Source organism: Deltaproteobacteria bacterium (assembly GCA_016183175.1).
Lineage (GTDB): Bacteria > UBA10199 > UBA10199 > UBA10199 > SBBF01 > JACPFC01.
This window is the reverse complement of record JACPFC010000016.1, coordinates 1-55,676: the sequence shown is the minus strand read 5'-3', so window position 1 is coordinate 55,676 and position 55,676 is coordinate 1. Positions and strand designations below refer to the sequence as shown.

Sequence of the window (55,676 nt, the reverse complement as noted above, 5' to 3'; positions counted from 1 at the left end):
GGTGCAGGCGTAAATTTCGGGCTCCGCTTTTTCAGAAAGATTAATCACCTTCGCGTAACAGCCTCCCTCAAAATTGAAAACCCCATGGTCGCCCCACCCATGCTCGTCGTCACCGATGAGATTCCGTTCGGGATCGGCTGAAAGAGTTGTCTTCCCGGTGCCGGAAAGGCCGAAAAAAACGGCCGTATCGCCCTCCGGTCCGATGTTGGCCGAGCAGTGCATCGAAAGAACATTCTTGAGGGGAAGCAGGTAATTAAGGACGGTAAAGATCGATTTCTTGATTTCACCGGCATAGTGCGTGCCGCCAATCAGCACAAGCCTTTTGCCGAAATGGAGGAGAATGAACGCCTCGGAATTCGTCCCGTCTTTGGCGGGCTCGGCCAAAAAATTCGGCAGGGCGATGACCGTAAATTGCGGGGCATGGTTTTTTGCCTCCTCCGCGGTCTTCGGGACGATAAACATATTGCGGGCAAAGAGGCTGTGCCAGGCAAATTCCGTGATCACGCGGATGGGAAGGCGATGTTCGGCGGAGGCGCCCGCGAAACAATCCTGGATGAACAGCTCTTTCCCTTTCATGTAATCGAGCATCTTTTGGTGGAGGAGATCGAATTTTTGCGGATCGAACGGCCGATTGACCTTTCCCCATCCCACATTCGCCTCGCTGGAGGGCTCTTTGACGATAAATTTGTCGTTGGGAGACCGGCCGGTGTATTTGCCGGTCGAGGTCACAATCGCCCCATGCTCCGAGAGTTGCGCCTCCTTTCGGAGAAGGACCTGTTCGCAAAGGGCGGCAATGCTTAAATTGCTCTGCATCATTTTACTTGGGGCCCGTTCGGCCCGTTTGTTGCTACTCGCGTCATGAGGTTTCGGGCCTCACATGGCCCCAAACCCCGCTCGCAACTGGCAAAGCCAGATTGCTCGCTTGCATCCGGCCGCTAACATGAAGCCGTTGAAGATTCAAAGAATTTTTTTCCCTCCTTAAATCTTTAAGCTTTGCATCGGGCCTTATTTTAGCTACAATATGAACCATTGATGAATCTTCTGGCTCCAATTTTCTTCTTCGTTGCAACCCTTGGGTTTGCGCTTCCGGCCTTCTCCGGCGAAAGGATCAGAGACTTGATGACCAACCGCTTTCACGTGGACCTCCCCAAGCATGACCGCGGAACCCTTTATGTTGAGGACGATAATGAATTTCTCTTTTTTCCCGCCTTCGACAACCAGGACTACATCCATCTTTGCTCCGGGAGATGGAGCGCCGGCGAGAAGAAAAAAACGGTCACCTTCCGCGGCAAAAACAAGTGCCGCTATCTAAACGGCACCTACACGGTCAGCCATCAGCCGGACGGGCTCTATCTCCATAACCCGGAGAGGAATCTCGTTCTGAAACATCTGGAATAGCGCTCTCTTTTCTTGGCACCTGTCTTAATCCATGTACAATGAACCTCATGTTGAACCGGGTGGTTCTCTCAAGCCTGCTCACGGTCATTTTATTCAATTGTTCCACCCACGATCCACGATCCGCCATTTACGATCTACAAAAAGAAATCCGAATTTCCCTCTCCACCGAACCGCCGACGCTTGATTGGAACCTCGCCACCGACAATGTAAGCTATCAGATTCTCAATCAGCTGATGGAGGGCTTAACGCAGTTTGATCAAAACTTAAACCCGATCCCGGCGGCGGCAAAAAGCTGGGAAATCAGGGAGGAAGGAAAAACGTATGTCTTTCATCTCGACCCCAATTACCGGTGGTCGGATGGAAAACCGGTGACGGCCCGGGATTTCCGTTATTCGTGGTTGAGGCTTCTCAAACCGGAAACCGCCGCGGAGTACGCCTATTTTCTTTTCGACATCATCGGCGCAAGGGAATTCAACCGCGGGAAACTCAAAGACGAAAATCGGGTAGGGATCGAAGTGATTGACGATCTGACGTTAAGGGTGCGGCTGAATCAGCCGATTGTCTTTTTTCCGGCCATCACCACCTTTATGGTAACTTATCCCTTGAGACAAGACATCGTGGAAAAACAGCGCCGGTGGACCGACCCGGAAAATATCGTCACCTGCGGGCCGTTTGTGCTTGAAGAATGGTGGCATGAATACCGGCTGAAACTGGGAGTAAACCCTCATTATGGAGGAAACCCACAACCATCGTTTGACCGCCTGACGATTTTTCTTGTCAGCGACCCTGCAACCAGCCTTTCCCTCTACGAGCAGAATCTTTTGGATATCGCCGGCCCTCCGCCGGTGGCCCTTCCATATTATAAGAACAGTCCGGACTTGATGAGCGTCCCCAAACTGCGCGGGTATTATTATGGATTCAACATAACAAAGAAGCCCTTTGACGATCCCCGCGTTCGTCGGGCTTTGGCCATGAGCCTCGACAAGCGGGAGATCCCGAATATTCTCAAAGGGGGCGAACAGCCGGTCGATTCGTGGATTCCGCCGGGGATGTTCGGGTTTGAGGAGGGGATCGGATTGAAATTCGATCCCGAAAAGGCGCGGGAACTTTTGGGACAGGACCCGCGTCGTTTGCAATTCACGCTGACCTTCAATTCGGACCCCGTGAACAAAAAAATCGCCGAATGGGCGCAGGCGCAATGGAAAAAAAATCTGGGAATTGACGTGAACCTCGACAACCAGGAATGGAAAAGCTACCTCTCACTCTTAAAAACCGATCCCCCCGGCCTCTTTCGCCTCGGCTGGGGGGCCGACTATCCCGACCCGGACAATTTTATGAATCTCTTCACCTCCACCTCGGGCAACAACCATACGCACTGGAAAAGCGCCGAGTTCGACAGCCTGATTGCGCAAGGGTCCGTCGAAAAGGATGAACAAAAGCGCAAGGCCGTATATGACAAGGCGCAAAAAATGCTTCTGGAAGAGGAAGCGGTCATCATTCCCCTTTTCATCCCGATGCAAAATGTGCTGGTGAAGGAGAAACTGAAACCGTTTCCTCTCATTCCGATGGATTTTATGTATTATAAGAGGGTAAATCTGAAATCCGAAGCAACTGGCCCCGGCCCTTTATATCAATGACCAAGAAGCCGACGGAATTCTTCCACACTGATGTCGGCCATCTTGAGAATGCTCCGAAGAGTGCTCTTCCTTTAATACCTCCAGGTAACCTTTAACGGCATCGCGCGCCATTCGTTGAGCTTCCTCGAAGGTATCGCCCTGGGTCACGCATCCAGGTAAAGCCGGAATATAAACGACGTATCCTCCTTCATCGGCTGATTTTTCTGCGTTCCTAAATAATGTAAAGCTTGACCCCATGTTTTCCAACAATGTATGCAATGTATGACCGCAGGTTTTACGATTGACATCTATGTCTCGGATATGAGACACTACTTATGAAACAGGCGATTTTTCATGTCAAAGCAAGAGAGGTGATAAAGACCTTTCCGGATGATGTGCGCAAGGAGGTCGGAAAGGCGATCCTTGAGTTGCAAAAAGGGTACAATCTGTCGATGCCGCTTTCAAAACCGGTGCCCGCTGTTGCACTGGGCGTAGAAGAATTAAGGATCAAAGATGCTTCCGGAATCTATAGAACTTTTTATTACAAGAAATCGTCGAGAGGAATTCTGATATTCCATGCTTTTGTGAAAAAGACGCAAAAAATACCCGATCATGATATTGGCCTTGCGAGAAAACGACTAAAGGAGATGCTCCATGAAGAAACATAAAGCCATCATTGCAAGAAATGCCGCTGAACTTGCAAAGGTTCTTGGTCTTTCTCCGGCCGACGGTGTCGAAATGGAAATCCGCAGTGATTTAAACGGCAAGATCGTCGAAATTGTCGAAAAAAGCGGTCTTACCCATGCCCATGTCGCCAAATTGGCCGGCACGTCGCGAACGCGCATGACCGCCATTCTGAATCGAAATACTCATCAAGTTTCAACAGACTTGCTGTTGAGAATTCTCGCCAGCCTGGGGATTCGGCCAAAAATCAGTTTTTCCAAAGCCGCATAGGGACCATTCAAAAAAATAAACCGTTCCCGGATAGGATAAAGACCTGGCCCGATTTTCGATTGGCTCAAAAGTGAAAAGTGAATATAAGGTGGACCCCATTGTCTAGACAGTTTTTTCTTGTTGTTTGATTAAGGGAAAGAGATGGGACCCACCAAGGTCCCAATCTCTTCCCCCGTCCTTTTCTTTCTTTCTTTTTTTGCTTCTTTTTTTCTTTCTTTAAAATTTCCGTTTTTCAATTTTGACGCTCCTCCAAAGACGCTCCACAAAGCGGTCAAGGCGACGGTGACAGCGATGAAAACGACAGCAGTGATGACGGCGGCACGCCGGGCGAACAGGGGGAAGGGACAAACGACGGAGAAGACAACGACACCGCAGGCGGGGTCATCGTTGTCGAGGACTACGAGCGAGTCCACGGTGCGGCGTTCCTCGGTACCTGGCAGGCGATGGATTACGATTACGACTATTACGATGTCGGCGACCCGTGCGAGTATAATTTTCCCGCCACCATCCGCGGCTATTCGCATGGCGACGTGATTGACTTCGAGACGCAAGGGGACGGTTTGGCCTTTACAGCGGATATCTATCCCGACGAGACATTCGACTTCGACGTCCGCTTCCAGAACTCGGTCGGTCAGCCAACCATCCGGGTTACGTGCACCTGCGATATCGAAAAAGGCTACGGGGACTATTACCCGGACGAGATCCACTGCGGGTGCGAAAGCACCGAGAGCGACGGCCTTTGCCTGCAATATTGGAAGAAATTATGAAATAGAGAGAGAATTTTTCTTGCTTACGGAATGACTTGGCATAGTGTACAAAATCATGGCGTCTTCATTGATAAAGCGCCTCTTGATCAGCCTCCTCACGCTTTTCAGCGTTCTGATTCTCACCTTCCTTCTTCTTCATCTGATTCCCGGAGGGCCGTTTGATCAGGAGCGGGAGTTCCCCCCGGAGATCAAACAAAATCTCTATCAAAAATATGGACTGACACAGAGGGGCGATCAAAATTTCTGGATCTGGTTTGCAGGCGACCTGAAAGCCTATCTTTCATATCTTAAAAAAGGGGAACTGGGCCCTTCGCTTAAATTCCGCGACCGGGATGTTGTGGAGATTATCGCCAAGGCGGTTGTCCCCTCGATGGAACTGGCGGCAGGGGCCTTAAGCCTCGCCCTTGTTTTTGGCGTATTGGCCGGACTTAAGGCCGCCGCTCGGCCGGAGGGTTTGATTGACCGGTTTTTAAAGCTTGCCGGTCCGGTGGTTTTGTCCCTCCCCAGTTTTGTCAAAGCGGTCTTGCTGATCATGATTTTTTCCTTCTGGCTGAAGTGTCTCCCCCCGGCGCTCTGGGAAGGGATTCGCTCCTCCCTTCTGCCCGTTCTGACGCTGGCGCTGGTGCCGCTGGCCTACTTTGCCCAGCTCACCCGCGCCGGCGTTTTGTCGCAACTCCGGCAGGATTACGTGAAAACCGCTCGCGCCAAAGGGGTGCCGGAGGCCGCCATTTTGCTCAAACACGCGCTCAAGAACGCCGCCACGCCGATACTGACGGTGATGGGTCCGATGACAGCCGCGCTGATTACCGGTTCGTTTGTCGTCGAAACCATCTTTTCCATCCCCGGTCTGGGGCGCCATTTTGTGACGGCGGTGATCGACCGCGACTATTTTCTGGTGATGGGGATCACGCTGTTCTACGCGTCGATCCTTATTTTTTTAAACTGGATGGTCGATGTGGGGTATCTCTGGCTCGATCCGAGGATGAGAAAAAGCAGGGGCTAGGGCTTAGGGTTTAGGGCTTAGGGTAAAAGCAGTTACAAACAAACAATAAATGCTTCGTCACAAATTTGTCTCTATATGCTCCCTTTTTCTCCTCCTTCTCTTCCTCTGCGCCCTTTTTCCAAAAATCCTGACGCCGCACGGCTTCGACCGGCAATTTCCACAGTTCCTTCTGATGACACCGACGCATGAGTTCTGGTTCGGGACCGACGAGCTGGGGCGTGATCTTTTGGCAAGAGTGCTTTATGGCGCCCGGATTTCGCTGGCCTGCGCCCTGCTGGCGACGACCATCTCCGCCCTTTTTGGAATTTTTTATGGGAGCCTTTCCGGTTTTGTCGGCGGAAAAATGGACCAGATTCTCATGCGCATTCTGGACGTTCTTTATTCGATTCCCGATCTCCTTTTTTATATCCTGCTGGGACTTTTTTTGGGCCGGAATTTCTGGGGCCTCCTCATCACCCTCTCGTCTTTGGGATGGGTGAGTGTGGCGCGGATTGTCCGGGGGGAGATTCTGAAATACAAGGAACTGCCGTTTGTCGAATCGGCGCAGGCCCTGGGTCTGCCAAGATGGAGAATTCTTCTTCGACACCTGATTCCTCAAACACGCGACCCGATTGTCGTCACCCTTCTGTTTAAAATCCCGGCGGTCATATTGGCGGAATCGACCCTTTCGTTCATCGGCCTCGGTTTGGCTCCGCCCTATTCCAGCTGGGGGACGCTCGCCTCTGAGGGGTATCAGGCCCTCGGGTTTTACCCCCATTTGATTCTTTTCCCGTCGTTGTTTATCTTTCTGACGATCTTTTCGTTTCAGACAATCGGAAACGGGCTGGCGGGAAAAATGGATTCCCATTGAATTTCGGGAGATATGACGGTATGTTATAAAAGTGAAAAATGCTTCGAAAAGACTGCCTAAGGCTTTTTATCCTTATTTTTGGGACATCGATCCAAAAAAAATGGATGTGGTCGCCGGCAAACGATATGTCATCGAGCGTCTGTTGGAGTTCGGCGACGAAGAGGCGTTGCATTGGATGTTTGAAAAATACGACCGGAAGACGATCCGGCAGGTGGCCGTCACCGCCCGCGGCTTAAGCAAATTATCCGGGAATTTCTGGGCGCTCTATTTCGGCATCCCTGAAGAAAGGGTGAAATGTTTGAACAAGCCGTTACTCCTGCCTCACTCGCCATTTTAAAAGAGATTGGTCGGGAGCCCTGTTTTACACGGTTTTATCTCGCAGGCGGCACCGCTCTGGCCCTACAAATCGGTCATCGACTATCTGTCGATCTCGATTTTTTCACGCGGGAAACGTTCAAATATCGCCGTGTAATCGATACCCTCCAAAAAATGGGCGACTTCCGGGCGACACATGAAAGAGAACATACTGTTGTCGGTTTTCTTAATCAGGTGATGGTCAGTTTTTTTCAATACAACTACCCCATGCTGGAAACTCCATTGTCATTCCACGACGTGTCCCTGGCGGGTCTTAAAGATATCGCGGCCATGAAAATCGAGGCGATATCGGGAAGAGGGGTCAAAAGAGACTTTGTCGATCTCTATTTCCTCGGCCTTGCGGGTTTGAGCCTTCAGGACGCGATTGCCGGTTTTCAGAAAAAATATGAATCCTTTAATGCGAATCGGGTGCATCTGCTCAAGGCGCTGACCTATTTTGCCGACGCCGAAAAGAATGAAATGCCGAAAATGTTCAAAAAGGTTTCATGGCAAAAAGTAAAAGATTATTTTATCCGCGAGACAAAACGGCTGATTATCTGAAACGGTGGATATTCAATCCAACCTCATCCAAGTCCTCCGCCAAGCCGCCGAGGCGGCTGTCGCCGCCCGGTTCGTTCCGCCCGCCTCCTCGTCCTCGTTTTCGCGGGGGCGCGCGTATTCTCTTCCTTTGTCCGGTAAAAATCGTGCTTGCAATGCGGGAACAAATCCTACATATATGCACGATATGAACACTACAGCAAGAACTACGGCTGAGGTCGCTACGAGTGTCGGAGTGTCAAAAGACACGATTCTTCGCTGGATGAAACAGGGATCCATCAGAGAGCCGAAGCGCGATAAACACGGTTGGCGAGTGTTTACGGCCTCAGAAACCTCGGCAATTCGTGACTATGCACAGAGCCACGAGACGACGGAAAAACCGGTTAGAAAACCCGCCTCAACATACGAGGCTACTCTGGCGGCGCCCGCTATGCCTGCACAGTCTGATGACCTGGATCACGTTTCATTTAATGTTCATGTGCTGAGCGGAATCTATCGCCGCGCCCATGATCTGATGAGAAATGTTGACGGGCTCCAGCCTCAAGAGGCATTCGATGAACTACTCAAGTACATTTCACTGAAGGAAACGCTTGAAAAACATGGTTTGAATCCGTCAAGTCCGTTCACGCTAATGGGAAGTGATGGGCTTTCAAGCGTGCAGGCAGAGCAAGCCGACACATTGCGCAAGGTATTTGCCGACCACTTTCAGGAAATGGGACAGGGCGCCACTGACTTGTGGAAGGATGCTCGATTCCGGCTTTCGGACAAGTGTCTCATCGCATTGCACGATCTCTTTCAGCCTCTCCAATTCAGTAGCATTCCCTTCGACCTTCGGAGTGCGGCCCTTCGTGAATTTCTTGCGGCACACACAAGGAAAGCATTGGGAATATTTCTCACACCGGATGAAGTGGCCAGGATGATGGTTGATTTTGTGTCTCCGCGTCCTGGCGATAAGGTCTGCGATCCCGCGTGTGGAACCGCCACTTTCCTAATTGAGGTGTTGAAGCATTGGCAGAGGCAAAAAGGCACGGCATACGACGCGAAGAAAGCCGACTTCACTGTCTTTGGCATCGACAAGAACCCTCGAATGCTCCTGCTGGCCGAACTGAACCTGCACCACACGCGCCGGTGTGTCTTCCGCTCGCAACTGGCCGATTCGCTGGCAAGGGGCACAATAAAACAGAACACGTGCGACGCGATATTCACCAATCCCCCTTTCGGCGTGAACATAGATGACAGGGGCCTCGACATGTCGGTTTATGAATCGGCACGGATGCTTGCTTCTGGGGGGGCAAGGAGGGTGCCAAGTGAAGTGTTATTCTTGGAGTTGTGCTTGCGTAGTCTTTCACCGGGAGGAACGTTGGCCATAGTTCTGCCTCGAAGCGTGGTAACAAATGGCTCCCTTGATGTGGCGCGTCGCGCCTTTGATCAATACGGTTATGTCCAGGCGATTGTGTCTCTGCCTTCAGAGACATTTCAGGCCACCGGAACACAAACGACAACAGTTGTTCTTTTTGCCCGAAAGTATGCCGGGAGCGAAGACCGAAAGGCAAATGTTCGTATCTGTGTGTCAAACGTGTCGAATGTCGGCTATGACAGCACTGGACGCAGGCGAGACGGCAGTCAGTTGAATGATCTGGCAAAACATCTCGCGGAGAGCATCTCCAGTCAGAAGGATGTGGCAACATGCTCGCTGACCGTTGCGGTGCCAAAGACAGAAACCTTTTCGCGGCTACCTGAATTGTTGGCGAAACGCATCGCAAGAAACAAGACGGTGTGCCTCAGCGAAATATTGAAAACCGTTACTTGTGGGCGCACGCCTCCCCGAGCCAGTTACACCCCTGAGGGGTTGTTTGTCGTGAAAGTCGGCAACTTAACGGGCAACGGGATCGATTGGAGTCCCAGAGACCGGAACTTCGTTGATCCGGGTGTGTATCGGGTGAACAACAGCGGCGAACGGTATCTCCGAACAGGAGACATTCTCCTGACTGCCGCCGCGCACTCGCCCGTCTACATTGCCAAGAAAGTCGACATCGTGACGGCCATCCCGCCAGAAGTAGGAAGCAAGGCATCGTTCGTCGGCGAGGTAATGCTTCTGAGACCGGATGAGGAGAAAGTTGATCCATTCGTTCTCTTGGCGTACTTGCGACTACCCTCCGTCATGAAAGAGATCCAAGCGATGATTCGGGGACAGACGGCGCACCTATACCCTGACGATGTTTTGAACCTGACCGTTGACGAGCGGGTTGTCAAACCGGATAAAACCTTGAAGGAACTGGCAGATCTTGCGCGACGGGAAGCAGAGAAATTTGCCGAACTGAACAGGATCATGTTCAGGCAGACGATACTCGCGGCTGAGTTAGACAACGATTGAGCGTCTGGCGTTTTCGATATTCTGGCGCAGGGGCTGGGGCAGTGCGCTTGTATGTTCCTTGATATGGGGCCAATACAGTGCATACGCGAGTGCGTCCGCAACTCGTGCTTGGGGCAGGCACCTGTGTGTAATGTGCGTCTGCAATTCGGCTAGAATCTCGCGTTTGCTCCCGGCGTTAGAGATTTTCGCCTTGAGCAGTCGAGCCACCGCCTTGCACTTATCAGCGGTCAGGTTCTGTGATTGGGAATACTCGGGCAATGGTTTCAGGGGATGGCTCACGGCCTTGTCGCGGCTTGGGAAAACCTCGGTGGTGATGGTGTTGTCCGCGCTGATCAAAGAACGATAGATCAGAAGCGGCTTCATCAAGTCGAACTTCAGTTGAAAAGGCCAAAGGTTGAATGGGGCTTTCGACTTGGAAGCCTTGCGAATATTGAAGTAGTAGTCAACAAGACAGTAGGCGAAGCCAGGATTCAGGGAATCAACTCTCCAGATCGAGGCGCGTATTGTTGTGGGTTTCGCCAAGTCCGTGAAGTCAAAGAGGACGAGGTAGTATGAAGCGGGGTCGAGAATGTGCGCAAACTCATCATCGTGCCTGATGCCAATCAGCCACTTGGAATCGTCCTTCCGCTCAATGTTTCCAGAGGAACATTCCGGACATGCTGTCTCAAGGCTGGAAACCGCACCTCCGCAATCGCCACATTTCCCGAGCTGGTCAACACGGTAACATGTTTTGATTTCAGCATACCGGCTGTTTGGCAAAACCAGGTCTTTTCCCCGCGCCCCCGAACGTCCGCCGGGGAATCCAGTGGCGACGCTGACAAGGTGTTGTCCGACGTAACCCATACGAGCTTGGGCAGTTTGCCGGGTGAGAGACGCCCACTTGTTGACCTTTTGTTTAAGGTCAATATAGAGTTCATGAATGAGGCGTTCTGACGCCTCAACAGTACCAAGTGCATATGCCTTGTCGGCCCTGCCGGTAGCCATACGAATCTTGTAGCACCCTGGTTTCGGCAAGGCAATTCTGATCTGAGTTCATGAGCGATATCCGGAAAAATATCACCGATGTGCTCAAACAGGCCGTTACGGCGGCAAAACGCTCCAGGCGGGACCCGAATAAAATTCGTTTGGTCGCCGTCTCCAAGGCCAAACCGGCGGAAATGATCGGTGAGGCACATCAGGCCGGGCAAAAAACCTTCGGCGAGAATTATGTCCAGGAATTTTTGGAAAAATACCGGGCGCTTCTCCCTTTGCAGATTCCATGGCACTTCGTGGGACACATCCAGCGGCGCAAGGTAAAAGAGATAGTCGGAAAGGCAATCCTCATTCATTCACTCGACTCGTTTCCGCTGGCGCATGAAATTGAAAAGCGGGCGGCGGAAAAAAATCTGGTCCAAAAATGTCTTTTGGAGATAAACATTGGGGGCGAGGAGTCCAAAACGGGCGTCGCCCCGGACGAGGCGGCGCCGCTTTTGAAAGACCTGTCTGGCCTCGATCATCTCCTGGTCACCGGACTGATGGCCCTCCCTCCCCTCTTTGACGATCCCGAAAAATCACGCCCCTTTTTTATCGAACTAAGGAAGCTCCGGGATGAAATCAACGCAAAAAAGGTCTATAAAAGCGAACTCACCGAACTCTCCATGGGAATGAGCCACGATTTTGAAGTTGCCATTGAGGAAGGGGCAACTTATATCCGTGTGGGAACGGCTATTTTTGGAGAACGAGAGAAATGAAATTGGCAATATTAGGCACCGGAAACATGGCGGAGGCGCTTATCGCGGGAGTGTTGGCCAAAAAACTCCTCCGTCCCGGCCGGATTATCGGCTTCGATGTCAACACCAAACGCCTTCAATTAATCCGACGAAAATACCGGATTCAAACCTCCTCGTCGGCTGTTGAGGCGATCCGCCGCGCCGATATGATCCTTCTCTCAGTCAAACCTCAGCAGATGAAGGAACTATTGGGCCAGATAAGACCCAAATTGTCGCGACGTCACCTGATCCTTTCGATTGCCGCCGGGCTGGATATCCGTTTTTTTGAAAAGGGCCTCGGGAGACAATGCAAAATAATCCGATCGATGCCCAACACGCCGGCGACAGTCGGCATGGGAGCCACCGCCTATTTCGCCAACCGGAATTGCCACGCGGCTGACCGCAAGATAACGCAAAAAATTTTCGGCGCCGCGGGGATTGCCTTCGAGGTCAAAAGCGAAAAGGCGCTCGACGCCGTCACCGGCCTCTCCGGAAGCGGCCCCGCCTTTGTTTGCCGATTTGCGGATGCCCTCATCCAGGGCGGCAAAAAAGCGGGGCTTTCGGAGGACCTTGCCCGCGCCTTGACGGTGCAGACATTGGCCGGCTCCGCCGCCCTTCTTAAACAGAGCGGCGAAAACCCGGCCTCTCTGATTCAAAAAGTCGCTTCAAAGGGAGGCACCACCGAGGCGGGATTAAAAGTGTTGAAGCGGAAAAAATTTGGAAGTATTGTGCAACAATGCGTTGTCGCGGCGACGCGACGCGCCCGAAAGCTACGAAATTTTTAATATGTCATTCCTCGGCCTCATCTTCATCGCCCTGTCCAAGGTGATAAGCCTCATCGTCGGCATCTACACCTTTCTTGTCGCCGGCGCCGTGATTGTTTCGTGGGTCCGCCCCGACCCCTATAACCCGATCGTCAATTTTCTCTATCAGGCCACCGAACCGGTCTTCTCGCGCGTCCGCCGCTTTCTCCCCTCCTTTCTCTATAAAACCGGCATCGACTGGACACCGATGGTGGTCATCATTGTTCTCATCTTTCTGGAAACAGTCATCTCCGGCGCATTAAGCGACATCGGTTTGAAGCTCCGCTATCGCAATGTCATCCCTTAATTACCTTGAATTTTTGTTACTCCCCTCATAGAATCGTGGCGTGGTAGTAGAACGTATCGATAAGACCGACCGATTCGAATACTGGAAAGTCCAGTCATTCACCGAAACCCAAAAGGATCGTCAGTCGGGGCACGACGCAAGCAAGGACGCCTTTCAGGCCTTTGGCGAAAAAACCGACTGGGAGCTCCTCTTCGACAAGAGCCGTCTTTGGAAGAGGGGGATTCAGGTCGCAAGGGATGAAATCGGCGCGATTGTTTTTCGCAAAATCAATCTGAAGACCGATCCCTCGCTTTTGCGCGTGGACGTGGAGCTCAAAGGGGGCGGGAACATCAGCCCCGCCTTCGTCTCCATTTCTCGGGCGACCGGCCTGAAAATAAAAAATCTTCAGCCGGGCGACCGGATTCCCGAAGAGCAGGTCTTGCACAACGATATTCTCTATATCACCGTTCCCGCCAATCCGGAACTTTTCCGCGAGGAAGAAAAAAAAATCGCCGGAGAATCGAAAAAAACATCCGTCCCGGCGGAAGAGGCAACCGTCAAAAAAAATGTGACGCCCGATCCTTTGCGCCCTGAAATGCTCCTTGTGTACGGGGTGGCGGTTCTGATGATCCTTCTTATTATCGGAGGTTACCTGCTGATTCGTTAGAGTTTCTCTACCAAATGTCTTCATTCGAACCAAAACCGTTTGGAAAATATTTTTTGACCGACAAGCTGGCCGTGGGCGGAATGGCCGAGATCTACAAGGCCAAAACCTTCGGCGTCGACGGCTTTGAAAAACAGCTGGCCATCAAGAAAATCCTCCCCCACTACTCCGCCGACAAGGAGTTCATCTCCATGTTGACCGACGAGGCCAAGCTGGCGGTCCGCCTTTCGCACACCAACATCGTCCAGATCTACGACTTGGGAAAAATGGGGGACGACTACTACATCTCGATGGAATACATCGACGGCTTCAACCTGCGCGAACTGATGAACCGCGGCAAGGAACTGAACGAAGAAATCCCCGTCCCGGTCTGCCTTTATATCGCCTCCGAAATATGCAAGGGGCTCGATTACGCCCACAGCCGGCGCGACGAGCACAACCAGCCGCTGGGCATCGTCCACCGCGACATCAGCCCGCAAAACATCCTTATTTCTTTCGAAGGAGAGACAAAAATCGTCGACTTCGGCATCGCCAAGGCGGCCCTCAACATTTCCCACACGACCGCCGGCATCCTGAAGGGCAAAGTCACCTACATGTCCTCGGAACAGGCGCTGGGGAAGCCTGTGGACGCGCGAACCGACATCTTTTCCGCCGGCATCATCCTCTACGAGATGCTCGCCGGAGAGCGGCTTTTTACGGGGGAAACGCAGATCGAGGTGCTTAAGGTCATTCAGACCACCCGCATCACCGAGGCGGCGCTTTCCGAAAAAATTTCCGCCGAAGCCGGCCCCATTGTCGCCAAGGCGCTGGCCTTCAACCCCGCGGAGCGGTATCAGACGGCGGGCGACTTTCAAATTGCGCTGACCCGGGCGCTCTACTCGCAGTATGTCGACTTCTCGCCCAAACAACTGGCCAACCTGATTAAAAAATGGTTCGCCCCCGAGTTGAAGGCAAAACGAAAAAAACTTGGGGAACCGGCACCGCCCGCAGGCGATACCCGGCCGGTCATGCCCGCCGGCATCAAAGAGGAAAGCATCGTCCACCGGGAAATGTCGGAAGGGGGCCGATCCGGCCTGGGGGGGCGACCCGCCCTGGGGGGGCGACCCGCCCTGGGGGGGCGACCCGCCCTGGGGGGCCCGGATGAGGAAATTCTGGCCCCAACGACCAAACCGGAAGACTGGGCCCGGCCGGCCGACCTGAAACATCCCGCGGGTGAACCGGTGATCACCACCAGGGAGCTGATCAAATCGATAAAAAGGAAAAAGCGGATTTGGCCGTATCTTCTGACGGCGCTGGCCGTTGCCGGAGGTCTTGTCTGGTATTTTTTCCCGCGGACGCCCGAACCTGAACCCGAACCCTCCCCTCCGCCGGTTGTCGGCGAAATCGAGGTGACTTCAGAACCTTCGGGGGCCCGCATTATTCTCGACGGCAAGGACACGGGCGAGGAGACCCCATTCACAATCGGCGACTTGGAGCTGGATCAAACCCACCAACTCCGCCTTGAAAAGGAGGGATTCAAACCGTGGGAAAAAGAGGCCGATTTTTCCGGCGAGACTTATCTGTCGGTCTCGGCAACACTGGAAGCGGTCTTGAAGAAACCGGGCGAGGTTGTCTCAACTCCTGTGGAGGCCCCTGCTATCGAGGCAATAAAGCCGGCTCCCATCGACCTCATCGTCAAACCGGAAATCAAAACGGAACCTCGAACGGAACCTCCCGTTCCAACAACAACAAAGACAACAACAACAACAAAGACAACACCAACATCAAAAAAAACACCCACACCAACACCGGCCCTGCCGGCAACACCGACGCTCTCCCCTTCCGGCCGCGAGACGGGCGACACCTTTGGGCCGCTGGCCAGCATCCGGATCGATTCAAGCCCCCGCGGCGCCTCGGTGGTGGTGGATGGACAAAAATCGGGGGTGACCCCCATTGTGGTCCGGAACTTGAGAAAGGATCAGACACATACCATTCTCGTCTCCATGCCGGGGTATAAAAGCTGGACAAAAAGCGTCCAAACAAGCAAGAATTATACGGAGATCATGGCGCCGCTACAAAGATAAACAGGAGGAGTATGGAAGAAAAATTTAAAGACTTTGAGACGAAAACAGAACTGCTTCCCGCCTCGGAGACGCGCGATCTCATTTCGCTCCGCCGATGCCAGCTCGTCGTTATCGAAGGCCCAAGTCTCCACATCAAGTTCGACCTCGGCCGGAAAAAAATCATCCGTGTCGGCAAAAAAAACGAAAACGACATCGTCGTTAACGACAAGACCGTTTCCCGGAATCACATGGAAATCGAGGCCACCTCCGACAGCTATCTTCTGCGCGATCTGAACTCCACCAACGGCACCTTCATCAACGACATGAAGGTGAAGGAGGCCTTTCTCTCCCCCGGCGACATCATCACGGTGGGCAACACCAAAATCAAATTCCAGACATTCGACGAAAAGGTGGAAATCGAACCGTCAAAAAACAATTTCTTCGGCGAGATGGCGGGAAAGAGCCGCAAGATGCGCCAGATTTTCGGGGTGCTGGAAAAAATCTCTCCCAGCCTCGCCACCGTGATCATCGAGGGGGAAACGGGAACGGGGAAGGAACTTGTGGCGCGGGCCATCCACGACAATTCCCTCCGGAAAGACAAGCCGTTTGTCGTGTTCGATTGTTCGGCCATCGCCCCCAATCTCATCGAATCGGAACTCTTCGGCCATGTGAAAGGGTCGTTTACCGGCGCCATCAAGGACCGCAAGGGGGCGTTTGAAGAGGCGGGCGGCGGGACTATCTTTCTGGACGAGATCGGCGAGTTGACGCTCGACCTCCAGCCCAAGCTTCTTCGCGCCCTCGAACAGCGCGAGATCAAGCGGGTCGGCTCCACCCAACCCATCAAGCTGGATGTCCGGGTCATCTGCGCCACCAACCGCAATCTGCGCAAGGAGGTGGACGAATCGCGCTTTCGCGAGGATCTTTACTATCGTCTTTCCGTGGTGAAGATTCAACTGCCTCCGCTTAGGGAACGCCCTGATGACATTCCCCTTCTGGTTGAAAAAATCCTCGCCTCGGCCCGTTACAACAAAAAACCGGACGGCTCCTTTTACGCCGGCCGGGTGGAGGATGACGCGCTCAAGATGCTGGCCCGCTACCAGTGGCCCGGCAACGTCCGCGAACTGAACAACATTCTGGAGCGCGCCGTCTCGTTTTCGGAAAACGGCGTGATCAGCGGCCGGCATCTTCACTCTGTCCTGACCGAGGCGGAAACCGGCGAGGAGACGACCGTGAGAACCTCGGCGATCGACACCGGACTGCCGTTTAAGGAGGCCAAGCAGAAAATCGTCGAATCGTTTGAAAAAGATTATCTCGAAGACCTCTTGAGGCGGAACAATTCCAATGTCTCCAAGGCGGCCCGCGAGGCGAAAATCGACCGGAAACACTTGAGAAATCTTCTCCCGGCTTCACCAATCTCAACGGACTGATGGCCTTCCGCTTTGGCGGCAGTTTTCCCTGGGCCTCCAGCGATTTCAGTTCCTTGTCCCGCGCCAGCGAACGTTTGATGGCCACAACCAGGGAGCGGGCCCGGTTGGAAAAACGGTCTTTTCCCGATTTATCCAGAAGGATCGCCTCGCGGAAATCCTCGGCCGCCCTCCGGTAATTCTTGCGGCGCAGATAGACCTCGCCGCGATTGACCAAGGCATTGATGTTTCCGGGAGAGAGCTTCAGCGCCTCCGAAAACTGATAGGCGGCATCCACATGCCTTTTCAGCCTCTGATAGGCCCCTCCCAGCGCCAGGTGATGGAAATAATTCCGGTGATCGACGAAGGTCAGGACCTCAAAAATCCGGCGCGCCTCGTCATAACGGCCGTGGCGCAATTTCACATGGCCCATCTCGGCCACCTGTTTTACCTTTTTGGGATCGAGCCGGGTCAGCGCCGCAAAGCTTATTTTGCGCGAGGCAAAGGCGTGGAGAAGTTCGGTGATGTATTTCTTCCGCCGGGGGTCCGGGGAAAGGAGCTTGTCTTTGCCCCGTTCGGTCTTGGCGGAGACGCGGAGGGAATCGATGGTTTTTTCTTCTTCGGGCATGGAGAAATTCCCCCTAACCCCCCTTTTGCAAAGGGGGGAAAGAAAACCCCCCTCTTTGAAAAAGAGGGGCTGGGGGAGATTTAAACTTTACGCATTTTGCGCCAGATTCCGGGCAATCGCCATCTGCCCATCCTGTTGGGTCTTCAGCAACTGCGAGAACATCTCAATCAGATTCCCCCAGGCATCTTCGAGATTCTGGATCAGCCCCACATAGAGTTCACGGTACATCGAAATCCCCTCCACCTGTGCCGAGAATTCCTCGGCGGTGATCTCGCCGGATTCGAGGGCCTCCTGAAGGTCGGCCAACTGCTGATCCAGCTCGGCCAACCCTCCCATCAGATAATTCTCGGTCGATTTGATCCCCTCTTCCGTCTCGATCAGATAATCCCACATGCCGGACAGCCCCAGTTCCTCGGCCAGATCGCGCGCCTGCTCGTCGACATAGTCGGTGGAACCGCCGGATTCGCCGGCATCGGCCAATTTTTCCTCGATCAGGGCGGTCACCGTATCGGCAGAGGTTTCTGAATCGCCGTCGGTCAAGGCGGAAAAGGCCATCAAGTCGGGGTTGTCGGCCACCAGATTGGCCATAAATTCATTGATCTCATCCCCCGCCGCCGCATAGAGCGAATCGAAATCGACCTCGCCGACCTCGGCATAAACGCTCTGGACCGTTTCGGGGTAGAGGATCTCCATCAACTGGAGATAGGCCAACTGCCAGTAGGCCTGAAAGGCGGGATCGCTCAAGAGCTCTGGGTCAATGGCATCCCCGTCGAGGGCCGAGGTGTAAATGGCGGGATCTATCCCGTTGGCCTCGCAATATTCCTCGACATACGATTTCAGATCGTCGATCTGCGCGCTTTGGTCGGTTGTATATGTAACTGTTTCGCCCATAACCTTAAAAAATCCCAATGTGCCTGAGTGCCCGGGTGCCCGCGTGCCCGTGTTTACGCGGGCACCCGGGCACTCAGGCACTGTCTTCCTCCAGCCCCTCCCCCCGCCCCTCGTCTTTTAATTTCTTCAGCAGGACCCGCGCCCGTTTCCCCCACGAGTTTTTTTCGTCCGGATCGAGCCGGACGGCCGCCTCAAAATCTTTCCGCGCCTGAATCGTGTTTTGGAGGTGCAGATGGCACTCCCCGCGGTTGGTGAGAGAGGTTACCTCGCTTTCGTTGAGCGAAAGGGCCACATTGTATTCCTCAATCGCCTGTTCGTAGAGCTTCTGCTTCTGATAGACCGCTCCCAGAACGGCGCGGTAATACCAGTTGGCATGGTCGATGACGGAAAGTCCCTTGAAGAGCGATTCGGCCAGTTTGAAATCGCCGATTTTGAACTTGAGGTAGGCCATCCGGGCCAGTTCCTTGAGGAGCGTCTTGGGATATCCCCTGATCTCGGCCCAGGTCATCTCCCCCGCCACGAATTTTTCGAACTTCCGCATGTCCTCCTCTTTTTTTTCGCGGGGAATTTTGGCCAAGTAGGCCTCGACCCGTTTTTTTAATTCGGGGTTGCGGTCGAAAATGCGGGGAATCTTGGGAGGGGGTTCCTTTTTTTCGGGCATAACGCCTCTCACCCAAATAAAAACGGGCAATTTGAGAATATCATTTCCGTTTTCATGTGACAACAACATGATGAACCCCGCCGCTTTTATCCAATATTCCGAATAATCGACTGCGTGGTCCTGCTGGTCTGTTCGGAGAGGTTGGAGGCCAGCTCGACCATCTCGTCTAACACATCCTGTGCGTTCTGGATGAACTCGCTCATGGTCGAAATGACGGTGCTGACCACGTTCAACTGCTGGGAAAGGGCCTGCGAGTCATATTGCGCGCTTAAATCTTCGGGATCGAGGCCCTGGATGTCATCGAGGATATCTTCCATCTCCTCGCTCCCATCTTCCATCACCTCGACAGCGGCTTCTTGAAGTTCCTGCATCTGCGGCCCCAGACCGTAGGCGGTGTACATAAGAAGGGCCAGGCCGGGGTTTCCCAGGGAGATAAAAAGGCTCATGACCTCGGAGAGGTCCTGACTGGAAAAAAGATTGTAAACATCGTCGGCCGCCTCGTCGGTGTTCTCAATCTCATACTCGCTCAAGAAATCCTCGACATCATCGATGACGCTTGCTTTGAGAGCGCTTTCAGCAACAACGGCGGTCGCGGCGCTTGTCGCTTCTGTCGAACCGGACGAAGTGCGGTGGGACAGAAAATCGGTAATTGCCGGCTCAAGGCTGGTATACAGATCTCCCAGTTGTTCGAGATTGGAAACCACCTCTTCCTCCCAAAGCCAGAGATAGTCATCCGGGCCGGAAATATAAGCCTCCGGAGACATCATCACCGGCGTCAGCTGGCCGGTGCCGGAAACGTAGGCGGTAATCAGGTCTTCGATGGTGCCGGCGCTGGTATCCCCCGCCTCAATCGCCGTGGCAATGGCATCATAATCAATGGCGCCTTCATCGGTGGTATAAAAGGCGTATATCGCGCTGACCTCTTCGTTGGTGGTATAAGTGGTGATATCGGTGGCCATTTTTATCCTCTCCCTTTAAGTACAAATGTTACCCTACCCCTGTCTATTAAGCAATCACCATGCCAAGTAACCTCATTGTCACAATAAATTAATATGAATTATTTCAAATAGATAGGACTATTATAGGGCTTGGGTGGAAGGCATTGAGGTATTGCAACCCCTTATTCTCATTAGGCTAAATGGGACTAAAGACCCCAATTTGGGTAAATGCCATTTTTTGTTCACAAAAACCACGCAACAAATCCGCTTTAACGCCGGCGTGGCCTATCTGCTCTATGGCGGCGGAATGTGAGTCAAGTTTTTCGCCAGACAAATATTGACTTTTGTCGGACAAAAAGATACTCTGCCTGATAGAGGGCATTTGTTATGCATACCCATCCTGAAGAAGAAGTCAAAGTGTCGGCCCGAATGCCGCGGAGTCTCTTAAACCGCCTGACACGGCTGAATCACCGAAAAAAAACATCCGAGGTGCTTCGGGATTTGATTGAAAAAGAGGTGTTGCGCCAAAAGGTTCTCAAGGCCCACATGAAACTCTACGGCCGGTTTAAACCCGAGTATTTTGATGAAAGCCTTCTTTGACACCGGCGTTTACGTCAACGCCTTCTTCAAAAAAACCCTTCCGCGCGACGAGTTTGAAAAGTTTTTTGCCCTTTACGATGTCTTCTTGTGCCCCATCGTCAGGCATGAGCTTTTGCTGGGCACCGTCCACCAAAAAACCCGAAGAGAATTGGAGCGTTTTTTTGGCCAATGCCCGCTCCTGAACGCCCCCTCGGAAAAAACCTGGGATCAGGCAACCGACATCATGAAACGGCTTGGATGGAGGGAAAACCGCCAACAAAACGATGTCCTTATCGCCCTCACCGCCCATGAAGAGTCAGCCACCTTAATCACCTGTGACGGCCATTTTTCAATGATCAACAAACACCTTGATTTCGACTTGGTGCTACTTGAAGAAAAACCGCGCTCCTGATTGCCCCCGAAGGGGCCCCTTTGGGGCTACCGCCCAAAGATTGCCGAGAGTTGGTAGACCGACTTTACCATCCCTTCCATGATCTTTTCCATCTGGGTCACCAAAATGAGCACGGAGACATAGAGCATCACCGGCGCGATGTAGCCTTTCACCGCGAAGCCGAGTTCAAAGACATTGATCTGCGGGGCCATCTTGTTGGCGATCCCCAAAACCAGATCGACCAGCAAAACGGCGATAATCACCGGCGCGGCCAACTGCATGGCGATGATCAGCACATCGCCGGAGAGTCGGACAATCAGTTCAAGAAAGGGGGAAAAACCGGGGGCGAGGGCGGGAAAGTCAAGAAGGGGAACCGTTTCGAAGCTCGAAAAAACCGCCTTCAGAAACAAGCGGTGGCCGCCGATGGCCAGAAAAAAAGCCACAGCGAGCCAGAAATTGTAAAGGCCGAAAATCGAGACCTGCCCCAGTTGAGGCAGGAAAATTTCGGCGTTGCCCCCTCCTCTCTGATGATCCACCACCCTCCCCGCCGCCTCGAGGGCGTAGAAAACCATGGTGGTCACCAGCCCCAGCGAAAAGCCGAAAAAAATCTCCTTGAAAAAAAGGGCGATGATCAGCCCCTTGTTTTCGGGGAGCTGGTCGATCAGCGGCGGCACCAGGAGCGGATAAAGAAACAGGGTCAGGGTAAGACTTAAGACAATTCGGGCACGCCCCGGAATGGCGCGCCCTCCCAAAAAGGGGGTCAGCTGGAACATCACGAACAGGCGGGTGAAAATAAGGCCGGCGATGATCAGCGCTGAATAGAGGTCAATGCGGATTCCGAGCTGTTCGGCGAATTGCGTCATAAGGGGTCAAAGGTCAAATCCCCCCTTCCCCCCCTTTGTCAAAGGGGGGAGTGGGGGGATTTTTTAACTTTTGACTTCCGACTTTTGACTATCGAATAAAGTCCGGAAAAGTCTCAAGCAACGTCTTCGTAAAGGTCACCAGCTCCGCCATCCCCAGCGGGCCGAAGAGGGCCAGCACAATCACCACCCCGACCATCTTGGGGACAAAGGTCAGCGTCTGCTCCTGAATCTGGGTGGTGGCCTGAATGAGGCTGACAAAAAGGCCGACGACCATCGCGGTCAAAACCGGCGGCGCGGCAAGGATGAGAACCAGAAAGAGGGCCTGTTTGCCCACGGCTATGGCGTAGGATTCCATAATACTTGGGGCCCTTTCGGCCCGTTTGTGGCTACTCGCATCATGGATTTCGGGCCTCAAATGGCCCCAAACCCCGCGCAAATCACCGGCAAAGCCGGATGATTTGCTTCATTAAACATACCCCAAAATCAGCCCCTTCGTGATCAAATACCACCCATCCACCAGAACAAACAAAAGCAGTTTGAACGGCAGAGACACCGTCACCGGCGAGACCATGAACATCCCCATCGCCAAAAGGATATTGGACACCACCATGTCGATCACCAGAAACGGAAGAAAGAGAATAAAGCCGATCTGAAAGGCCTCGGACAACTCCGTGATGATAAAGGCGGGGATGATGACAATAAAATCCTTTTCCTCCATTTTTACATCCTCCCGCTTGCCGCGCAACTGCTTGGCCATGCCGAAGAAAAGATTCCGGTCTTTGGGGGAAGAATGTTTCATCAAAAAAGCCCGCAGAGGTTCTTTGCCGACATCCATCGCCTTCTTCAATACATCGACCGAGGCGGTGGAAAGAAGGGGCTGGTTGGTATCGGCGCCGCGGATGACCCCTTCGGCAGAGCGATAAACATCGGTGCCGACGGGAATCATGATGTAGACGGTAAGGATGAGCGCCAGACCGGTGACAATTTGATTGGGAGGGATCTGCTGGGTTCCCAGGGCCGAACGGACCAGCCCCAGCACCACCGAAATCTTCACAAACGAGCTGGTCATCATCAACAGAAACGGCGCCAGCGAGAGGATCACCAGCACCATCATGAGGACAATCGGCTTGGCCACCGGCTGGGCCTCTACCGCGGGAGATATTTGCGCCAGCAAAGGCATGGAAATGATGTTCAACGTGACCATTGAATCAAAAATTCCAAATGACAAATTTCAAAGTTCAAAGGAATGTCAAAAACACAAACAACAAATTTGACATTGTTTTTTGCATTTTCCTTTGACATTTGAACTTTGACATTTGACATTTACTTTGTTTCCTTCAAATCACTCTCCTCCAAATCCATCAACTTGTTCACGCTATGATCCGAAGTTCCAATCAAGGCCTGTTTGTTTCCAACCCGGACAATATAAAGCCCTTTCCGCGGCTCCAGACCGAACCGTTCGAGAATCTTGATGCGCGAGCCGCCGGAACGGACCGTTCCGTAAAAACGGGGGAGGACGTAGCGAAGAAGCAAAAAGGCAAGCCCGATGACCACCGCCATGGCCGCGATGGTTTTGACAAAAAGCCAGCCGAAAGAGATGCCTGTATCCATTCCAATTTACCCCACCAGTTGTTTGATCTGGATCCCCAGTTTGCCGTCCACCAGCACCAGTTCGCCCCTGGCCATCAATTTTCCGTTGGCCACCAGATCGATCGCCTCCTGCGGCAGTTTTTTAAGCTCGAGGATCTCCCCCTGTTTCAAGGCGACAACATCCTTGAGTGTCATGGTCCGCTTCCCCAAAACCGCCACCACCTGCACCGGCATTTCATCGCTTAAATGGGCCGCCCCTTTTTGAAATTGCTCGGTGGATTGCACCGGAGCCGGTGATACTGCCGGATGTGCCGGAGGGGGAGCTGGAGGAGAGGTGCGCGGCCTGGGAGGCATGGGAGAAACCGCCTTGCCGGCAGAAGGCATCGGGGCCGACGGGACTTGCGCCTTTGGAGCGGCCGTTTGAGAAGGCCTTGGGGGAACCGGTCTGGTTGATACAGCCGGCGCCTCCTTGGGCTCTAACCCCAGCTCCTTGAGCAATTCGTCATCCAGTGAACTGTCTATTTTTTCAGCCACCTTGTTCCTTTAATTCATGATCACCCGTTCGAGTTTTACCTTGAGCGCGTCGGCGGATTGGGTTTTATCCCCTTCCACGACCCGCGCCTCGATCCACCCGCCATTCCCATCGCCCGCCTTGAGCCGGAGAGAACCACCGATCCGGTTTTCCTCGAGCGACGAATACGATTCGTCAAACAGGACAATGTCACCACGGTCGATCTGCTTCAATTCCGCTACCGTCAGGGTCACCTTGCCCACCTCCCCCCAAAGAACGGTGCGGAAATGATCGAAAACCGAAAACCGATCCCCCTCAAAATTCGGAACTTCCGTGAGCAGGCGATCCATGAAAGGGGACGGATTCGCGGCCATCGACAGGAGAACCGGATGGGGGAGGGCAAGACGGATGTATCCTTCCACCCCCGTAAGCCCGGCCCGAAACGTCAAAAGGACCATCGGCCGATTTTCCTCGCTTAAGGCCTTCAGCGCCTGCGTCTGGACGGCAATCTTGTCGAACCGGAATTTGAAAGGGGCCTGCTTCATGAGGTCGGCCAGCTCTTTTAAAATTTTGACGCAAAAAAACTGGAGGACTCCTTCTTCAAGCCTTGTCGGCGAACGGCTCAAACGGGGCACCGCCCCTTCTCCTCCAAGTATTTTGTCGATGAGGGCGAAAGAAAAATCCGAATCGAGTTCGATCATAACTTTTTCCGGAAGGGGAGTCAAGGAAACCGCCAGACAGACAAACCGGTCCGCGAGGCCGGCGATAAACTTTCCGTAGTCGGCCTCGAAGACCGATTCGAAACGGAGATGAAAACCCTCCCCCAGATAGCGCTTGAGGACGTGGACGAGCCTTTCCACAAAGGGAGGGGCCAGGCCGGGCGCCGGGAAATATCGTGCGATCCACGAAAAAATCTCCGCCTCTTTCGCGGAGCACTTTTTTAGTTTATCGAATGGAAACTGTTGAACAGTAGGCATGATTTTTTTACGCGATATCAACCCTCAAAATGGAAATTTTTTTCTCCTTGAGCCGCGCGTAAATCCGGGGCCGGTTGACAAGAAAAGTCTTTCGCACATCGGCGTTGGGGCAGATAAACGTAATCACCACCCCGCCGGCGGTGTTGGTTGCCTTGAGTTTCAGCCCGGAAAAATAATCGTCGGAGAGATGGATTTCCATCTCCTCTTCCTTGCGCTCGTTCAAACCGACAAAAACCGCCTCCACCATTTCGTCGAGATTCTTTTGGGTGAACGGGCGAGGTTGCGCCCCGCGCCCGCCGGTAGCGCCGGCGCCGCCGATCCCCGAAACCCCAAACGAGACGGCCGAGGCCTTCGCCCCGGCGACGGAAGCCCCCTTGAAAGGGACCGGCTCTTTTCCCGAAAAACCCCGATCCGATTTGCCGCTCCCTCCACCGCCGGAAAAGGAGCCTCTGCCGCCTCCGGCTTCGCCACCGGCGGATTGACCATATCCACTTCCTCCACCCCCGGCGGACCCGCCGCCACCTCCCTTTCCCGAATCGGCGCCGCCCCCCTGTTGGCGCGATTCCTTGGCTGACACGCGCGAATGACCCTCGTCCGATACCGATTTAAAACGGGACGACTCCCCTTTTTCCTCCTTTAATCTGTCCTTTTTCGAATCATCCTTCTTGTCCGCCTCGCGCCGCGACTCCCCCTGCGATTCATCCTTGCCGCGAAACACGGCAAGCACCTGATGAAAAAGCTCCTCCCCCTTTTGCGCCTCTCCCTGCTTACTGCTGTCTTTCGAGGCGGAGTCCTTTTGCCGGGCCTCCCTGGCCTTTAACTGGCTCTGCTGGATCCGGGCCTGAAAACTGGAGGCCTCGCGCCGGCGGTCGATCCGGTCGCTGTCCTTTTTCTTTTCGGACCGCTGGATGTCTTCACGGGCCGTATCAATGGGATCGATTGGCATAAAATATCTACACCGCCCTCATTCTATTCATCTGATACACCGTATTTGCCAGCTCATTCATCTGTTTATTCTCCAGCGCCGAGAGGATATGCCGCTCCTTTTTTTGCCACAGCTCCTTGTGTTTCTCCATGATGTTCAACTCCTGTGCGGCGTCCACGTAGTCGCGCCGCGCCCGTTTCAACTTCTCTTCCGCAACCGCGACCGCCTCTTTTTGCTCCTCGATCTCCCGGTCAATCGCCTTTTCGTCCTCCTCCAGCTTCATGATGTAATTGAGATGAAACTGGCTCTCCTTGATCCGCGACTGGCCGCCGGCCACCTTGTCGCGCATGTCGCTTCGGGCCTTTTCGCGTTTTTTCCGGATCTCCTCCTTTTTGTCTTTGAGCCTCTTTAGTTTTTCCTTTTCCTCTTCAAGGGCCTTTATCGCCCGGGCCAGCGCCAGTTGAGCCGCCCGCTTGGCCCGCTCCTTCATCTTCAGCAAAACTTCCAGTCGATACTTCGGTCTCTTCGCCATTATTCAAACAACCCTTTCAGCCCCTCCACCGCCTCTTCAAATGAAACCGCCTCCTGCATCCCCTGCTTTAAAAAATGATTCACCTCGTCGATCTTTTCGATGGCGTAGTCGACCGCCGGATTCGAACCGGCCTCGTAGGCGCCGATCAGGATCAGATCCCGCTCCTTCTCATAGTTGGCTACCACCTCCTTGAGCCGGCCTGCCGCCTCCATATGTTCCGGCTCGACAATGTTGACCATCACGCGGGAAATGGATTCCGAAACATTGATGGCCGGGTAATGCCCCCGGTTGGCCAGGTCGCGGGAGAGAATCACATGTCCGTCAAGAATGGATCGAACCTCGTCGGCCACCGGCTCGTTCATGTCATCCCCTTCCACCAGCACGGTGTAGAAGGCGGTGATTGAGCCTTTGTCGGAATTTCCCGACCGCTCCAGAAGGCGCGGGAGGGTGGAAAAGACCGACGGCGTAAAGCCTTGCCGCGCCGGAGGTTCGCCGACCGCCAGGCCGATCTCGCGGAGCGCCCGGGCAAAGCGGGTGATGGAATCCATCATCAGCAAAACCCTTTTTCCCCGATCGCGAAAATATTCGGCGATCGCGGTGGCCACATAGGCCGCTTTGGCCCGGACCAGCGAGGGCTTGTCGGAGGTGGAGCAGACAATCACCGACCGCTTCAGCCCCTCCTCCCCCAGATCCTGTTCGAGAAAATCGCGCACCTCGCGCCCCCGCTCCCCCACCAGGCAGATGACATTGATCTCCGCCTCGGTGTTGCGGGCGATCATCCCCATCAGCACCGACTTGCCGACGCCGGCGGCCGCGAAAAGACCGAGCCTCTGCCCCTCCCCCGCCGTGAGCATGGCGTCGATCGCCTTGACGCCGACGGAAATCGGACGGGTGACCCGTCTGCGCGCCAGCGGATCTGGGGGGCTTGTGTGCACCGGATAGAATTCTTTGCAGTTCAAAGGCCCTTTTTGCGCCGAATCCATCGGATCGCCGAGGCCGTCGAGGACGCGCCCCAAAAGTTCGGGGCCCACCGGCACCCGCAGACAGTCGCGCGTGGGAACCACGTCGTTTCCCGGCCCGATCCCCTCCAACTCGCCCAGCGGCATCAGCAGAACACTGTTGTCCTTGAAACCAACCACCTCGGCCTTGATCGGTTCGCGCCGGTAAAACGATTCGATGAGGCAAAGTTCGCCGACACGGACATTCGGCACCACCGCCTTCACCACCAGGCCGGTCAGCTCGTTGACCTTCCCCTTGACCTTGTAGGGATTCAGGTTGGCCACCGCCCGGCGGTATTTTTCGAAATCGATGATTTGTGCTGTTTGAACCATAAAAGTGCCCGAGTACCCGAGTGCCTGTGTGCCCGTGTTTACGCGGGCACCCGGGCCCCCGGGCACCTAGGCACCATCTTCAATTCCTAATGCCTTCCGGATCGCCTCCAACTGCGTCTCCAGCTGGGCATCGATCGTCCCGATTTCGGTCTCGATGAGGCACCCCTTGGGGGCCACCTTTTCATCCGCCCGAATTTGAACGGTCCGCGACGTATCCAGGGCCTGCAGTAACTGCGGATGGTGGGCCCGCACCGTTTCCAGATCCCGGCCGTTCACGAGAATGACGATATTTTTTCCGACCGCGGCCTGCAGGGCCTGACGAATCAGATCGACAATCGTTTTTTCATGTTCGCCCAATTCGCGCCCGATGATTTTTTCCGAAATATCGTAGACCAGCCGGATCACCTGCCTCTCGATCCCTTCGAACATCTTTTCTTTGGCGTGTGTCGCTTCGAGAAGCAGTTCGGAGACCTGGGCGAGCCCTTCTTCCCTCCCCTCTTCAAATCCCTCTTTTTTTGCCTTTTCCATCTCCCCGTTGATCCGCTTCAAAAGGGCTTCGGCCTCCCGCCTGATCCTCTGCGCCTCGCCCCTGGCTTCGTCGATGATTTTTTGGGCCTCGGAGACAGCCGCGTAAACATCCCGGGAGATCACGCGGCGCTCACCGGCAGAGGAAAAACCGACGGCGGCACCCTCGTCCCGCGCAACCTGATCTTCCAAGCCCAGCTTTCCTTCAAAATCCTTTCGTTTGACTATTTTGGAAGGCATAAAAATCAATATACCATATTTCGCGCAATCTGGACGATCTCCTTTTGATACGGAAAAACCGTTTTTTCCGAATTGAGCGGGAGATTCTTGTCCACGTGGCGCTTGAGCAAAAGACCGAGCGGCCGGGTCATCTTTTGCTGAATCACAAGGCCGGCCTCGAGATGCGCCGGCAGAAGGGCCTTTGAATAGACAAAAAACCCGGACTCCATGAAAAGGCCTTCGGGGTTTGCGCCCCGCCCCTCCCCTTCCAAGTCGAGTCCCAACAGGTGGCCCTGGGCCTTTTTAAGGCGATCGTCTGAGACCACCTCCCTCTTTTCCAGCCGCAGTTTCAGGAGGGCCGCGTCCCGTTGAGACAGGCGGGAAAGGATCATCTCGACCGTTTTGGGGTTGAGCGTCCCGAAGGCCAGGGCGACCTCACGCAGGCCGACCTCGCGGAAAAGCGACAACAGTTTTTCGGCGGAAAGAAAATGAAGGGTCTCGAACGAAAAATGCTTCAAGCCCCCCGTGGAGGAGGGCATGGGGGCAAAGGAGGCCTCAAAGTTCCGGCGCAAAACCGCCGCCAGTTCGGGATTGAGGGCAAAGGTCTCCGAAAAGGAAGGGAGGTCTTTCACAACATTCTGCGGCAGGCGATCGAGCAGATATTGCACATGCTGGCCCGGCAGATGGCGCAGAATGGCGGCGATTGTCCGGGGGGTTTCGGGAAGGAGGGCTTCCAGAATCCAGTCGGGGTGGATTTCGGGGAGAAAATTCAACTGCGCCGTCGCCATCAGGCGCCGGAGTTCATCGACAATCGCCCTGTTTTTTTCGGCCCCCGTCCGTTCGAGAAGCTGATTGAGAACCGTGGAGACGCTCTCCTGCTCGTGCGGGGGCAAAAAGGGGATATACTCCTTGACTCTCGCGCGATCGGCCATAAGGGCGATCAGCACAAAGGCCCTCTGGCGGTCGTTCAAATAGGTTTGAACCATGAAAGACTTTTATTCAGGTTACCCGACCTGTGTTTGGACAATGGTCTGAATACCACGGGCGACCGAATCGGTGAAGCGGGAAAACGCCTCCGCCATCAGCGTGGTGTTGGCGATGCCCGCCTGCATGGCCAGCAATTGCTGGGGGGAAAGTTTCAGGCCCGGCGTTGTCAGCGTTTCGAGGGCCGAATCGAGGCTCAAGAGATCCTTGTTCATCTCCTTGAAGGTCTGAAAAAACTGGTCGGTCCCCTCGGCATTGGTTGTCCCCATCTCCGGACCCGCCGTTGTCACCTTGATATTCTCGGCGGAGACCGCCGTCATTTCATTCGGGGCGCTCCCGGCATAGGTTTCGCGCATCTTCTCGATGAGTTTGTCGGTCATCGTCTGGTCGAGGGTCTGCTTGAACGAGGTCTCCGGGGCTCCCACTTTTCCCTGGGAAGCGCCTTTGATCTTCTCGGTCGCCACGCGGTTTAATTTGCCGATGATCGGATCCATGATTTATTCCTCCTTCAATTCCGCCGACTCGCGGGAGGGGACCTCTCTCCCCGCAGGCCCGTCGAACGACTGATCCTTCGCGTTGATCTGGGTTAATTTTTTAAACAGCAATTCCAGCGACCGGGCATGGAGGCGCGACGTCCACGACTTGGAAAGGCTCATTTTTTCGCCGATCTCTTCCAGCGTCTTGTTCTGGAAATAATACATTTTAACCAGCTTGCGCTCCTTGTCGGGAAGGGTCTCAATGGCGTCGCGCATCTTTTCCTTGATCTTCTGGAACTCCGCCTTGTGCTCGATGTCCCGCTTGGCCGCCTTGTCCTCCACCTCGAATTCCTCCATGCTGTCCAGCGACATGACGTACATGGAGGCAAGGCTGTTGACCGTTTCGTAGATGGTGTCGATTTCGGACCGGACGCGGTCGGCGCGGTCGATGATTTTTTCGGTGGCCGACATCATGTATTCGGCGGCCGCCTGATCGAACTTGATTTTGGCGTAGAGGGAGCGGGGCATCCAGCCGGTCTTTCGCAGACCGTCGTAGATCGCCCCCTTGATGCGGTAGAAGGCGAAGGTTTTGAAATCGACGTTGAAGCGGGCGTCAAACCGGCGCGCCGCCTCAAGCAGGCCCAGGCGGGCGTTGCAGAGGATGTCGTCGTAGTCGACATCGCCGGAGAGCGAACGGGCCACCCGGTTGGCGATGGCGGTGGCATAAGGGAGATACTGCTCGATGATCCGGTCGCGTTCGGGCAAGGCGTTCCCTTCATCTTTTTTCAACATCGGTTCTTCTTTTTGCTGAAGACTCACTTCCATTAGAAATAGAACACTCCCCTCGCTTAAATTATCTGCATTTTCTATGCCAAAAGCCCCTTAATATTGAACATCCTGAAATCATTGGCCTTATTAACTCAAGCCCTCCTTCTCCTTGAGGTGATTAACCCCCAAACCGTCCGAAAAATGGACGCCGTCCATCGGACGGTTACACCCTTCCCTTCAACACTGGAGTGATAACCTCCGACACATTTTTGACTACCCGCTCCCGAAGACGGTCGGGGAGATTGTGCCATGGATGACCAGCCAAGGCGATCCGCACCACCTCATCGGGGCTCGCGCCTCCCTGCACCAGCGCCCTTAAGCGCTCCTTGATCTGCTCCTCCGAAGGCCCCGCCTTTTGCCCCGTTTTTTCGTTTTTTTCGTTTTTTTCGTTGAGTATTTTTTCGAACTTTCCGGAGACGCCTACTGCCGCCTGTTTGGCAGGTGTGACTCCACCCCCTCCTGCCCCTGGACCTTTTACGATCGGCACAATCCCTCCTCTCTTTTCATCATAGGAGATTGACCCATCCATGACAACTTGAATTTAGAAATTATAAACAGCCTCTTTTTGCGACGCGTCGCGTTGAATGACCACATCCTCGATGGCCGGGCTCATTTCGGTGGGGGCGATAAATTCGGTGGCCTGATCCCCCACAGTGGTCACGGTGGCCTCAAAGAGCCCCGGCATGGTGATATTTTGGGGAACCGGCTGGTTGGCCATGTAGATTTGATCTTTTACCTGGGCCTTGTAGAGCTGATCGTTGGCAAACCGGTTGAGGCCATAGGCCGCCGCCCCGCCGATTAAGCCCAGAGGCCCAAAAAAGGGGGCCACCGCCGCCGCCATCGGCAATACGTATGACCCCACCTTGGCCAAGCCGCGCCCCAGTTTTTGCCAGAAGGTCTGTTTGGGGGCCTCCGGCCCTATCCATCTGCCGGCGGTGGAATAATCGATCCGCAAATTCGCCGGTGTTACATTTTGAGTTGCGAAAAAAGTGAAATATTTTTGTCGAGGGGTTATACCCCCCTCGGTCTTCGGCCCACTCCCCCTCTGGCGGAGGCTGTCTGACTCACCACATCATCCATGTCGGCCTTTTCGGACAGGGCCGGATTTTCCCCCACTGGCGCCAAGGCGGTGGAAACCTGACGGAGACGGGCCTGACGAATCAAAATGTAGATCAGGGCGGCCGACAAAAGGGCAAAGACAAACAAAAAGAGGGTGGCCAGGAGCTTGACTTTTCCGGCCGAAACCATCCCTTCCATCGCCATCGGTTCCTCGTCCAATCCCTCCCCATCTTCTCCCATTGCACCCTCCATCTCGACAGGCAATGTCTCTGTAAACCCTTCCGCAAGACTAATGATCACCGAGACATCGCGCTCGTCCATCCCGGAGACCGCATTGGCCACAAAACGCTGAATTTTGGCGTCGGTCAGCCGCGCCTCCCCTTCGCCAAGTTTGGATACTTCAACCGTCACCGAGGCGGTCGGCCGGGGGGGCGGGGCATTTTCGTCGGGAAAATCCTCTTTTTCGGGAATGTTCAAAACAACATCGGCATTCACCACCCCCGGAATCGATACCAGCGAGTTGATGATTTCCCCTTTAAGCGCCAAAAGTTCGCGGCATTTTTCCGTCTTGGGGGTGGGAATAAGGCCGGCCTCCTTGCAGATCCCTTTGAGGCCGAGCTCCTTTTCACGCGGCAGATGGTTTGCCACCAGCAACTCCCGCGCCCGGTCTTCGTCACGGCCTGCAACGCTGATGCTCCAGGTCATCTCCTGCTGTTTTTCCACCACCGTCCGTTTGGTCCCGATGCCGTTTTTGTGAAGAAGGACCATGATCTCGTTGGCGTCTTTCTGGTCGAGCCCCGAAAGGAGCGGCACCTGCGTGGAACAGCCGATGCAGACGGCGAGGAAAAAAAACAGGATGATACGATTTAATTTCATGCGCCTTTCCCCGATGCTTTTTTGGGCGACTCTTTTTTGAGTTTGACCGGATCGTACCCCATGTTGACGAGCTCGGTCAGCGACCGGGCAAAATCGCCCGCCTTTCCCTTCGGCTCGATTTCCGCGGCATTTTTCAGCTCTTTGAGCGCCTCGTCTTTTTTTCCGTAAAAAAGAAGGGCCTCCCCCAGATGGGCATGGGCAAAGGCGCTGTCGGGCCTTAATTCAAGGGCATCCTTTAAAACCCTTATGGCCGGAAGAAATTTTTTTTGGGCGAACAGGACATTGCCCAACCCCACCCGCGGCACCTCATGTTTGGGGGCCAAAACGGATACCCCTTCAAAGACCTGCCGCGCCTCGGCGTATTTCCCCATGGCGAGATAGAGATACCCCGCCTCAAGCAGAAGCACCATGTCGTCGCGTGGAACGTCGATCATTTGCACCTCCTGTTACGGGTTGCGAGTTACGAGTGATGAGTTGTCGTGAAAAAGGGTATGGGTGATCTGCATTCCGCAGTCACCCATCACCCATTACTCATTACTCATCACCCATCACCGATTACGCGCTCTTCACGTTCCGAATAATCGTGGCCAGCATGCTGTCGCGCGTGCTCATCATGTTGGAGGCGGTGGTATAGAGCCGGTTCTGCTGGCTCATGTCGTCCTGAACCATCAGCATGGCGATGCTGGAGGCCTGGCTGGACGCCAACTGCTCCTGCGCCATCGAGAGCATATCATCTGATGTGTACGACCCGGTGGTGGTTGCCGAGAGCGACCCGCCGTACGAAGTGCTCAAGCCCGACAGCGAACTTCCATAGACTCCGGACGCCCCGGAGTAAAGCCCGGATGTCCCGTACGATGCCCCGGAGGCCGCGGTGGTGGCCGCCGCCACGATTTCGGCGCTCTCGGTGGAACCGTAGCCGGCAGTGGCCGCTGTGGCAACCGGCCCCGTGAGGCTCGAAAGGTAGCTGGCAAAACCGAGGGGATCGCTACCGGTAGCCGCCGTCGTGGCCGTGGCGGTTTTAACGCCGCTGATGTCAACCGGGTTGGATTCGATTGTGTTTACGTTGGTCATAATAAAACCTCCTCTTTTGACTTTTAACGGGGCCTCTCTTATGAGGCCTGCCTGAAGGGATCATCATGTCCTTCGGGACGGTGTCCCCTCTCAACCCTGTTATCGTCCGCCACCCCCTCCGGAGTTGCTTTTTTTCTTATTTATTTTTGCCTCCCCCCATCTCGACCTGCTTTTTCTTAATGATATCATACTTCACCTTGAGCAGGTCTCTCAACAAATCAATGGTCAAATCATAGGCTTTTAGCGCGGCCCGGATCCCCTTTTGTTTGGAAAGGCCCCCTCCTTTTCCCTTCAGCATCTTTTCCAGTTTATCATAACAGGCCGAGACTGTCTGGTTCACTTTCGAAAAATCCTCGGTCTCGATGAGCCTTTCGATGGTGGGATAGCCCAGAGGAACTTTTCCCGCAGAAACCGTGGAGACAGCCTTTTCTTTCATAAATCTCCTTTTTTGCTACGAGTTGATTAATCGCTTCATCGTTTTTGTCGGGTCCGCTCCCACCTCGCTTTATCCTCCCTGTTCGGTCGGCGCTCGGCGGGAACCCTCCCTCTTTTAGAAATTGTTGAAATTATTGAGTAAAATACACGAAACGGGGGAATTCGTCAAACGATGAAATTATCGGGCCAAGGCCCGCCATTTAGCAGAAGGGAACCGGAACAGGCGCAATAAAAGGCGCGGCGGTTGGAACGGCAACGGGAGTAAAAACCATCGCGGCGGCGGGGAGCAAAGCGGGGAGAACGGTCAGCGGGGATGCGGCAACATAATTAAGAGAAAGAGCGGCCGGCATAACTTGGGTGTAAATGCCAACGCCTGTTTCCAAGCTCGATGACGCGTTGTCACGATGCAGTCCTTTAGAAAGAGTCCAATCAGCGGCTTCCAACCCCTGCGACAACGAGAGGGCGAGGGGCAAGATAAAGATGGGGTTGGGGTCTTTTCTGGCCGGCGCCGGCGTTTCGGCCCGCCAAGTGTCGGCCAGCCATTGCACCGCGACATGTTCGTCAACCCATTTCCCTGTCGTTCCCGCATGATGTTCCGGATGAGTTTGCATTAGAGTTGCCAAAAATCTTGCCTCCTCGTACATGGCTGTTTTTCTTGCTATCACCTCCAAGGCATGTCTCTGTTCCGAGGGTTGGCCATTGGCAAAGACATAAGAAAGACCCCGGTAGGCCCTAAGGCGGTTGATATCATCGGCGCCTGCCGCCAAAAAGGCCCCCCTCAATATATCAAGCTTGGTGTTCGGGAAGCGATTTTTCGTATCGATTTCCACAAGATTTAAAATGACATCGCCCAAAAGGACCACCGCTTCTTCGTCCTTTCGCCCAAAAATTTCCTCTGCCGCCTTTAACAGGTCATGGGTGAAGCCCTCGGCCTTTTTCCTGTCCCTGATTAAAGAGATCAAACGCCTCATGGCCCGGGACACCGCCTCACTGAAACCTGTTATGGGGGTCCGAAGGGCATCGAGGATCGGCCCCGGCTTATCCCTTCCGCGCATCTGTTTTTTTACTTGGGTTGCCAGCTCGCGCAAAAGCGGCGTGCCGTCGCCGATTTTGGCGTAGGTGATGTACGCACGCAACGAATTGTCTGATTGTTCTGTGTCTTTTCCCGAAAGGGCTTGATCAGTCGTGATTTTCAAATCCAGACCGAGAGCGGCGGCCTTCGCCGCCGATAAAAAAGGATCATCGCCCGAGTGGTGGGTAATCACAAGACGTCCCGACGGTTTTAAGGCATCGGCCAGTTGAATGAGAAAGGCCTTTGCCAGAGAGACGCCTTCCTGCTTTAAGATCAGATAATAGAGAACGTTCATGCAGGAGATCAGATCGAATTTCTTATCCGGCACCGGTTCGGTTAAAAATTGAAGGGCATGGGGCAAAACACGTTTGACCACATTCTTGGGGATTTCAAATTTGGCGCCAGATCTGGGCAGTTTTCCTTGATCAATGCCGAATTGTGCGAGGTAAGCCGGATAATCTTCTTTGGGCAACCCAGAAAATCTTTCCGGTGTTGCCCGGCGGGGTCTGTTGTTTGACTCCGACAGATATTCTAAAATACGCGGGTTTCCATCAAACACCGTAATTTGGGCGTTCGGAAAATGAGCGGCCCATTCATAGGGCTCGTGGACCTCAATCGTTCCGTCATCGATATCGCGATGTCCGGCCCCAAAGACGGCAATTTCCCGCACCTCGGGCCCGGTAAGCGTTGTGATGAATTGGTAATGACGCGCGAAATAGGAATAGGCAAACAGGTCATTGATAATTATTCCTTTCGCCTCGATTCGTGCCCTCTTCATCCGTTGCGGATCGGCATACCAGCGCAAAAAAAGTTCGCCGAAATGGGCGGGCGACGACTTATCGGATAATGGAGGGAGAGGATCTTTGGCGTAACCGGTCACGGTGAGGGTTGTCTTGGAGGAAGACGATAAATTGATGTCGAGATCGCCCTGATGAGAATAGAGTTCGCCAAGATAGGCAAAATGCCAGACAAGCCCTTTGTTCCACAGAGAGGCCTCTCGCGCCAGATATCCGCTTAATATCTTGTGGACCTCTTTTGCGTATGTAGAATCGTCGAGCGTCAGCCAGACATGAAATGAATCAGGCTCGTCCAGTTTGATGTGAATATCCCCGATGTGGCGCTCTCCAAGAAACAGATCATGAACACGTTCGGTCGTATTCCAAAGCGCGGGTGCCGGCCCCTCATCACGCAGAATCAGATTATTTTCGCCTGCTTTTCCCAGCGTGATTTGCTGATCCTGCTGATCCATCCACAAGAACGGAATATGGCCGGCTTCAAGAATTGAATGGAGAGTCGGGCTGGCCGGCATATCCGCCCGGAAAACACCGCCGGCGCCGACGTCGGGAAGAGTACGGGCAATGGGAGGGAGAGGGGCGGCGCGTGCGGCGCGGATTTGTTCAGCGAGTTCGCTTTCGGGGTACGCCTCGTTATATCGGTCGAGGTCGTCAACCGTCGGTTGCCAACCTTCGGGCATGGATTGGCCGGCCGGATCTTCCCGGTGCAAATACCTCCACACAAGCCAACGCTCGGCGTCACTGAAGCGGTCAATCGGCATAAAGAGAAATGAGACTTATCCCCTTTATCGTCCAAGGGCAAAAAAAGTTGCCTCCTTTTTTGAGCGTGGCAGTAAATTTTAGGAGGGATAGTAATTTTAGGAAGACAGTAAAAAAGCCAACACCCCCCTAAAGACCCTGCGGCTTCAGTTTGACAATAATGGGCACGAACTCGGTGAGCTTCAGGTTCTTTTTGATCTGTTGCGGTTCGAAGCCGGTCTTCTGGATTTCGATGCGGTAGTTGCCGAGGGCGAGGTCGGAGATGATGACCGGCGTTTTCTGTTGGGCCTCCTGATTGTTCACGTAAACCGTGGCGCCGGAGGGTTCGGTGGAAACATAAATGACCGATTTGAGCGGCGAGAGCTGTTTGAAAACCGAAAGGGCCTCCTTTTTGAGCGGATCGGCGTCGGTAATGTTCAAAAACACCTCCACCAGACCGGTGAGGGAGGCGGTTCGGTTACCGGTAGCCAGATTGGCCCGGGCCAGGCCCACCAGCGCGCGATAGTAAAAATCGGCGTGGCTCTTGGCCTGCTCAAAATAAGTCAGGGCGTTCTGGTTATTCCCCATCATAAAGTAACTGTCGCCCAACAAAAGATGGATCTCCGCCTTTTCGCGATCGGCCGCATCGAGCTTGAGCGCTTCAACCAGCTCGTCGATCGCCGGCTGGTACTGCCCCGTGTGGCGATACTCTCGCGCCCGGTTGATGAACTCCCCCACCTTGGAGGTCTTGAGCTCTATTTTCGTCTCGAACTGGGTGTTGGTCCGCATGTCCAAAGGCATGACGTTGTCGAAAAATCCCTCACGCACCAGTTTGAGTTCATGCTTGCCGAGCGGGAGCTCCCCCGTGTACGGCGTGGCGCCGATTTTTTCGCCGTCGAAATAGACATCGGCCCCGGAGGGAACGCTCCGGATATTCGCCGGAAAGAACTGGAGATCGCGCTCCGTCACCGCCAGCTCGATAACCTTGCGATCCGCATTGACCTCGACCTGCCGGTGATAGCGGATCTCGTCCACAAAGGTGCTGGAATCGCCGACGCGGGTTTTTTCCCTCAACTCGATGGTGTAGTTTCCGTAGGGGACATAAATGGGCTTGCCGTAGATAATCTCGGTGAGCTTGACCGGGTTGGCCTTGTATTTGTCGTAGGCGTAATACCCCTCCAGATAGAACGAAACGTCTCGTGGCAGTTTCTGGATTTTGATGACGCCGATGTCGGCGTTGAAGGCAAGCGGAACCACCTCCTGCCGCGGGTCGGCCTTGAAGGAAAGTTTCTGTTGGTATTTGTCACGGATGTCTTTCAAATCGAATTCGGCGACGACTTCGTATTCCTTTCCTGTCTCGACCGGTATGCTTATCTTCGACGGCGTCTGGCCGATTTCCTTCCCTTCAAAAAAGATCCGGGCCGTCGTCGGCTGGGAGGCGAGATCCAGAAAGACATTGAATTCGGGAATGAGTTTTTCCGGCGGGCCTGACTCCTGACTCGTCAGGGACACTTCCGGCGCCGGAGGCGTTTCAGGCGTTGGCGGCACTGCCGGAGGTTCTTCCGTTTTGGCGGCGACCGTCGCGGATGGCGCTGTCTGAACGTCCTTTCCATTTGGGCCAAAGAAGAGAAAATAGGACAATCCCGCGAGGGCGGTCACCACGCTGATGACGATAAACACATTTTTTAAAATATTGGACCGCGCACCGAGGACCTCGTCCTGAAATCCCAAAGCGGGATGAACGATCAGCGCCTTTTCCGCCGGCTCCGTTTTCATACTCTCCTCCCCGACATAAGCCGGTGGTGTGGTCTTTGGCGGCGTGTCTGTTGTTGACGGTGTCTCCGGTGCCTCGTTGCCTCCCGTGCCAGGGGCACTGCCGGTGTCGCTGACACTACCGGCGACAAAGGTGGCCGCTTTGGAATTTTTCGCCTCCTCGCGCCGGGCCTCCATCTCTTCCTCCTCCTTTGTGGGGGCCCTTGTCAGGAGACGAAACAGATAGATGCCGATTTTGATCTGATCGAGATTTGAAAGAGGGTGTTCCTCTCCCTCCCCGATTTTTTTCCCGTTGACGGTGGTCCCGTTCCGGCTCCCCAGATCGGCGATGGCGATGCGATCCCCCTCGATCGTCAGACGCGCATGGGCGCGCGAGACCGAGGTGTCGTCCAGGCGAACGGGATTTCCCTTGGCGCGGCCGATGAGGGACTCGCCGGTTTTAAGCGGCACGACCATCCCTTCCTCAAGGCCGGAGAGCATTTCCAGGCAGGGATAGGCGATATTCGACGCCGGAATTTTCGCCTCATACTCCTCCGGCTTGATCAAAACATCGCCCTTATCAAGCGCGATATCGTCCCGGGTTTTGTCGAAGGTTTCAGCCATGCTGGTTGGTTTGGGGAAAATGGAGTAGAACTACTTGCCCGGGCTTGATCATGAAAATTTTTCTTTTAGATCTGCAAGAGCATATTCGGGAAAACTCTCCGCTTCCATGCCGCTCATGGCGTTGGCGAGCGAAAAATCAGACCAGGCATCACCACCTCCAGCGAAACCGCTCTTTCTCTTCGCCTTCAAAAATTCAACAAAATCAAGCACCTCGGCTTGAGCCGGTTTGGGGAGTTTTTCCAGCTTATGAACAATTTTTTCGGCCAGTGTCATATAAAAACTATTAAATAACACATTTCGCTCAAAGTCAATTTCCTCAACCAGCCAAGCCGTTTATCACCGCGCCGGGGCCCTTATCATCACCGGCGACCGGGCCGTTTGAAACGCCCCCTGTTTAGATTCTTACTCCGCAACTTCTACGCATCTTGCGAAGAAGTTTGCGAACTGTTTGGTGGTCCATTCGGACCCTTTGGTTGGCGGCCCTGCCGCCTTAGAGGGAAACCGGAACGGGCATGAAGGCCGGGGCACCGCCGACAGGGACAACCGGCAGGGCGGCCGGAATAATGACTCCGGGCAGGACGGAAAGAGTCACCGACGGAATTAAAGGACCGCACCAGGGCGCGGCCATGCCTCCCGAATAAAGTCCCAACCCTGTTGCAGGGGGCCGCTGTTCATCCCATTTGCGGTGACCGGGTCAAAAGGCGAGATAGGGATCACCCCCTTCGGTCACCCTTTGCAAAAGGCGATCCGGGCTCTCCCCGCGCACCACAAAGAGATCCCCTGTGGGATTTCCTTGCACCTCCCCTGCTTTTCCCCTGGCGGGGGGTGCTGAGCCATCGGAAGCACCGGAAACATCCGGCGGAACCTGCCTTTTATTCGGATCGATTGAACCGGTTGAAGTAGCCATAAGAGTGGATTGTTTAAATCTCACTCTTTATCGGCACCTGCAAGAAAAAGTTGAGCAATAATTTATTCATTCATTTAATAATTTTAAAATTAATCCATCATTTAGGTATATTTTTCCCGTAAAATTTTCTTTATATTCCTAAAAATACGTGTATATTAGGAATATGATACCAAGAATTCTAGGCCTAACCAACTACAATGAATCGGTTTTTCTGTTTGGTCCACGGCAGACAGGTAAAACATATCTTATAAAATCAAGTCTTAAACCGGACCTTTATATCGATCTTCTGAAAAATGACCAGTACCTTCGATATTCCAAAGACCTTTCCCTGCTTCCGAAAGAAGTCGCCGCCCTCAAGCCGGAAAAACTCCTTGTGGTTATCGACGAAATTCAGCGAGTTCCGGAAATGCTCAATGACGTTCACTCCCTGATGGAATCGGAAAGAAACATCCGCTTTATTCTCACCGGGTCAAGCGCCCGAAAATTGAGAAGGGGGGGGGTGAATCTTTTGGGAGGGAGAGCCATAACGCGTCATCTGCATCCCCTCACTTCACAGGAATTGAAGGAGGATTTTTCTCTCGAGGCATGCCTGCGCTTTGGAACCCTGCCAAAAGTGGTTCTGACAAAAGATCTGCCGGCAAAAATCCGCCTGTTAAAAAGCTACGTCGAAAACTATTTGATCGAAGAGATTCAGCAGGAGGCCTTGACAAGGAATGTCCCCGCTTTTTCCCGATTTTTGGAATTGGCGGCGTTCGAGAATGGAAACATCCTTAATTTTTCCAATATATCGAGAGAGGCGGGGGTCGACTCGAAAACAATAAGGGAATATTTTCACATTCTGGAAGACACCCTTTTGGGCTTTTTTTTATATCCTTTGACCCGTTCGCACCGAAAAAAACTGGTCTCCCATCCGAAATTCTACCTCTTCGACCCCGGGGTGGCGAACGCGCTGAAGCATCAATTGTCCGCGGAACTCGTGCCTGCCTCCCGGCCGTACGGGGATGCCTTTGAACACTGGATTATCCTCGAAACACGCCGCCTTGTCGATTATCGCGAGCGGGAGGTTCAGCTCGGTTTTTTCAGGACAACAGACGGGGCCGAGGTCGATCTTATCCTGCAACAGGGCGAACGGATATGGGCTGTCGAAATCAAATCGGGAAGCCGGCCCCGCCTGGCCGATGTCGGCGGATTGCGAAGTTTTATCGGCGATCACCCCGTGGCCCGCGCCATCTGCGTTTGCCAAAGCCCCCGGCCCTATAAAGACCACAACATCGAATTCCTTCCCTGGCAGGAATTTTTGGGGGAACTTCGCCTTCTTTAACATTGACCCCTCTTTCCCCCCTCCCTATAATCGAACCCGATGAGGCCATGCGCGGTTTTTCTTCTGATTTTCACCCTTTTTTCAAACCCCGTCCGGGCGCAAGTCACCTGCTCGCCCGAGGCGATGGACGGGGCGTTGGCGAGTTATCTCAAGTTACAAGTCGCCGGACAGGAAATCCGCCTCGCGATCTTTCCGTTTCAGGACGCCTCCGGCGGCGCCTCCGATCCGACGCTGGAAAAGGGGTTCGCCCTGCTCTTCTACGAAATTCTGTACTCGCAGGCGAAAATCGGCGTGATCCACCCGTTCCTCGTCTTCAACTCCGCCTCCGCATTGGCCTCAACCGATCTTTTTGCCGACGACCGGATTATTTCGGCGGCGGCCTCCCTTGGCGCCACGCATGCCGTCTACGGGATGTTCCAGAAAAAGGGGGAACTCCTCCGGTATTTTGTCAAAGTGGCCGACGTGAATGCCAAACAGGAAATCGGCACGGTGATGGAATTTGCCGCCCAGCAGAATGAACGCTTCTTTAACGTTGCCGCCGACGCCGCCGGAACAATACTGCAACGTGTCGGCCGGAAAGGGGCGGACGTAAAAAGCCTGAAAAAATTCCAGGAACAAGGCCCCACCTTCGAGGCCTTTCGTTATTACGTGAAAGGGATGGAAAAAAGCGGCGCATTTCGGGAGGTGGATTTGGGAGCGGCAAAAGTCTGGTTTGAAAAGGCAACCATCGCCTCATATACTTTTAAAACCGCCTATGAGGAAATGGCGCGGACCATTTTTATGCTGGCGGCCATCGACAAATCGGCGGGAAAGGATCCGACATTGATGGTCGTTGAGGGAAACCAGGTTTTGGAAAGGGGAAAACTGGCGGCCGGAGCATCAAAAAAGTCGCAACTGATCGACTGGGTGGTCGGTATTCTGGAGGGGCGGACAAAAGGATGTTGATTTTGGAGCAACTTTCATGTCGGTGCGGCCGATAATGAGGGGGAAGAAGAGTGAAGACAAAAACGAGAAATCAGAGATCAGAAAGCCGAAAGCAGAAAGCAGACCATCAATCCGCTTTCCGCTTTCCGCTTTCTGCTTTCTACTCTCTCGCCTTTGCCGGTCTGTTTGTTCTCTCCTTCTCCATCTCCGCCAAAGAAAAGGCGGGCAAGCCCTCCGACCGGGCCATTCTTCATAACAACCGCGGCGTCACCGCCATGTATGAGGGGGACATGGAGCGGGCGCTCTTTGAGTTCAAAACCGCCACCGAGGTCAACCCCAACTACGTGGAGGCATGGAATAATCTCGGGCTGGCCTACAAATTCAAGGGGCAGATGGAGTCGGCTATCCAGGCCCTTCAAACGGCCATCTCGCTGGACAAAAAATATGCCTCCCCCTACAACCATCTGGGAACGGTCTATTACAATCTCGGCCGTTATGACGACGCGATTGCCCAATTTAAAAAGGCGATCAAGAACAACAGCAAATTCAGCGACGCCTACTATAACCTGGGGCTGACCTACGTCGCGATGGCGCATGCGGGCGGCGGAAATGAGAAACTCAAAAACGCGGTGGACGCCTTGAAGAACGCCACGCGCCTGAACGCCGAACATCCCTATGCCCACAACGAGCTGGCCAAGGTCTATCAGGAGCTGGGGAAGTTTGAGGATGCCATCATTCGCTACAAGCTGGCCCTCGAAATCAACCCGAAGATCTCGGATGCCTGGGTGAATCTCTCCACCCTCTACAACCAGACCGGTGAGACATTAAAGGCCCAGCAGGCGCTTAATCAGGCGATGACAAATGCCCCCGAATCGCCGTCGGCGCATCTGAATCTGGGGATTTCCTATCTGAAAGAAAAAAATTATGCGCTGGCCTTGAAGGAATTCGATGCCGTGATAGCGGCAGACCCGACCAACGATCAGGCCTATTTCAACGCAGGCTTCACCCATTTGCAAATGGGGCTGGAGGCCAAAAACAAGGGGAATGCGGGAAAGGCCTCGGGCGAACTGCATCTGGCCGTCAAGGCCTACGAGTCGGCCCTCAAGCTCAAACCAAACCTGTCCGACGCCGCCTTCAATATCGCCTTCACTCATCAGACGCTTAATGACGTCCCCAACGCCATCACCTGGTACCAAAAAACATTGAATATCAACCCCTCACACGTTCGGGCGCTCTATTCGCTGGGGCATCTGTACGAGACGCAAGGAGACACGAATAACGCCAGGGCTTATTACTGCAAGTTCATTCAGTCGAAACCCTCCGGCTATGAGACCGAGGTGAACCGGTTGAATCAACAGATCAAGGAGTGGGGGGGGTGCAAATAACCCGTGGCTCGTGACTCGTGACTTGTGACTCGCTTTTGACGAGCGACGAGATACGAAAAACGAGCGACTGAAGTTAATGCCCAAATTCGTCGTCACGGATAAAAAAACCGGCAAGGAAGAGGTCTATAACCTCGACAAGGAAACCATTGCCCTTGGCCGGACAAACACCAGCGACATCGAACTTGCCGCCAACACCGTTTCACGAAACCATGCCGAGATCGTAAAGGCGGGAAACGATTTCTTCCTGGTCGATCTCGAATCGGGAAACGGCACCTTTTTAAACAGCCGGAAACTCAAACCGCACGAAAAAAACCTCCTGCGGTCGGCCGACCGGATTCGAATCGAGGATTTCGAGATTCAGTTTGTCCTTTTGAGCCCTTCGGGAGGGGGCAAAGGGGTTCCGGAGGAAAATACCGATTCCGACATCATCGAAATCAAGATGATCAAAAAGGTGTTGAAGGCGCTGGATACGGAACATCATCCCAGCCTCGAAGTCACAGGTCCCCCCTGCGAAGGGCGAAAGGTCTTTTTTACGGATGACATTGCCGAGCTGGTTATCGGCCGCGACTCAACCTGTCCGCTTGTCATCGACAGCCCGTCGGTTTCGCGTCGCCATGCCGTCCTGCACAAAAAATGGGGAGGGGTGACCGTCACCGATCTGGGGAGCAAAAACGGGACCTTCGTCAACAACCAGAAGGTGCAGGAAAAACTCCTGAAGGACGGCGACATGGTCATGCTGGGGACGGTGAAGGCGCTCTTTCGGAACCCCGGCGAGATCAATCTGGATGAATTGAGCCGGGAGTACGCCAAAGAGGATTCGCTTTTGACCCCAAAAACAAAACCGGCCCCTTCGATCTCAAAAGAGGCAAAGGCCACTTTGGCCGAAAAAGAACCGGAGAAGGAAAAAGAATCCCAAAAAAAAGAGATGCCGCCGTCGATTCCCCTGCCGCAGGATTTCGCCCGTTTTTTGTCCCGTTTTTCCACACTGGAACTGACCTTGATGGGGGCCGGGGCGCTCATTTTTCTGGTGGCCTTCTTTAGCCTTCTGGCCCTTCTTTTCTAGAGCCTGTTAGCTATCCGCCAAAGGCGGAGAGCGTTACAGGCTCTTGTACCCGAAGGGTACCGATGCCAAACAAAATAACGGCAAAAAAAACGCGCGAAATTATCCGGCGACATCATCCCATGCTCGCCGACCGCTTTCGCACTCCTCTTTTGATTAAGGCGATTCAGAAAACGGTAAGACCCGGAGATGTGGTTTTGGACCTCGGATGCGGCGCCGGCGTCTTGTCACTTGCCGCCGTGGAGGCGGGTGTAAAAAAGGTTTACGCCTGCGACATTGATGAATCGATCCGGGTGGCCAAGAACGAGGCACAAAAACGGGGCATCAGGAATATCGAATTTCGGCAAGCCCTCTCGTTCGATTTGAAATTGCCGGAGCGGGTGGATGTGATTGTCGCGGAGACGGTGGGAAGCCTTGGGCTGGATGAAAATATCGTTCCTTCCGTGTATGACGCGCGAAGGCGTTTTTTGAAGGAAGGGGGGAAAATTATTCCGGGCCGGGTCAGGATTTTTCTGGCGCCGGTCGGGACATCTAACTCCCCCCAACCCCCTCTTAAGTTAAGAGGGGGTGAAGGGGGAGTTATGTCGGCCCCTTTCACGACCACAAAAATCAAACCATCCGAACTTTTGGCCAATCCTGCGATCTACTGGAAGATCGATTTCCAAACAATTCATGCCCTCGGCTTTGACCGCGAACTTGCGTTTCGCGCCCGGCGGGACGGTGCCTTAAGGGGATTTGCCGGATGGTTTGAGGCGGAATGGGCGCCGGGGATTGTCACCAACACCGCCCCAGGCAGACCGCTCACCCATTGGAAGCAGACTTTTTTGCCCATTTCAAAGCCGATACGTGTCGGCAAGGGCGATCCGATTGTCTTCCGCCTCCGAATCTATCCCAAGGGAGGACCCTGCTCGACCGAGTCGGCCATCGAATGGGGGTATCAAACGAAAGGTTAGTGCGAAAGCCGACGTTCAAGCTCTTTCAAAGCTAATTCAAGGACCGAAATGCGAGCTTCAAATTTGTCCCTGGTTTCGTGGAGGAGTTTGAGTTCTGCTTTAAGCCCTTCAATATCTTTTCGGATGTTTGTGCAGACAGTGAACAAGGCATTAAAACGATTTTCGATCTTGAGATCGAGCCTTGCTGTGGAATCTTCGATTTGCCGATTGAGCTGTAAAAACCACCTTTCTATTTGACTGAATTGCTTCTCTTCCATAAGAGGGATGTATCATGATGGACATTTTAAATCAACTGCCGGATATAATCCTCCATCTCGACACCCACTTAAACCAGTGGCTCGACCTTCTTGGTCCGTGGCTCTACATCGTTTTGTTTTTGATTATCTTCTGCGAGACCGGCCTGGTCGTCACGCCGTTTCTGCCCGGCGATTCGCTCCTATTCGCGCTTGGGGCACTTACGGCAACCGTGGATGCGTCGTTAAAACTTCCCCTGCTTGCAACAACGCTTGTTGCGGCCGCCATTCTGGGAAACATGGTCAACTATTCAATCGGCAGGTCAATCGGCCCCAAAATTTTCAAGCGGGAAAAAAGCCGGTGGTTTAAGCGGGATTATCTGTTGCGCACGCACGCCTTTTACGAAAAACATGGCGGGAAAACGATCATCCTCACCCGGTTTATCCCCATCTTTCGGACCTTCGCCCCGTTTGTGGCCGGCATCGGCCGGATGACCTACTTTCGTTTCACTGTTTTTAACGCCGTGGGGGGTTTGGGCTGGGTGCTCCTCTTTCTTCTGGCGGGATATTATTTCGGCAATATGCCGGCGGTGAAACGAAACTTTCACATCGTGATTCTCGGGATTGTGGTTGTGTCGCTGATTCCCGCCGTGGTCGAATACTTAAGGGCCAGGGCCCACAGCCGCCGTTTGGCGGACTGATGATCGATCCCGCGGAAGTCTTTCCGTTCATTCACCGTTTAAAACATACTCGTCATACGCCAAGGTCACGGCGCTTTCCAAAATATTGCCCACGGGACCGCCGAAGGCCGTGATCGAGCCGCCGGTATTGGTGGACGGAACTTCATAATCATCGGGATAGTCGTAGCCGTCGTAATCGGGGTATTGGGCATTGGGATTGCCGCTGTTTAAAAGATTTTGATTCGTGATCCTGAAGGCGCTGTCATGGAACTCGGAGTCCTCGTCGGGATTGTACATGATGACATTGGCATCCGGGCTGTCGCCTGACCACAAAGACTCTTCATAGTTGTTGCCCTCGAGGTCCTCGTAGCGAGCTTCGCCATTATCATAGAAATTATTGTATTCAATCGGCTCAAAACTGGTCGGGTCGCCGACGGCGGGGGTGAGTTCGCCGGTCTCCTCATCAACCGTTTGAACGACATAACCGTTATCGATGTCTTCCTGCGTGATGTAAGACCTTTGGACCGGCGTGCCGTCGATATTGAGGCCCGTGTTGCCCACAACATTGCATTGCGTGAACGTCGTGATCCCCGCATAAGGATTATCCGTGTCGGAAAGATCCACGACGGTCTCGGCGCCGTCCGAGTAGTTGTACGCAACGTCAACGTTGTGCATAACCAGATCGCCCTCCGAGGCGACCACGAGGGCGCCGCGCTCGCCATAATCGTTGTTGGCAATGATACTGCTGGCAAAATAACTCCACTGGGCATTGACATTTTCATACTCCGTTCCGACAGCTAGATCGACAATGGCCTCGGTGGTCCTGTTGTGCAGGGCCACCAAACCGATCACGAGCGTGTAAGCGGCATCAATATCGATGACCGACCCGGATGTCTGCTGGTTCATGACAACCACATCCTGCATATCCACATGGCCGGCGCCTTCGGCCTTGACGGCGTTTTGCATCCCGGCGCCGATCAAACCGTTATTCATCACGATGTCCGTCATTGTGGCATCCGCATTGCCGTACAGATGGATGCCGATGTCCTGGGTTTGGGTCATTCGGATATCATCGGCAGTGAGACTGCCGCTACCGATATCCAGACCGACCGCCAGGTTGTCAAAAGCAACACCGTCAACTTTGACCGTCCCGGACGCCGATTCAATTGCCGTATTGGCGGCAAAACCCTGTATTTTTAATTTACCGTCACCCAGAAGAGAAAGCGAGCCGCTATTGGAAAAAATGGGGGCCGTTGTGTCCAAACCGATGATCGTTGCACTGTCAACGTCGCTTTGCAGTGAAACATCGATATCATCCCCCGACTCAACCGTCACGCCGCCGTAATAAACGTCATAATCGCCTCCCGTAAGGACGATATCGCCGCTACCGGTGCCGTACGTGTCGAGGGTAGTCTTGGCATCGGCGATGGAACAACCGCCCGGCAAATAAACCGTGTGAATCCTTTCGCCCTCATCATAATCAAATTCACCGTTGTCATTGAGATCGTTGAAGTCGACCTCGATGGCGTCCGCATTGCACTGCAAATAACCAAAATCATCGGGACCGGGGCCTGTGCCTGTATCGTCATTTCCACCCGTATCATCCGGATTGGTTTGATCAGCACCCTTATCATTACCCTTGCCGCCGGAGTTGTTGCACGCGGGCAACAAAGCCAGTGGCCACAATAATTTCATGGCCAGCACATCCGTGACAGCGGGCCCCTGATGAATCGGCGGTAAATCTTTTGCATAAATGCGCGTCATAATATCTCCTTTTTTTATTCCCCCAGCAACAAATAGGCCTTTCCGGTGTCCGAACCGTCAGCGCCGTCAAAGCCGTAGGCGCCAATCACCGTATCCATGATGCCATCGCCATTCGGATCACCGCCGGTGGAGAGGGAATAACCGGCATAACTGCCGCTTGTCTCTCCCAGAATGGTCGCATCCACGGAGGCGTCTCCCAGCGTGATTTCGCCTCCCAAGTCGTCAAAATCATCCTGCGACATTCCTTTGATGAAATAAATCTTGCCGGCGTTGTTGGCGGCTTCATCATTATAATAGGCGCCGATCATGATCTCGCCGAAACCGTCGCCATCCATGTCGTCAATCAAACTTACGGCGCTTCCCGCATAATCACCGCTCGCCTCGCCATCAAAGACCATGTCCGCCCCATTTAAACTGTAAGTCCCCGCGGTATAAGAGTCCGAACCGAAGATGAGATAGGCCCGCCCTTCATTCGTGCTGGCGCCGACATCATATCCATACGCCCCGATGACGATATCCGACAGGCCGTCGGCATCGACATCCACCCCGCCCGAAATCATGTTTCCGGCGTTGTTGTTGGCGTTTTCACCGGTGTATTTCAAATCGGCATCGGCCAGGGCGTTTTCGCCTGTGTCGATGTTATCGCCGAAAATCACATAAATCTTTCCGGCCGATGTTTTGCCGCTGGGATCCGCCGACGGGGCGCCGACAATAAAATCGGCCAGACCGTCGCCGTCCATGTCGCCCGCCGGCGCCAGAGAGGTGCCGGCGGCATCATAGGCCGCCTCTCCTTCAAACGTGGCATAAGCATCGGTCAAACTGACATCACCTGCAAGGTCCCCGCCCAGGAAGAGATACACCCTGCCGGCGCTACTGTAGGTGCCGTCATAGCCCGTGGCCGACATGATGATATCGGCCAAACCGTCGCCATCGACATCCCCCGCGCCGGCAACACTGCTCCCCAGATAATCGCCCGTGGCGCCTCCAGTAAACGCGGCATCGGCGTCCGCCAGATCAAATTCCTGATCGGCAAAATCGCGGCCGTAAATCAGATAGACCTTGCCGGCCCGATAGCCGCCGTCATGATTCCACTTGGCGCCGATCAAAATATCGTCAAAACCATCGCCGTTCACGTCGCCGGGACCGGAAATCGACCAACCAAAATAATTGTTGCTCCCCTCACCTTCCATAATCACATCGGCGCTGTCGGGATCCAAGGCCCCGCTCAACCCGCCGGCTGAACCAAAAAACAGGTAGGCCTTGCCGGCGCCGCTGGCGCCGGCGTCATTCTTTGGGGCGCCGATCATGACATCGGCAAAACCGTCGCCATTGACGTCTCCCGGGATGGAAACGGCATAACCCAGCTCGTCTCCGGCGGAATCACCCTCTACCGTCGCCGTTGAGTCAGCCAAATCAATGCCCAAGTCATAACCATCCGCATCATCACAGTTGTTTTCTCTTAAATCGAAGACCTCGGCGCGAATCCCGTTCCGATGGTCGTCTTCATCGTCACAATCCGCGCCGCCAAACTCCTCGGCCAAATCTCCGTCGCCATCGATGTCTTCATCGCAGGCATTTCCTTCTCCATCGCCATCCATGTCCTCCTGGTCGGAATTGGCGGTTGTCACGCAATTATCGCAAACATCGCCCGCGCCGTCCTCATCCCCGTCGCTCTGGTCGTCCGAGACATCGGGACAGACATCCGAATTGTCTCCCACACCGTCGCCATCCGTATCGGCCGATTCGGTGGCATCTGTGGGAAAGGCATCCTCTTCATCAGGGACGCCATCCCCATCCACATCGTCATCACACGCATCGCCGGTTCCATCTTCGTCCAGATCGGTCTGGTCGCTGTTTGAATCATCCGGGCAATTATCACCCTCATTGGCGATGCCGTCCCCATCAACATCGTCATCACAGACATCTCCTTCCCCGTCGGCATCGGCGTCGGCCTGACCGGCATTCGAGTCGGCGGGACAGTTGTCGGAATTGTCTCCCACACCGTCGCCATCCGTATCGACTGATTCGGCGGCATCTGTGGGAAAGGCATCCTCTGCATCAAGGACCCCATCGTCATCCGTATCACCGTCATCATCTCCCTCATCACCATCATCCGTATCGCCGTCATCATCTTCTCCATCGGTATCATCCGTATCACCCGTATCACCGGAATCGCCATCCCCCTCATCTCCCTCATCTCCCTCACCTTCATCAGGGTTCTCGCTGGGATTTTCATCGGTGATACCGTCATCACTCGTCGAATCAAAACGATCCGGCCCCCCGCAGGAAACGGAAAGAAACGAAAAACCGGAGAGAAAAACAAACAAAACAGGCATGACGATTTTTCTGAAATTCATCATCATAATATCTCCCTAAATCATCAGCGCGCCGGTGATAAAGACGTCACCACGAGGTCATAAGTTCATTTTTTCTGTTTTGACCTCGTACTTACTTATCGGCATCCAGGAGAATTAGTTGCTAGAAAAAAACACTTTTTGGAAGAAGTAATTTTATTATCCAGTAATTATTACTGAATAAACTTAGATGACTAGACAGGGACCTCTATCATTAATATAGGAGAATCGAACTTCGGACCGGGACTTCGGGTTGGCGGCGGCCTACTCCCCCCGCCACTGATCCCACTTTTCTTCGACCGATCCGGCGCCGGAGGCGGCGACATCCTTGACCTCGTCGATGAGGTCCCCGGCCGTATCCTGGATTTCCTCCACGAGGGGCGAAAGGGCCTCTTCCCTCACCCGGCTGGCGGTCTGGCCGATTCCGGTCACCGCCTCCTGGAGCTTTTCCTTCACCTCTCCAAGCCCCTCGCTGACCTCCGTGCGGGCCATTTTTAACTTCTGGCCGATCCGTTTGCTCCGGAATTTAAGCCTTTTTTTGATTTTTTTGGCCCGGGCCTTGAGACCCTTTAAGACCTTTCGTTTCGCCTTGCTTGATGCCCTCTGTTTTTTCCGGTTACCCTTTTTTTTGGAACGTTTTTTGAGCGATTTCTTTTTCTTTTTAGGCATACAGTCCTCCCTATTAGGTTTAAAGCAGGGGGGCATTCTTGCCCATCAAAATGCCCGTGGCAACTGCTTTTTTTATCGTGTGGAGCAGAGCGGGATCGAACCGCCGACCTCCTCGTTGCGAACGAGGCGCTCTCCCAGCTGAGCTACTGCCCCATGATATCGGGGGTAAAGCCTTCGGCGCCCCCGCGCCCCCCGTTCGCTCGCGTCCGCCTCAGGCGGACCGCTCGCTCACAGGTTGCATCTCATCTGATGCGCTTCGAACATGGTTTATCAACAACGGACACCAATTCCAAGATTTTTCTATCCAGGAGAAATGCCGGTGGATAGTACCCTTCGTAATGTGCGTGGTTCCCCATCTCGCGCCACTTGGCGGAATTGCAGAAATAAAAAGCTGAAAAATAGGGGATGTTTTCTGGAGAAAACAGTGGAAATTCCTAAGCCAATTGCCGGCCGACCTGGCCCAAAAAATCGGCCGCGACAACGTGGCGAGGGTGTATGGTTTGAATTAGAAGCGAATCACCTGAATAATCCCCCGCTCTCCAAGCCGCTGAAAATAGCCATCGAGGCTTAAGAGGGGATAATGATGCAAATGGCTTAAGTAGGCTATGGTGAGGTCGGTATATTTGCCGAGCAGTCCCTTTCTGGCCAGATTCCAGCCAAAGAGATTAAAATCCTCCAGGGCATGAACTTCAATCCGAATGAGCGGCAGTGCCGAAAAGAGATTTTTGAGTTCCTGATAATGCTTTTTGCTCCCGGCCCCCACAAGAAGTTCGTGAACAATAATATCGGTCACCACGGCCTGGTCGTTCTTAAGCCCCGCGGCCAAACCGGCGGCAACCGCATCGGGGAGGCGTCCTTTAAAGAAATCGATCCAAATGCTGGAGTCGACAATGAATTTATCCACGGTATTTTTTCAGGGAGGACTGCGTCCACTTGAGGCGAATTTTACCGCGAAGCGATATCAGGCGCTCGATTTTTTTTCGGCGGATGTATTCGTCAAGCGCCACGATAATCGCCTGTTTTTTCGTCGGCACCTGCGCCAGTTTTTTAACCTTGGTCAGTTTCTCTTCGGGAAGGTCGTAATTAGCCTGGGCCATGACATCTCCTCTTCATGTACAAAAATAATCTATTTTTTGTACAGAGTCAACCGGTTGTTTATTCCGATTAATTCACCAAATTGATTTGCATAGGTTCGGTGCCAGGTACTTTTTTCAACGCAAGCACGAATTCACATTTTATGGATCAGCCCCTTTGGACAAAATCAGTTGGGTTCACCAGCTTGTGACTTAAATTAATCGGCTCCGTTAAGGTTATTCCAATCATAGGGGTAATCGGGATCAAGTTCGATCTGTGCTCCATCAGCTAAGGTTTCATATTTTCTCACTATACAAAAAATTCGGATCGGCAACGGTAGGGTTCACAAGATCGGTAGGCGTTAAATATCCGGCGAACATTGCGGTGGCGGCGACCCCTTCGGCTACAAGAGTCGTGAGTATCCTCATCAGCCCATAAGCCAAGGCCGCGCCGAATCCGAGTTCGGCCATCGAACTTGCAGAACTGTTCGCACGGGAGGATTGCGCTACCATTTGCAGTCCACCGGCTGATGCAAATAAATTGAGCGTTTGAAGCGGATGGGCGCAGGTTTTGGCGATGAGGTCAAACTGTTCTTGCACAATTGAGGACCAGGAATTTACTGGACCAGAGAATGGGTCTTTTTGGTCTTTTACTACCTGAAAACCCGTTTCTTCTCCCGCAGGAGCGGCCGGCGGCGGCGGAGGGGGGCAGTTGCCGCTTTTAAGCCATTCTCGAAAATGCGCTCTTTGCTGGTCTAATCTTTCTTCTTGAATCATCATTGCCAAGTCATTTGTTTCCCTGGTCACTGTTTTCAGGGTTATCGTTTCGATTTCACGCTCAACTGACGGATTGTCAGCCCATTTTTGAAGCGTGCTATCAAAGTCTTCAGGGCGACTACCGGGACACATATTTGCGTAGATATCTTTAAAAGGGCTGTATGGCCCTGATAGAACACTTATCGGCGAAAGTCAAAAAAAGTTGCTAAGTTTTTTTGTCAACTGTTTTCTATAGAAAACATTTCGTACGGCTTTAAAAATCCCATTTCGCCCCAAATCGGACGATCCCGGCAGCCCCATTTCGTTGATGGAAGCTGTTGCCTCAATCACCGTTGATGCAAACAAAGAATCGTAAATGCCTTAGAGGGCTGGTTGCGGGCTTTCAATTTGAAGAACCGCTTTGGGAATTGCGTATCGGCGAGTGGCGAATATTTTATGACGTCGATGAAGAAGCAAAGGTGATTGTCGTTCGGGTCGTTCGGCTCAAGGAAACAGGCAAGACAACAAAGGAGATCGTATGAAAACAGGAAGCTTGAGAGAGGTAAAGGAGCAATTAAGCAATTTTATAGCCAAGTCGCAAAAAGAGGCTGTGCTCATAACAAAACATGGCAAACCGACGGCGCTTGTCATGGGTATTGAGGGCCACGACATGGAAGATGTCTTCTACATGACCAATCCTCAATTCTGGAAAATGATAAAATCCCGGCGGGAACAGAAGTCCATTCCATGGAGAAAAGCGAAACGACAGCTGTCTTGATATCGGTGCCAGGTACTTTTTTCAGATACTTTTTTCCTCACTCCGCCGCTTTCACGTTGTAGACGCTGATACTTTCTTGACTCAAATAAACGCGCTCGTCGCCGAATTCAAAACCGTAAAAAATATGCGCCGATGGCGAATTCGGTCCGAATTTCGCCGAAACGATGTCACTTAACTTGCCTGTTATGGCGGCCTGTGAGTCCTTGCAGACAAGATTTTGAGTCCAGCCCTCTTTTGGCGCTTCACAAAATTCATGGGGAATATAACCTCCCCCAAAAGACAGGTGCCCGACGATCCAAGTGAGAGCGTAATTTTTACCCGCTTCCAGAAGAAGCGATGGACCATTGGGGCTATTGCTCGTCAGTAAATGACTGGCGAGATGTCCCTCGACATAAACAGGTTGATCATCCGCCTCAATTCTTCCCAAGGTGCGGTGAATGTCGGCGAGGGCTTCGTGCCTGAATTGCTCAAAGGCGGGATCTTTGTAAATCTTCTCCCAATAAAAATCAATCCAGGGTAATCGGACATTTTCATTTTTTGTATTCTCAATTTTGTCGGCAGTCTGATGAATACTCGCTTCGTTCTCGCCAAAAAATTTTCTTTTTTTATTTTGGATGGCCAGCAAGGCGTCCGTCAATTCGACGATTTGATTTTTATTGCGCTCTTTAACCGCTTTGAGAAACCGGACAACAAAATCAATCTTCTCTGTCACAGGTAAAGCCTCAAACGTGTATGAAAGACTGCGGATCGCCTCAGCACCCGGCCTCCAGGTGGCGTGAAATATTTTTTCAGCAGTGGTTAAACGATACCCCAGACTTGGATATCCTCCCCGATAATTGTATCGGAGAACCTCTTGATCCGGCCCTTGATAACCGTTCCTGGCCCAATCGGTGGCGGGGTTGAGCGAGACATGATCGAGATGCTCCGGCCAGGTCGTATTCTTGGCCTGCCCGGATATAAAAGCCTGACAAGCCGGTGTTTTATCCCCTCGGACATGACACTGGTCGAGCAATCTTCCTATTTTTTGCGACTCGGAATCCGGTTTAAATACCAGATCATCCACTAAGCCGTCGTTGTTGACGTCCCACCGGACCGTTACGCCATCATTATTCACTTCAGCCATAGCGCCTCCTTTTAATTCACCACATTGATATATAAAGGATATCGCAAGAGATAGACTTTACCTTCCGGCGCTTTCGGGAGAGACGGCAATCTCTGGCACGCCACACGAATGGCCTGTTCAAAGTCCGCTTCAATGCTCTGTCTGGTCGCCTCGTCGTACGGCTTTTCGCCCGGCATTATCGTCTTCATGATATTCATATCGACATCCTTCAAATGCGCCTTCCCCTGATCGTCTACAATAAACCAAAGCTTCACGGTGGGGCTAAGGGCAAGTCCGGGCCTGGTTTTTCGCATGTCCGAATAAACCCGGGAAATCCGGTCAGCGATGCCGTTATTCTTCAGTTGTTGGATCAATGCGTCATTTGCCTGTCCGGGAGCGGAAACGACATTACTTTCACGTTCCGGAGAAAACGCCACCTTCTGGTTTTTGCCGTCACTGCCAAGGTCAGGGGGCAAAATGGGGTCATCAACGCTGTTTCTTCCGTGGGTGGGAACCATGATATCATCTGTTGGAGCCGCTTGGTTCGGCTCTGCGGCAACGGGCTCGGCCACCAACTCCTCCATGTAAATTCTGAATGGCCGCATTGTTTTTCGGTCGACATAACTC

The 55,676-nt window shown here is 53.5% G+C and carries 66 protein-coding genes and 1 tRNA gene (1 of these 67 running past the window's edge); 25 read left to right on the top strand and 42 right to left on the bottom strand.

Translation table 11 applies throughout. The features are described 5' to 3' along the window. Positions 1–816, bottom strand: partial view of a phosphoenolpyruvate carboxykinase gene (locus HYU99_02010; GenBank protein ID MBI2339127.1) — the 5' portion only. Its footprint begins 744 nt before the window's first position; only the first 816 of its 1,560 coding nucleotides appear in the window; it begins with the start codon at positions 814–816; its stop codon lies off the left edge, out of view. Between the two features lie 216 nt (positions 817–1,032). On the opposite strand from HYU99_02010, the gene HYU99_02005 reads away from it, so the two are divergent. Then, positions 1,033–1,398 carry a hypothetical protein gene (locus HYU99_02005; GenBank protein MBI2339126.1) on the top strand — a complete coding sequence of 122 codons (366 nt, stop codon included), beginning with the start codon at positions 1,033–1,035 and terminating at the stop codon, positions 1,396–1,398. Between the two features lie 38 nt (positions 1,399–1,436). Continuing rightward, positions 1,437–3,035, top strand: a complete 1,599-nt coding sequence (locus HYU99_02000) for a peptide ABC transporter substrate-binding protein (GenBank protein MBI2339125.1) — start codon at positions 1,437–1,439, stop codon at positions 3,033–3,035. Here the strand turns inward: HYU99_02000 and HYU99_01995 are convergent. Further along, entirely contained in the window at positions 3,024–3,272 is a 249-nt protein-coding gene (locus HYU99_01995) for a type II toxin-antitoxin system HicB family antitoxin (GenBank protein MBI2339124.1), read from the bottom strand. The genes HYU99_02000 and HYU99_01995 overlap by 12 nt on opposite strands. 77 nt (positions 3,273–3,349) lie before the next feature. Between HYU99_01995 and HYU99_01990 the strand changes: the two genes are divergently transcribed. Together HYU99_01990 and HYU99_01985 are read left to right on the top strand one after the other, a co-directional pair. Further along, a complete protein-coding gene (locus HYU99_01990) occupies positions 3,350–3,682 on the top strand; it encodes a type II toxin-antitoxin system RelE/ParE family toxin (protein ID MBI2339123.1) in 333 nt (110 codons plus the stop codon). After that, positions 3,669–3,968: an XRE family transcriptional regulator gene (locus HYU99_01985; protein ID MBI2339122.1), complete on the top strand. Its 300-nt coding sequence runs from the start codon at positions 3,669–3,671 to the stop codon at positions 3,966–3,968. Before HYU99_01990 ends, HYU99_01985 begins: the two co-directional genes overlap by 14 nt. 128 nt (positions 3,969–4,096) lie before the next feature. Here the strand turns inward: HYU99_01985 and HYU99_01980 are convergent, their stop codons facing one another. Next, a complete protein-coding gene (locus HYU99_01980) occupies positions 4,097–4,381 on the bottom strand; it encodes a hypothetical protein (protein ID MBI2339121.1) in 285 nt (94 codons plus the stop codon). Positions 4,382–4,411: 30 nt separating this feature from the next. Here HYU99_01980 and HYU99_01975 point away from each other — a divergent pair, with 30 nt between their 5' ends. The 6 genes from HYU99_01975 to HYU99_01950 all read left to right on the top strand — a co-directional run bounded on the left by HYU99_01975 (position 4,412) and on the right by HYU99_01950 (position 9,874). Then, complete coding sequence (locus tag HYU99_01975; GenBank protein MBI2339120.1) at positions 4,412–4,735, top strand: hypothetical protein; 324 nt, start codon at positions 4,412–4,414, stop codon at positions 4,733–4,735. Between the two features lie 55 nt (positions 4,736–4,790). Continuing rightward, positions 4,791–5,738: an ABC transporter permease gene (locus HYU99_01970; GenBank protein ID MBI2339119.1), complete on the top strand. Its 948-nt coding sequence runs from the start codon at positions 4,791–4,793 to the stop codon at positions 5,736–5,738. Positions 5,739–5,787: 49 nt separating this feature from the next. After that, positions 5,788–6,588 carry an ABC transporter permease gene (locus tag HYU99_01965; GenBank protein ID MBI2339118.1) on the top strand — a complete coding sequence of 267 codons (801 nt, stop codon included), beginning with the start codon at positions 5,788–5,790 and terminating at the stop codon, positions 6,586–6,588. Positions 6,589–6,619: 31 nt separating this feature from the next. Beyond that, a complete protein-coding gene (locus HYU99_01960) occupies positions 6,620–6,925 on the top strand; it encodes a hypothetical protein (GenBank protein MBI2339117.1) in 306 nt (101 codons plus the stop codon). Beyond that, on the top strand, positions 6,883–7,503 hold the full coding sequence (locus tag HYU99_01955) for a nucleotidyl transferase AbiEii/AbiGii toxin family protein (protein ID MBI2339116.1): 621 nt from the start codon (positions 6,883–6,885) through the stop codon (positions 7,501–7,503). Before HYU99_01960 ends, HYU99_01955 begins: the two co-directional genes overlap by 43 nt. A gap of 511 nt (positions 7,504–8,014) precedes the next feature. Further along, complete coding sequence (locus HYU99_01950; protein ID MBI2339115.1) at positions 8,015–9,874, top strand: N-6 DNA methylase; 1,860 nt, start codon at positions 8,015–8,017, stop codon at positions 9,872–9,874. Here HYU99_01950 and HYU99_01945 read toward each other — a convergent pair. Beyond that, positions 9,860–10,858, bottom strand: coding sequence for a MamI family restriction endonuclease (locus tag HYU99_01945; protein MBI2339114.1), 999 nt, complete (start codon positions 10,856–10,858; stop codon positions 9,860–9,862). The genes HYU99_01950 and HYU99_01945 overlap by 15 nt on opposite strands. Before the next feature lie 50 nt (positions 10,859–10,908). On the opposite strand from HYU99_01945, the gene HYU99_01940 reads away from it, so the two are divergent. Genes HYU99_01940 through HYU99_01920 form a run of 5 tightly spaced genes read left to right on the top strand, consistent with a single transcriptional unit; the run spans position 10,909 to position 15,438 of the window. Beyond that, on the top strand, positions 10,909–11,604 hold the full coding sequence (locus HYU99_01940; GenBank protein ID MBI2339113.1) for a YggS family pyridoxal phosphate-dependent enzyme: 696 nt from the start codon (positions 10,909–10,911) through the stop codon (positions 11,602–11,604). Further along, on the top strand, positions 11,601–12,407 hold the full coding sequence (locus HYU99_01935) for a pyrroline-5-carboxylate reductase (protein MBI2339112.1): 807 nt from the start codon (positions 11,601–11,603) through the stop codon (positions 12,405–12,407). Before HYU99_01940 ends, HYU99_01935 begins: the two co-directional genes overlap by 4 nt. A 1-nt stretch (position 12,408) precedes the next feature. Continuing rightward, complete coding sequence (locus HYU99_01930; protein MBI2339111.1) at positions 12,409–12,732, top strand: YggT family protein; 324 nt, start codon at positions 12,409–12,411, stop codon at positions 12,730–12,732. 40 nt (positions 12,733–12,772) lie between these two features. Further along, entirely contained in the window at positions 12,773–13,378 is a 606-nt protein-coding gene (locus HYU99_01925) for a hypothetical protein (protein ID MBI2339110.1), read from the top strand. Positions 13,379–13,392: 14 nt separating this feature from the next. Next, positions 13,393–15,438, top strand: a complete 2,046-nt coding sequence (locus HYU99_01920) for a serine/threonine protein kinase (protein ID MBI2339109.1) — start codon at positions 13,393–13,395, stop codon at positions 15,436–15,438. Positions 15,439–16,680: 1,242 nt separating this feature from the next. Here HYU99_01920 and HYU99_01915 read toward each other — a convergent pair. From HYU99_01915 to HYU99_01900, 4 genes are all read right to left on the bottom strand, one after another. After that, positions 16,681–17,448 (bottom strand): tetratricopeptide repeat protein, encoded by a 768-nt coding sequence (locus HYU99_01915; GenBank protein ID MBI2339108.1) that lies wholly within the window; start codon positions 17,446–17,448, stop codon positions 16,681–16,683. Positions 17,449–17,535: 87 nt separating this feature from the next. After that, positions 17,536–18,339: a hypothetical protein gene (locus HYU99_01910; protein MBI2339107.1), complete on the bottom strand. Its 804-nt coding sequence runs from the start codon at positions 18,337–18,339 to the stop codon at positions 17,536–17,538. Positions 18,340–18,412: 73 nt separating this feature from the next. Further along, a complete protein-coding gene (locus tag HYU99_01905) occupies positions 18,413–19,000 on the bottom strand; it encodes a tetratricopeptide repeat protein (GenBank protein MBI2339106.1) in 588 nt (195 codons plus the stop codon). A gap of 86 nt (positions 19,001–19,086) precedes the next feature. Further along, on the bottom strand, positions 19,087–19,959 hold the full coding sequence (locus HYU99_01900) for a hypothetical protein (GenBank protein MBI2339105.1): 873 nt from the start codon (positions 19,957–19,959) through the stop codon (positions 19,087–19,089). A 366-nt stretch (positions 19,960–20,325) separates the two neighbouring features. On the opposite strand from HYU99_01900, the gene HYU99_01895 reads away from it, so the two are divergent. Together HYU99_01895 and HYU99_01890 are read left to right on the top strand one after the other, a co-directional pair. Further along, positions 20,326–20,538: a hypothetical protein gene (locus HYU99_01895; GenBank protein MBI2339104.1), complete on the top strand. Its 213-nt coding sequence runs from the start codon at positions 20,326–20,328 to the stop codon at positions 20,536–20,538. Then, a complete protein-coding gene (locus tag HYU99_01890) occupies positions 20,522–20,929 on the top strand; it encodes a PIN domain-containing protein (GenBank protein MBI2339103.1) in 408 nt (135 codons plus the stop codon). Before HYU99_01895 ends, HYU99_01890 begins: the two co-directional genes overlap by 17 nt. Before the next feature lie 26 nt (positions 20,930–20,955). Here HYU99_01890 and HYU99_01885 read toward each other — a convergent pair whose 3' ends face one another. From HYU99_01885 to HYU99_01770, 24 genes are all read right to left on the bottom strand, one after another. Continuing rightward, a complete protein-coding gene (locus tag HYU99_01885) occupies positions 20,956–21,771 on the bottom strand; it encodes a flagellar biosynthetic protein FliR (GenBank protein ID MBI2339102.1) in 816 nt (271 codons plus the stop codon). Between the two features lie 88 nt (positions 21,772–21,859). Continuing rightward, positions 21,860–22,126, bottom strand: coding sequence for a flagellar biosynthesis protein FliQ (gene fliQ / locus HYU99_01880; GenBank protein MBI2339101.1), 267 nt, complete (start codon positions 22,124–22,126; stop codon positions 21,860–21,862). A 111-nt stretch (positions 22,127–22,237) separates the two neighbouring features. Then, positions 22,238–22,975: a type III secretion system export apparatus subunit SctR gene (gene sctR / locus HYU99_01875; GenBank protein ID MBI2339100.1), complete on the bottom strand. Its 738-nt coding sequence runs from the start codon at positions 22,973–22,975 to the stop codon at positions 22,238–22,240. Between the two features lie 119 nt (positions 22,976–23,094). Further along, positions 23,095–23,382, bottom strand: a complete 288-nt coding sequence (locus HYU99_01870) for a flagellar biosynthetic protein FliO (protein MBI2339099.1) — start codon at positions 23,380–23,382, stop codon at positions 23,095–23,097. Between the two features lie 6 nt (positions 23,383–23,388). Beyond that, positions 23,389–23,895: a FliM/FliN family flagellar motor switch protein gene (locus HYU99_01865; protein ID MBI2339098.1), complete on the bottom strand. Its 507-nt coding sequence runs from the start codon at positions 23,893–23,895 to the stop codon at positions 23,389–23,391. Positions 23,896–23,904: 9 nt separating this feature from the next. Beyond that, positions 23,905–24,849, bottom strand: a complete 945-nt coding sequence (locus HYU99_01860) for a hypothetical protein (protein MBI2339097.1) — start codon at positions 24,847–24,849, stop codon at positions 23,905–23,907. Positions 24,850–24,856: 7 nt separating this feature from the next. Further along, positions 24,857–25,795, bottom strand: coding sequence for a hypothetical protein (locus HYU99_01855; protein MBI2339096.1), 939 nt, complete (start codon positions 25,793–25,795; stop codon positions 24,857–24,859). Between the two features lie 7 nt (positions 25,796–25,802). Then, on the bottom strand, positions 25,803–26,306 hold the full coding sequence (locus HYU99_01850) for a hypothetical protein (protein MBI2339095.1): 504 nt from the start codon (positions 26,304–26,306) through the stop codon (positions 25,803–25,805). Continuing rightward, a complete protein-coding gene (gene fliI / locus HYU99_01845) occupies positions 26,306–27,637 on the bottom strand; it encodes a flagellar protein export ATPase FliI (GenBank protein MBI2339094.1) in 1,332 nt (443 codons plus the stop codon). The genes HYU99_01850 and fliI overlap by 1 nt, the downstream gene beginning before the upstream one ends. A gap of 66 nt (positions 27,638–27,703) precedes the next feature. Continuing rightward, on the bottom strand, positions 27,704–28,402 hold the full coding sequence (gene sctL / locus HYU99_01840; protein ID MBI2339093.1) for a type III secretion system stator protein SctL: 699 nt from the start codon (positions 28,400–28,402) through the stop codon (positions 27,704–27,706). A 5-nt stretch (positions 28,403–28,407) separates the two neighbouring features. Beyond that, entirely contained in the window at positions 28,408–29,367 is a 960-nt protein-coding gene (locus tag HYU99_01835) for a hypothetical protein (GenBank protein MBI2339092.1), read from the bottom strand. 18 nt (positions 29,368–29,385) lie between these two features. Then, positions 29,386–29,859: a hypothetical protein gene (locus HYU99_01830; GenBank protein MBI2339091.1), complete on the bottom strand. Its 474-nt coding sequence runs from the start codon at positions 29,857–29,859 to the stop codon at positions 29,386–29,388. A 3-nt stretch (positions 29,860–29,862) separates the two neighbouring features. Continuing rightward, a complete protein-coding gene (locus HYU99_01825; GenBank protein MBI2339090.1) occupies positions 29,863–30,666 on the bottom strand; it encodes a sigma-70 family RNA polymerase sigma factor in 804 nt (267 codons plus the stop codon). A gap of 166 nt (positions 30,667–30,832) precedes the next feature. Continuing rightward, positions 30,833–31,156, bottom strand: a complete 324-nt coding sequence (locus HYU99_01820) for a hypothetical protein (protein MBI2339089.1) — start codon at positions 31,154–31,156, stop codon at positions 30,833–30,835. Positions 31,157–31,210: 54 nt separating this feature from the next. After that, complete coding sequence (locus tag HYU99_01815; protein MBI2339088.1) at positions 31,211–31,624, bottom strand: hypothetical protein; 414 nt, start codon at positions 31,622–31,624, stop codon at positions 31,211–31,213. A 56-nt stretch (positions 31,625–31,680) separates the two neighbouring features. Then, complete coding sequence (locus HYU99_01810; GenBank protein MBI2339087.1) at positions 31,681–32,604, bottom strand: hypothetical protein; 924 nt, start codon at positions 32,602–32,604, stop codon at positions 31,681–31,683. Next, positions 32,601–33,038: a tetratricopeptide repeat protein gene (locus HYU99_01805; protein MBI2339086.1), complete on the bottom strand. Its 438-nt coding sequence runs from the start codon at positions 33,036–33,038 to the stop codon at positions 32,601–32,603. Before HYU99_01805 ends, HYU99_01810 begins: the two co-directional genes overlap by 4 nt. A 121-nt stretch (positions 33,039–33,159) precedes the next feature. Continuing rightward, positions 33,160–33,675: a hypothetical protein gene (locus HYU99_01800; GenBank protein MBI2339085.1), complete on the bottom strand. Its 516-nt coding sequence runs from the start codon at positions 33,673–33,675 to the stop codon at positions 33,160–33,162. Positions 33,676–33,811: 136 nt separating this feature from the next. Continuing rightward, a complete protein-coding gene (locus HYU99_01795) occupies positions 33,812–34,111 on the bottom strand; it encodes a hypothetical protein (GenBank protein ID MBI2339084.1) in 300 nt (99 codons plus the stop codon). Between the two features lie 199 nt (positions 34,112–34,310). Beyond that, positions 34,311–36,737, bottom strand: a complete 2,427-nt coding sequence (locus HYU99_01790; protein ID MBI2339083.1) for a hypothetical protein — start codon at positions 36,735–36,737, stop codon at positions 34,311–34,313. Between the two features lie 127 nt (positions 36,738–36,864). Further along, a complete protein-coding gene (locus HYU99_01785; GenBank protein MBI2339082.1) occupies positions 36,865–39,090 on the bottom strand; it encodes a PEGA domain-containing protein in 2,226 nt (741 codons plus the stop codon). 48 nt (positions 39,091–39,138) lie between these two features. Then, complete coding sequence (locus tag HYU99_01780; protein MBI2339081.1) at positions 39,139–39,363, bottom strand: DUF2281 domain-containing protein; 225 nt, start codon at positions 39,361–39,363, stop codon at positions 39,139–39,141. 217 nt (positions 39,364–39,580) lie between these two features. Beyond that, positions 39,581–39,718 carry a hypothetical protein gene (locus HYU99_01775; GenBank protein MBI2339080.1) on the bottom strand — a complete coding sequence of 46 codons (138 nt, stop codon included), beginning with the start codon at positions 39,716–39,718 and terminating at the stop codon, positions 39,581–39,583. A gap of 66 nt (positions 39,719–39,784) precedes the next feature. Next, on the bottom strand, positions 39,785–39,997 hold the full coding sequence (locus HYU99_01770) for a hypothetical protein (protein ID MBI2339079.1): 213 nt from the start codon (positions 39,995–39,997) through the stop codon (positions 39,785–39,787). 163 nt (positions 39,998–40,160) lie between these two features. On the opposite strand from HYU99_01770, the gene HYU99_01765 reads away from it, so the two are divergent. The 5 genes from HYU99_01765 (at position 40,161) to HYU99_01745 (ending at position 45,640) form a co-directional block, all read left to right on the top strand. Further along, positions 40,161–41,318, top strand: coding sequence for an ATP-binding protein (locus HYU99_01765; GenBank protein ID MBI2339078.1), 1,158 nt, complete (start codon positions 40,161–40,163; stop codon positions 41,316–41,318). Positions 41,319–41,357: 39 nt separating this feature from the next. Beyond that, a complete protein-coding gene (locus tag HYU99_01760) occupies positions 41,358–42,263 on the top strand; it encodes a hypothetical protein (GenBank protein ID MBI2339077.1) in 906 nt (301 codons plus the stop codon). Positions 42,264–42,313: 50 nt separating this feature from the next. Next, positions 42,314–43,627: a tetratricopeptide repeat protein gene (locus tag HYU99_01755; GenBank protein MBI2339076.1), complete on the top strand. Its 1,314-nt coding sequence runs from the start codon at positions 42,314–42,316 to the stop codon at positions 43,625–43,627. A gap of 76 nt (positions 43,628–43,703) precedes the next feature. Beyond that, positions 43,704–44,690 (top strand): FHA domain-containing protein, encoded by a 987-nt coding sequence (locus HYU99_01750; GenBank protein MBI2339075.1) that lies wholly within the window; start codon positions 43,704–43,706, stop codon positions 44,688–44,690. 62 nt (positions 44,691–44,752) lie between these two features. After that, positions 44,753–45,640, top strand: coding sequence for a 50S ribosomal protein L11 methyltransferase (locus HYU99_01745; protein ID MBI2339074.1), 888 nt, complete (start codon positions 44,753–44,755; stop codon positions 45,638–45,640). On the opposite strand, the gene HYU99_01740 is transcribed toward HYU99_01745, so the two are convergent. Then, positions 45,637–45,897 (bottom strand): hypothetical protein, encoded by a 261-nt coding sequence (locus HYU99_01740; protein MBI2339073.1) that lies wholly within the window; start codon positions 45,895–45,897, stop codon positions 45,637–45,639. The two genes, HYU99_01745 and HYU99_01740, sit on opposite strands and share 4 nt — an antisense overlap. 17 nt (positions 45,898–45,914) lie before the next feature. Between HYU99_01740 and HYU99_01735 the strand changes: the two genes are divergently transcribed. After that, on the top strand, positions 45,915–46,574 hold the full coding sequence (locus tag HYU99_01735; protein MBI2339072.1) for a DedA family protein: 660 nt from the start codon (positions 45,915–45,917) through the stop codon (positions 46,572–46,574). 27 nt (positions 46,575–46,601) lie between these two features. On the opposite strand, the gene HYU99_01730 is transcribed toward HYU99_01735, so the two are convergent. The 7 genes from HYU99_01730 to HYU99_01700 all read right to left on the bottom strand — a co-directional run bounded on the left by HYU99_01730 (position 46,602) and on the right by HYU99_01700 (position 53,322). Further along, positions 46,602–48,317 carry a hypothetical protein gene (locus tag HYU99_01730; GenBank protein MBI2339071.1) on the bottom strand — a complete coding sequence of 572 codons (1,716 nt, stop codon included), beginning with the start codon at positions 48,315–48,317 and terminating at the stop codon, positions 46,602–46,604. Between the two features lie 14 nt (positions 48,318–48,331). Further along, a complete protein-coding gene (locus HYU99_01725; GenBank protein ID MBI2339070.1) occupies positions 48,332–50,680 on the bottom strand; it encodes an FG-GAP repeat protein in 2,349 nt (782 codons plus the stop codon). A gap of 255 nt (positions 50,681–50,935) precedes the next feature. Beyond that, positions 50,936–51,340 carry a hypothetical protein gene (locus HYU99_01720; GenBank protein ID MBI2339069.1) on the bottom strand — a complete coding sequence of 135 codons (405 nt, stop codon included), beginning with the start codon at positions 51,338–51,340 and terminating at the stop codon, positions 50,936–50,938. Positions 51,341–51,420: 80 nt separating this feature from the next. Beyond that, positions 51,421–51,493, bottom strand: a tRNA-Ala gene (locus HYU99_01715). A gap of 352 nt (positions 51,494–51,845) precedes the next feature. Continuing rightward, on the bottom strand, positions 51,846–52,244 hold the full coding sequence (locus HYU99_01710) for a PIN domain-containing protein (GenBank protein MBI2339068.1): 399 nt from the start codon (positions 52,242–52,244) through the stop codon (positions 51,846–51,848). After that, positions 52,237–52,437: a type II toxin-antitoxin system VapB family antitoxin gene (locus HYU99_01705; protein MBI2339067.1), complete on the bottom strand. Its 201-nt coding sequence runs from the start codon at positions 52,435–52,437 to the stop codon at positions 52,237–52,239. Before HYU99_01705 ends, HYU99_01710 begins: the two co-directional genes overlap by 8 nt. A gap of 273 nt (positions 52,438–52,710) precedes the next feature. Next, a complete protein-coding gene (locus HYU99_01700) occupies positions 52,711–53,322 on the bottom strand; it encodes a hypothetical protein (GenBank protein ID MBI2339066.1) in 612 nt (203 codons plus the stop codon). A 203-nt stretch (positions 53,323–53,525) separates the two neighbouring features. Between HYU99_01700 and HYU99_01695 the strand changes: the two genes are divergently transcribed. Together HYU99_01695 and HYU99_01690 are read left to right on the top strand one after the other, a co-directional pair. Beyond that, complete coding sequence (locus HYU99_01695) at positions 53,526–53,711, top strand: type II toxin-antitoxin system RelE/ParE family toxin (GenBank protein MBI2339065.1); 186 nt, start codon at positions 53,526–53,528, stop codon at positions 53,709–53,711. Next, positions 53,708–53,947, top strand: a complete 240-nt coding sequence (locus tag HYU99_01690) for a type II toxin-antitoxin system Phd/YefM family antitoxin (protein ID MBI2339064.1) — start codon at positions 53,708–53,710, stop codon at positions 53,945–53,947. Before HYU99_01695 ends, HYU99_01690 begins: the two co-directional genes overlap by 4 nt. A 37-nt stretch (positions 53,948–53,984) precedes the next feature. Here the strand turns inward: HYU99_01690 and HYU99_01685 are convergent, their stop codons facing one another. Then, positions 53,985–55,070 (bottom strand): hypothetical protein, encoded by a 1,086-nt coding sequence (locus HYU99_01685; GenBank protein MBI2339063.1) that lies wholly within the window; start codon positions 55,068–55,070, stop codon positions 53,985–53,987. Between the two features lie 11 nt (positions 55,071–55,081). Continuing rightward, positions 55,082–55,621 carry a hypothetical protein gene (locus tag HYU99_01680; GenBank protein ID MBI2339062.1) on the bottom strand — a complete coding sequence of 180 codons (540 nt, stop codon included), beginning with the start codon at positions 55,619–55,621 and terminating at the stop codon, positions 55,082–55,084. Between the last annotated feature and the right edge of the window lie 55 nt (positions 55,622–55,676).

Coding starts and splice junctions, on each gene's coding strand:
- HYU99_02005 (MBI2339126.1), top strand. CDS start 1,033: ATGAATCTTCTGGCTCCAATTTTCTTCTTCGTTGCAACCCTTGGGTTT.
- HYU99_02000 (MBI2339125.1), top strand. CDS start 1,437: ATGAACCTCATGTTGAACCGGGTGGTTCTCTCAAGCCTGCTCACGGTC.
- HYU99_01995 (MBI2339124.1), bottom strand. CDS start 3,272: ATGGGGTCAAGCTTTACATTATTTAGGAACGCAGAAAAATCAGCCGAT.
- HYU99_01990 (MBI2339123.1), top strand. CDS start 3,350: ATGAAACAGGCGATTTTTCATGTCAAAGCAAGAGAGGTGATAAAGACC.
- HYU99_01985 (MBI2339122.1), top strand. CDS start 3,669: ATGAAGAAACATAAAGCCATCATTGCAAGAAATGCCGCTGAACTTGCA.
- HYU99_01975 (MBI2339120.1), top strand. CDS start 4,412: ATGGATTACGATTACGACTATTACGATGTCGGCGACCCGTGCGAGTAT.
- HYU99_01970 (MBI2339119.1), top strand. CDS start 4,791: ATGGCGTCTTCATTGATAAAGCGCCTCTTGATCAGCCTCCTCACGCTT.
- HYU99_01965 (MBI2339118.1), top strand. CDS start 5,788: ATGCTTCGTCACAAATTTGTCTCTATATGCTCCCTTTTTCTCCTCCTT.
- HYU99_01955 (MBI2339116.1), top strand. CDS start 6,883: ATGTTTGAACAAGCCGTTACTCCTGCCTCACTCGCCATTTTAAAAGAG.
- HYU99_01950 (MBI2339115.1), top strand. CDS start 8,015: ATGAGAAATGTTGACGGGCTCCAGCCTCAAGAGGCATTCGATGAACTA.
- HYU99_01945 (MBI2339114.1), bottom strand. CDS start 10,858: ATGGCTACCGGCAGGGCCGACAAGGCATATGCACTTGGTACTGTTGAG.
- HYU99_01940 (MBI2339113.1), top strand. CDS start 10,909: ATGAGCGATATCCGGAAAAATATCACCGATGTGCTCAAACAGGCCGTT.
- HYU99_01935 (MBI2339112.1), top strand. CDS start 11,601: ATGAAATTGGCAATATTAGGCACCGGAAACATGGCGGAGGCGCTTATC.
- HYU99_01930 (MBI2339111.1), top strand. CDS start 12,409: ATGTCATTCCTCGGCCTCATCTTCATCGCCCTGTCCAAGGTGATAAGC.
- HYU99_01920 (MBI2339109.1), top strand. CDS start 13,393: ATGTCTTCATTCGAACCAAAACCGTTTGGAAAATATTTTTTGACCGAC.
- HYU99_01915 (MBI2339108.1), bottom strand. CDS start 17,448: ATGCCCGAAGAAGAAAAAACCATCGATTCCCTCCGCGTCTCCGCCAAG.
- HYU99_01910 (MBI2339107.1), bottom strand. CDS start 18,339: ATGGGCGAAACAGTTACATATACAACCGACCAAAGCGCGCAGATCGAC.
- HYU99_01905 (MBI2339106.1), bottom strand. CDS start 19,000: ATGCCCGAAAAAAAGGAACCCCCTCCCAAGATTCCCCGCATTTTCGAC.
- HYU99_01900 (MBI2339105.1), bottom strand. CDS start 19,959: ATGGCCACCGATATCACCACTTATACCACCAACGAAGAGGTCAGCGCG.
- HYU99_01895 (MBI2339104.1), top strand. CDS start 20,326: ATGCATACCCATCCTGAAGAAGAAGTCAAAGTGTCGGCCCGAATGCCG.
- HYU99_01890 (MBI2339103.1), top strand. CDS start 20,522: ATGAAAGCCTTCTTTGACACCGGCGTTTACGTCAACGCCTTCTTCAAA.
- HYU99_01885 (MBI2339102.1), bottom strand. CDS start 21,771: ATGACGCAATTCGCCGAACAGCTCGGAATCCGCATTGACCTCTATTCA.
- fliQ (MBI2339101.1), bottom strand. CDS start 22,126: ATGGAATCCTACGCCATAGCCGTGGGCAAACAGGCCCTCTTTCTGGTT.
- sctR (MBI2339100.1), bottom strand. CDS start 22,975: ATGGTCACGTTGAACATCATTTCCATGCCTTTGCTGGCGCAAATATCT.
- HYU99_01870 (MBI2339099.1), bottom strand. CDS start 23,382: ATGGATACAGGCATCTCTTTCGGCTGGCTTTTTGTCAAAACCATCGCG.
- HYU99_01860 (MBI2339097.1), bottom strand. CDS start 24,849: ATGCCTACTGTTCAACAGTTTCCATTCGATAAACTAAAAAAGTGCTCC.
- HYU99_01855 (MBI2339096.1), bottom strand. CDS start 25,795: ATGCCAATCGATCCCATTGATACGGCCCGTGAAGACATCCAGCGGTCC.
- HYU99_01850 (MBI2339095.1), bottom strand. CDS start 26,306: ATGGCGAAGAGACCGAAGTATCGACTGGAAGTTTTGCTGAAGATGAAG.
- fliI (MBI2339094.1), bottom strand. CDS start 27,637: ATGGTTCAAACAGCACAAATCATCGATTTCGAAAAATACCGCCGGGCG.
- sctL (MBI2339093.1), bottom strand. CDS start 28,402: ATGCCTTCCAAAATAGTCAAACGAAAGGATTTTGAAGGAAAGCTGGGC.
- HYU99_01835 (MBI2339092.1), bottom strand. CDS start 29,367: ATGGTTCAAACCTATTTGAACGACCGCCAGAGGGCCTTTGTGCTGATC.
- HYU99_01830 (MBI2339091.1), bottom strand. CDS start 29,859: ATGGATCCGATCATCGGCAAATTAAACCGCGTGGCGACCGAGAAGATC.
- HYU99_01825 (MBI2339090.1), bottom strand. CDS start 30,666: ATGGAAGTGAGTCTTCAGCAAAAAGAAGAACCGATGTTGAAAAAAGAT.
- HYU99_01810 (MBI2339087.1), bottom strand. CDS start 32,604: ATGAAATTAAATCGTATCATCCTGTTTTTTTTCCTCGCCGTCTGCATC.
- HYU99_01805 (MBI2339086.1), bottom strand. CDS start 33,038: ATGATCGACGTTCCACGCGACGACATGGTGCTTCTGCTTGAGGCGGGG.
- HYU99_01800 (MBI2339085.1), bottom strand. CDS start 33,675: ATGACCAACGTAAACACAATCGAATCCAACCCGGTTGACATCAGCGGC.
- HYU99_01795 (MBI2339084.1), bottom strand. CDS start 34,111: ATGAAAGAAAAGGCTGTCTCCACGGTTTCTGCGGGAAAAGTTCCTCTG.
- HYU99_01790 (MBI2339083.1), bottom strand. CDS start 36,737: ATGCCGATTGACCGCTTCAGTGACGCCGAGCGTTGGCTTGTGTGGAGG.
- HYU99_01785 (MBI2339082.1), bottom strand. CDS start 39,090: ATGGCTGAAACCTTCGACAAAACCCGGGACGATATCGCGCTTGATAAG.
- HYU99_01780 (MBI2339081.1), bottom strand. CDS start 39,363: ATGACACTGGCCGAAAAAATTGTTCATAAGCTGGAAAAACTCCCCAAA.
- HYU99_01775 (MBI2339080.1), bottom strand. CDS start 39,718: ATGGCCGCGCCCTGGTGCGGTCCTTTAATTCCGTCGGTGACTCTTTCC.
- HYU99_01770 (MBI2339079.1), bottom strand. CDS start 39,997: ATGGCTACTTCAACCGGTTCAATCGATCCGAATAAAAGGCAGGTTCCG.
- HYU99_01765 (MBI2339078.1), top strand. CDS start 40,161: ATGATACCAAGAATTCTAGGCCTAACCAACTACAATGAATCGGTTTTT.
- HYU99_01760 (MBI2339077.1), top strand. CDS start 41,358: ATGAGGCCATGCGCGGTTTTTCTTCTGATTTTCACCCTTTTTTCAAAC.
- HYU99_01750 (MBI2339075.1), top strand. CDS start 43,704: ATGCCCAAATTCGTCGTCACGGATAAAAAAACCGGCAAGGAAGAGGTC.
- HYU99_01745 (MBI2339074.1), top strand. CDS start 44,753: ATGCCAAACAAAATAACGGCAAAAAAAACGCGCGAAATTATCCGGCGA.
- HYU99_01740 (MBI2339073.1), bottom strand. CDS start 45,897: ATGGAAGAGAAGCAATTCAGTCAAATAGAAAGGTGGTTTTTACAGCTC.
- HYU99_01735 (MBI2339072.1), top strand. CDS start 45,915: ATGGACATTTTAAATCAACTGCCGGATATAATCCTCCATCTCGACACC.
- HYU99_01730 (MBI2339071.1), bottom strand. CDS start 48,317: ATGACGCGCATTTATGCAAAAGATTTACCGCCGATTCATCAGGGGCCC.
- HYU99_01725 (MBI2339070.1), bottom strand. CDS start 50,680: ATGATGATGAATTTCAGAAAAATCGTCATGCCTGTTTTGTTTGTTTTT.
- HYU99_01720 (MBI2339069.1), bottom strand. CDS start 51,340: ATGCCTAAAAAGAAAAAGAAATCGCTCAAAAAACGTTCCAAAAAAAAG.
- HYU99_01705 (MBI2339067.1), bottom strand. CDS start 52,437: ATGGCCCAGGCTAATTACGACCTTCCCGAAGAGAAACTGACCAAGGTT.
- HYU99_01700 (MBI2339066.1), bottom strand. CDS start 53,322: ATGTGTCCCGGTAGTCGCCCTGAAGACTTTGATAGCACGCTTCAAAAA.
- HYU99_01695 (MBI2339065.1), top strand. CDS start 53,526: ATGCAAACAAAGAATCGTAAATGCCTTAGAGGGCTGGTTGCGGGCTTT.
- HYU99_01690 (MBI2339064.1), top strand. CDS start 53,708: ATGAAAACAGGAAGCTTGAGAGAGGTAAAGGAGCAATTAAGCAATTTT.
- HYU99_01685 (MBI2339063.1), bottom strand. CDS start 55,070: ATGGCTGAAGTGAATAATGATGGCGTAACGGTCCGGTGGGACGTCAAC.